This window comes from Chitinophaga japonensis (assembly GCF_007830125.1).
Classification (GTDB): domain Bacteria; phylum Bacteroidota; class Bacteroidia; order Chitinophagales; family Chitinophagaceae; genus Chitinophaga; species Chitinophaga japonensis.
The window spans coordinates 1,058,195-1,115,865 of record NZ_VLLG01000003.1; the positions used below are offsets into that span (position 1 = coordinate 1,058,195).

A 57,671-nucleotide genomic window follows, 5' to 3' on the forward strand; every position below is an offset into this window, starting at 1 on the left:
GGCAGTACCCGCACTGGGGTACGTCTTCCTGTATCCACGCCTGCTGCAGGGGATGGCTGCCATCGGGCGACAGCCCTTCAATGGTAAGTATCTTTTTGCCGGCTGCCGCTGCGCAGGTAACGGTGCAGGAGCGCACCGCCTTCCCGTCCAGGTGGATGGTGCAGGCCCCGCACTGGGCAATGCCGCATCCATAGCGGGTACCTGTAAGCCCGGCATAATCCCGCAGCAGCCATAATACCGGCATGTCCGCATCCACTTCAAACTGCCGCATGGCGCCGTTAATATTAAAATTGAATGTAGGCATAACGTGCATGTTTGCGTTGCAACCAAATTACAGACCTTGTGCGTAACGGGAAGGCCTATTTAGCCGAATGCGGTCATTATTCGTCCAGCGGAAGGCCACCGCCATCAATGCCATTCGTAGCGCAATCCGGTCGTTTGTCGAAACAGGGTTTAGCCGCATGGCATAATATGTTTAATTTAGTTCCGGATGAACCGCTTTCCGCGCAATATGGGCTTCAACTTCGTGTTCTGGGCATTCTATTTTTTATATGAATGGCTGGGCAATGCCGCTGTAGGCAGCGAGTACCGGCGCTATGCCATCAATGCGGCCGTGATTGTGCCCATTACCTTCGGCGCCACCTGGTTTACCGTGAATGTGCTGATAGCCCGCTATTTCCTGAAAGGGAAGCGGAAAATATTCTGGCTGCTGTTTGCGTTCAGCGCCATTGTTTTTACACTGGCGCGCAGGGCTTTCAACTATTACTACACGTACCCGTTGTACTACCCGGAAGGGCAGGAAACCATGTCCTACTGGTTTCCGCCCAAGCTGCTGATAGAGGCGGTGAATACCTACCTGATTGTGGCGCTGTACGCCATGTTCTACTTTTTAAGAGCCTGGTACGAGCAGCAGCGCACCACGCAGCAACTGCAGCGCGACAAGGCGGAGGCGCAACTGGAGCTGCTGAAAAGCCAGGTGCAGCCGCATTTCATCTTCAATACGCTGAATAACATTTACTCCTATGCGCAGCAGCACAGCGGGCAAACGCCGGAACTCATCTACCGCCTGTCCGCCCTGTTGAGCTACATGCTGTACGACAGCCGGCAAACCACCATACCGCTCAGCAAGGAGCTGGAATATATCAACAATTACATTGCGCTGGAAAAAGTGCGCTACGGCAAAAGGCTGGACGTGTCGCTGAACGTTTTTGATCCCGTGGATCATTTCAGCATAGCGCCCCTGCTGCTGCTGCCCCTGGTGGAGAACAGCTTCAAGCACGGGGCTTCCAACAATATCCGGGACAGTTGGATCCGGGTAGATATTGCGCTGAACGGCGACTGGCTTTCCGTGAAAATAGAGAACAGTTGCGACGGCAGGGAACATAACGGGAACGGCAGCAAGAACGGCATAGGGCTGGAGAATGTAAAAAAACGCCTGGAGATACTGTACCCCGGCAGGTATGAATTCAAATGCATTAAAGAGCATGATTCTTTCCTGACCATCCTGAAGCTTAAAAAAAGCATACATGAAGATACGTTGCATGATCGTGGATGATGAACCTCCTGCACAGGAGCTGCTGCGTTCTTATGTGTCAAAGATCGACCACTTCGAGATCGCGGCTATCTGTAATAATGCACTGGAAGCATTTGCCCTGTTGCAAAAGAACATGGTGGATGTGGTGTTCCTGGACATTGCCATGCCCCAGATGTCGGGCCTGGAGCTGATACGTTCCCTGCCGCAACGCCCGCCGGTTATTTTTACCACCGCTTTCCGCGAGTACGGGGCAGACGGCTTTGAGCTGGATGCGCTGGATTACCTGGTAAAACCGATCACCTTTGACCGGTTCCTCAAGGCCATCGCCAAGTTCAACCAGTATAAGCTGTACCTCAGCCATCATGAAGCCGGGCACCTGTCCAACGCTTTTGAGCAGGCGTATATGTACTTCAAGGTGAACAAGGAGCTGGCCAAAGTATACCTCAAAGAGATCATTTATATAGAAAGCATTAAAGATTACATCCGCATCATCACGGATACACGTTCGCTGGTTACCTACCAGCGTATCAGCTACATGGAGGAGAAGCTGCCGGACAGCAAGTTCCTCCGCGTCCACAAATCCTATATCGTGGCGCTGGACCGCGTATGCGGCTTCAGCAACGACCTTGTGACCATCGGTGAGCATACCATTCCCGTAGGCAGAAGCTATAAGCAGAAGTTCATGGAGTACCTGCGGGGCAGGCAGTGACCTTTCATCCCGTCCATTCACCAGTTAAGCATTTTTTAATGTCCGCGGCTTTTATTTGTTTACCCACCGTATTAAATTCACGGACCTTAACGTGTTATACTATTTGTCATGGATACAAGACGGGAGTTCCTGAAGAAATCAATGCTGCTATCCGGCGCTGCCGGCCTGTCTGCTGTAATGCCTGCTTCCATTCAGCGGGCGCTTGCCATTGATCCTGCGCCTGGCAGCACTTTCCTGGATGCGGAGCATGTGGTGATACTGATGCAGGAGAACCGGTCATTTGACCACTGCTTTGGTACCCTGCGGGGCGTGCGCGGTTTTAATGACCCGCGGGCGGTGACCCTGCCGGATCAAAAACCGGTATGGCAGCAAACGGACGAAAAAGGCCATACCTACGGGCCTTTCCGGCTGGATATTAAAGATACCCGCGTTACCTGGATGGGCGACCTGCCGCATTCCCGCGCCAGCCAGGTAGATGCGCATAATGAAGGCAAGTATGACCAGTGGCTGCCTTCCAAGAAATCCCGTCACCAGGAGTATGCGCACATGCCTCTTACAATGGGCTATTACACGCGGGAAGACCTGCCGTTCAACTACGCGATGGCGGACGCTTTTACCATTTGCGACCAGCATTTCTGCTCCGCCATGACCAGCACTACGCCTAACCGCTCTTTTTTCTGGACGGGCAAGATCACCCATGAGGAAGACGGAAGGCCCAAAGCGCATATCCGCAATACCGATTACAGCTTTGCAAAGCTGGGCTGGGGCACTTTCCCGGAGCTGCTGGCGCAGCAGGGCATTTCCTGGAAATTTTACCAGAACGAGATCAGTTGCGGCGGCGGCTTTAAAGGGCAGGAGCGGTCCTGGTTGTCCAACTTCGGTTGCAACCTGCTGGAATTCTTTGCCGCCTACCATGTGAAGTTCGCGCCTAAATACATACAGAGCATGCAGCGGCAGGTGGAAACCCTGCCCGGCGAGATCGCGGAGCTGCAGGAGGCCAGCCCTTCTTCCGCAGAAGCGGCCCGCAAGGCGAAGATCGCCATGGAGAAAAAACAGGCGGCATTGGATCAGGCGAAGGCGGAACTGGAAAAATGGAGCCGGGAGAATTTTGACAGGCTCTCCGAGCAGGAGAAGCACCTGTATTACAGCGCCTTCGTGGTCAACTCCGGTGATCCGGGTTACCGCTCCCTGTCAAAGCTCAGCTATGACGATAATGGTACGCAACGGGAACTGACCGTACCTGCCGGCGACCTGCTGTACCAGTTCAGGAAAGATGTGAACGAAGGCAAGCTGCCCGCCGTTTCCTGGCTGGCAGGGCCGCAGAACTTCTCTGACCACCCCAGCGCACCCTGGTACGGCGCCTGGTATGTATCCGAGATACTGGACATTCTTACCCATAATCCTGCAATATGGAAGAAAACCATTTTCATTGTTACCTACGATGAGAACGATGGTTATTATGATCATGTGGTGCCCTTCTCTATCCCGGACGCCAAACGGCCGGAAACGGGCAAATGTTCTGAGGGGATCGACACTGAAATAGAGTACGTGCGGCTGGAGAATGAGCTGCACCAGGGTATTCCCCGGCAGGCAGCGCGGGAAGCGCCCATTGGACTGGGCTTCCGTGTGCCGATGATCATTGCCTCACCCTGGAGCCGCGGCGGTAAAGTTTGTTCGCAGGTGTTTGACCATACTTCCACGCAGCAGTTCCTGGAAACCTTCTTTGCCCAAAAGCTGGGCAAGCAGATCCGGCAGGAAAATATCAGCCGCTGGAGAAGGACCATTTGCGGCGACCTGACCACTGCTTTCAGCCCTTACAACGGCGATAAAATGGAACCCTTGCCCTTCCTGGACCGCGACCGCTTTGTAGAAGATATTTACAACGCCAAATTCAAGCCTGTACCGGGCGGATACCAGGACAGCCTGGCCAAGCCCGCGCAACAGGAGGCAGGCGTGCGCCTTTCCTGCGCGCTGCCTTATGAGCTGTATGCCGACGGCGCCTGGGATGCCGGTAAGCGGCAGTTTGAAATCAAAATGAGCGCCGGCAATACACACTTTGGCGATAAGGCTGCCGGCGCGCCTTTCCGGGTATATGCGCCGGGTGCATACAAAGATGAAAAGGGTAGGGAAGAGCGCTGCCGCAACTGGGTATTTGCCGTTGCCGCCGGCGACAGTCTTCGTTACCAGTGGCCGGCCGATGCGTTTGAGAACGGGCGGTATCACCTGCGCCTGCACGGGCCTAACGGCTTTTACCGGGAGTTTGCCGGGGATGAAAAAGACCCGGCCGTGGAGATCAGGTTCGACTATGAGCGTGATCCTAAAAAGAAAACGCCCACCGGCAACGTGGTGCTCAGCATCCGGAATACCAGCCCGCAGGCGCTGCGGGCCGTGATCAAAGATCATGCGTATAAAAAGAACGACATAATCCGTAATATTGAAGCGGGAGGCGTCGCTACCCTGGCGCTCACCCTGGAGGACAGCCACAACTGGTACGATTTCAGCGTACAGGTGGAGGGCTTCCGCACGTTTGAAAAACGCTTTGCCGGCAGGGTGGAAACAGGCCGGGAAAGCATCAGCGACCCTTACATGGGAAGGGCGTAACTAAAAAGCGCAATACATGGCTACAGATCCGATCTTCAAAGGCCAGGTGGCCATTGTTACCGGCGCCGGGCAGGGGATAGGTTATGAAATGGTGCGGCAACTGGTGCAGCAGGGCGCATCCGTGATACTGAACGATGTAGATGCGCAACTGGCGCAGCAGGCCGCCGCCGCTATTGACCCTGCGGGCGCTGCCTGTGTGCCGGCAGGCGGCGACGCCGCTGATCTCCCTTTTATCCGGCAGATGGTGAAAACCGCCGCGGAGCGCTTCGGCCGGCTGGATATCGTGATCGGCAACGCGGGCATTACCCTGTTCGGTGATTTTCTGACATACCCCGAGGCGGATTTTTACCGGGTGCTGCAGGTAAACCTGGGCAGCAATTTTTTCCTGGCGCAGGAGGCCGCCCGGTATATGCAACAGCAGGGGCAGGGCGGTTCCATTCTCTTTACCTCTTCCGTTACCGGCCACCAGGCGCATAAGCAGCTCGCCGTGTACGGCATGACCAAAGCCGCGCTGGAAATGCTGGCCAAAAGCCTGGTAGTGGAGCTTTCGCCTTTCGGCATCAATGTAAATGCCGTAGCGCCCGGCGCCACGCTGACGGAAAGGACGGAAACGGACCCGGACTATGCAAAAACCTGGTCGCGGCTAACGCCGATGGGCCGCCCCGCCACTGCGGCGGATATTGCGCATGCGGCCCTGTTCCTGGTATCGCCGCAGGCCCGGCACATTACCGGGCAAAGCCTGGTGGTGGATGGCGGCTGGACCTCCGTGAGCCCTTCGCCTTATGATGTGTGAGCTTTTGACAGCATAGTACCTGCCGCTACAGGGAATGGGCCATTATCTCTTTTTTCAACAGGTCGGTAACGATGCGCAACTGCCGGTTGTTGCCCTGCACATGGCTCATCCACAGCGCGCCTTCTATCATGGCAAAGGCCTTCAGGGCAAAGAGGCCGGCATCCAGCTCCTTTGCAAATTCCCCCGCTGCAATTCCCGCGCTGATCATGCTGGCAATGCGCTGCTGCGAGTAAGCGATGGCCTTGCTTACTTTCTGTTTGATCAGGGGGTTGGTATCGTCCGCTTCCGTACCGAAGTTCAGCAGCGGGCAGCCGGAAAAGCCCGGTATTTTCAGGGAGCCCTTGTAATAGTCCAGCAGGGCAAAGAGCTTGTCCCCGTAGCTGTGCTTCGTTGCCAGCTTGGCCTCTATAGCAGCCGATACTTTGCGCAGCAGGTAGTCCAGCGCTTCCGCGCAGATCTCTTCCTTACTTTCAAAATTGCCGTATACGCCTCCTTTGGCCAGTTGGGTGGCTTCCATGATGTCACTGATGGAAGTACCGGCCATGCCTTTGCGGTTAATGATGGGCGCCGCTTTCTCAATAATGTACCGGCGCGTACGTTCTGCCTTGGTCATACCCTGTAAAAATAAACCATACGGTTTGATAAAAAAAGATCACAAGCGCTGCGGAGAGCACTTGTGATCTTGCTACTTACAATGGTATGAAGTGGTGAATAAATTACCTGACCTTGACGATCTTCACGGTTTTCCGCTCGGAGCCCTGCAGCATTTCCACGAAATAGTTGCCGGGAGACAGGGATTGGCCCACCTGCAGGGTGCTGCCCGGCGCTACTTTCTGGTGGTATTCCACGATGCGGCCGTAAATGTCCAGTATGTTGATCATGATCGGTTTGTCGTTGCTGCCGGCAGGCACCAGCTCAAAATAGTCGCTGCTGGGATTGGGAGATACTTTCACATGCAGGCCGGCATTGGCGGGAGCCGCGGCAGGCGCCTTTTCAGGTGTGGCTGCCGGCACCGCCCGGGCTATCATGCGGCTGTTGCCCTTGCAGTTCAGCGTTACATCCCGCAGCACGGGCGTTACCTTGGTATCCGTGGTTTTAAGCGCGGCTTTATACTGTACGTAACGGCCGCTGCTGTTTACTCCTTCTCCCGGGTTAAGGGGTTTGAATGCAGTCCAGGTGCCGTCATTCGGGTTGGGAGAATTACCGGTGCTTACGGACAGGGATACGGAAGTGCCGGCAGGCGTATCTGCATGCCAGCTTACCAGGCCCCAGTCCGTCACATCGCCTGCGTCAAATACCCGCGATGTAAATACACCGTTGGGCGTATAGGGCGTAACGTGCAGCCAGTCTACGGACAGGCCGCCGTCCGTGCTCACGTAGTCGCTTACCTGGATAAACATTTTAGCCGTGATCTTTATGTTGATGGTGGCGGCGGGTTTTTCGCTGCCATCCACGAAAAATTCAAAGTTGCCGGCATTCCACTTAATGCGGTAATGATGCAGCGCGCCCAGCAGGTTGGCCCCCAGGCTGATCTCGGAATTGTTGGAGGCCCTTGCATAGATGTTGCCGTTGGCCTGTCCGCCCTGCCCGATGGTGACCCAGGTGCCGTCCGCATAAGGCTGGTCAATGGAGAAGCCGATGTTCTGGTAGGTGCCTGCGCCAAAGGCGGCCATGAACTCAATGGAAGAGCCGGGCTCAAAGCTGTGGTTGGAGAAAATATGCGTACCGTTCACGGTGATCACGCCTTCATTGTTCACCGTAGTGCCGTCAGCGTTATAACGGGCCCCGGACCATCCTTCCGGGATGGCTTTCAGCACGCTGATAAATTCTTCATTGATCTGCGGCTGCAGGGTAACGGTCCCGTTCGGGTTGATCAGCGCTCCTATATCCGTAGCGCCCTGGCTGAAATTGCCTATGGAGCTGTCTACGGCGCAGGGGCCCTGCTGTACGGTAAAGGTTAAGGGCGGCGCAGTAACGGGAGGCCTTGTTACCGTATTGCCGGCCTTGTCTTTGGAAGCAATGCGGAAATAATAGGTAACGCCGGGCACCAGGCCATTCAGGCGCAGGCGGTGGTCCAGCGCCGGGGTGGGATCATCCACATGCAGGTTGAGCTGGTCGGCATTGGCATCATAATGTACCGTTGCATCTGCATTTTCATCCGTGCTCCAGCTAACAACGGCAGTACCGTCGGCTCCCGGTTCGGCGTGTATGCTGCTTACGTTGGGCGCTGTTTCGTCCTTGCCTGTGGCAGCAGTAACGCTGCCGGCCGGGGTAGCGGGGACCGTTGCGTCCGGTAGGAATACTACGTCTACCCAATAATTGCTCGTCCCGAAGCTCTTGTCCGGGAAGGCGGGCTTGTCCGCATATTTATACAGGCCGTTGGGACCATCCTCGCCATCCGCCAGCGCGCGGAGATAGCCGCTTACCACCGCCTTGCTGAAGAAGGGGTTGGTAGTGGCATAGTCGCCGGCCTTGCTGAAATAAGAAGCTACATAAGTAGTATGGGCCTGGATGGCTACCGGCGTATCCAGCGCCACCTGCTGCCAGCCGGCAGTTGTATCTGCGCTCAGGGTAGCCGTGGCCAGCGAGGTGCCGGCCGCATCCCATAAATGCACGGTATAATCGCCGGCCGTGCGGGCGCCTTTGTAAAAGCGGACGCCGGTAATACGTCCTTTTTGTGATGATCTGAATTTTACCCCCAGTTCAATCGCCATGCCGCTGTTCATCAGCGGGGTTGCAGGCGTATCGGTTAGCTGAAAAATGGTCGTGTCTGTAAGCCGGCCCCCCGGAAAACCTGTTTTGTCAGCAATGGTAGCGGATAAAGATAGAATAGCGATAGGTGCAAGGAATAAAGATAGGCGTAACATGTTGATAAAAAACGCTTTAGAATAAAGATATCGGTTTACAGGAACCGAAAAATACAAATAATTTCTTATTTATTAAAATTATAATGTGATTAAATTGAAAACGGCCTACAGGGCGGCGAAGTTCCAGGACCGGGACAGGCGCTCTGCCAGGGCGGGCTGGATCACCTGTACAATGGTGAATTGTTCCTTTAAAAATTCTTTGGGCGTGAAGCCGGTCAGTTGTTTAAATTCCCGGATAAAGTGGGACTGATCATAATAGCCACAATGGTGGGCTACGCTGGTAAGCGAGGGGTATTTGCAGGAGTAGATGGCCAGTACGGCATTGTTGAAGCGGTTTATTTTCAACAGCTCTGCCGGCGTAAGGCCCAGCACGCTGCTGAACCGGCGTTCCAGGGTTTTATAGTTGGTGTTAAAGCGTGCAGCCAGCGCCCCTATGTTTTGCGGGCAGTGATCCTGCATTTCCTGCAGGCAGTTGTCCACGAACCGGTAATCGCGCGCCTCCGGCTGCAACTGCCGCAGCAGGAAGGCTTCGGTGATCCGCACCCGTTCCTGGTTGTCGGCCGCTTCGTACAGTTGCTCTTCCAGCTCGTTATAAGTATTGCCAAACAGCTCGTGGACGGTATAAAAACTGTTGGCAAACAAATGCGCCGGCACCCTGAAAAAAGGGAATGCGCCGCCCAGCTTGAAACGGATGCAGAAGAAATGCTGCCTGCCGGTTTGGGAAATGACCAGCGACTGTTTCCGGATGCCGATGATGTGGGAGCCTTTTACGGCCAGCCGTTCCCCGTTCCGCAACTGCACATAGGGGTCGCCGAAATTGAACATCAGCTCAATGGTGCCATCGGGAATGAGGTGCTCCTTTTCCCGGAAAGGCGGCTTTTCGGAAAAAGCGGACCAGTAGCATTCCACGTACTTAGCCAGGTGTTTATTGGGCGGGTATTCCCGGTATTCCATAACGCCATCGCTTTAGCGCAAAGTTGCGTTAATTTTTTTGCATTAAATTTATTGCCACGTTCCATTCAATTGATCATGATCACTTTCCTGCAAAAGACCGTATACCTGTTACTGTTAGCCGGCAGCCTGCTTCCCTTGCAGGCGCAGAACAGGATCGTAGTGTTCCAGTCTGATTTTGGCCTGAAGGACGGCGCTGTTTCCGCCATGAAAGGAGTGGCCAGCGGCGTTTCCCCGGACCTGAAGCTGTATGACATTACGCACGAAATACCGCCGTATAATACCTGGGAAGCCGCTTACCGCCTGGCGCAGACGGTGCCTTACTGGCCCGCCGGCACCGTGTTCGTATCCGTGGTAGACCCGGGCGTGGGCACGGACCGGAAATCGGTGGTGCTGCAAACCAAAGCCGGGCATTTTATTGTAACGCCGGATAACGGCACGCTTACGCTGATTGCCCGGGCGGAGGGGATAGCCGCCGTGCGGGAGATCGATGAAGCGGTGAACCGCCGCCGGGATTCCCGGCAGTCCTACACTTTCCACGGGCGGGATGTATACGCCTATACCGGCGCGCGACTGGCCGCCGGCGCCATTACGTTTGAGCAGGTAGGCCCGGCGCTGCCGGATACCGTGCTCCGTATTCCCTACCAGCCGGCCACGCTTGACAAGGGCGTTCTCAAAGGCACCATTGACATCCTGGATGTGCAGTACGGCAACCTGTGGACCAACATACCGGACAGCCTGTTCCGGCAACTGCAGGCACCGGCCGGCAGCCAGTTACAGGTAACACTGTATCATAAAGGCAGGCAGGTGTACCGGGGCCGCATGCCTTACGCGCACACCTTTGGCGATGTGCCTACCGGGCAGCCGCTGGCTTACCTGAACAGCCTGATGCACCTTTCCTTTGCGTTGAACCAGGGCAGCTTTGCGGAAAAGCATCACATAGAAAGCGGCAGCGACTGGAGCGTGGAAGTAAGGCGGGCGCTTTAGCCGGAAAGCATAAAGGGACAACGGACTTTTTATATTTTTGTGCCATGGAGCAAGATACCCTTACCCAACCTGCGGCTGCCGCCGGCAATGGTGCCCTGTACAGCATCCCGATCGGCTACCGGCGGATGGAGAACCTGCATATTGTTTTCTGGCTGCTGAAGGATATTAGCTGGTGCCTGATATGGAAGCCCCTGGGCATCGCCATGATCTTTCCTACGCTGATCATCTCTATCATCATCGCCTGGCGCACCCGGCAGTTCATGTCGGAGCTTTGCCATAACCTGGCCATTACGGTATGGATAGCGGCCAACTCTTACTGGATGATCAGCGAGTTCCTGCATTTTGACGCGGATATCGTTACCGGGGATATTACCTACAAGCATATCGCAGTGATCCCCTTTACCCTGGGGGTGCTGATACTGGCCTATTACTACCTGGTGTACAAACCCCGCCACCGCAACGAGGTGGAGACGATGTAACCACTGTTTACCAGGCCGGATCAGTTAATAATTAATTTTTTATTTTAGACCGTATGGTCTAATTTTAGGGATATGCAGCAACAGGTATTGCCATTTTCCCTGCGGATGTCCGCTTTTGCACTGTCCAGGCTGGGCAGGCCCTTCCCGGGGCTTACGGCCCGCGTGATCTACTCCATGTACAGCACCCCGCCTAAAAGAAAGCTGCGCAGCACGCAACTGGCGGTAAGAGACACCGCCCTGGTGGAGAAGGCCAGCGTTAGCCGTTATCCTTTTGATGAACGGCCGCTCCGGCTCATGCTCTACCGCTGGGGTAGCTCCGGTAAAAAAGTGTTGCTGCTGCATGGCTGGGGTGGCAGTCCTTTTGATTTCAAACAGATGATCCATGCACTGGTAGCCGCCGGGTATGAAGTGATCACTTTTGATGCGCCGGCGCATGGGGCTTCACAGGGGAAGCAAACCAACCTGGTGCAGTGGATGCATGTGCTGGAACAGTTGCTGGAGCGTAGCGGGGAAGTACATGGCGTGATCGGCCATTCGATGGGCGGGCTGAATGCCGCGCTCACACTGGTGCATAAACCGGTGCAGGTGCCGCGGCTGGTAATGGTGAGCGCCGCTGTAAGCGCACCGGTGGTCTTTAATGAGACTTTTCAAATGTTTCGTATACCCCCGCAGGTGATGCCGAGGCTGCGGCAGTTGATCTCCGAAAGGTTGCAGAGCGACCTGCTGCAACTGGACCTTTTCCGGCATATTGACAGGATAAAGGCCGGCCGTATCTTAGTAGCCTATGATGAAAACGATCACCTGGTAAAGCAGGAGCAGATCGATACTTTCCTGCAGCAATATCCTTCCATCCAGTCCCTGAAAATAAAAGGAGAGGGGCACTTCCGCATTATGCGCAATGAAGCGGTGATCAGCAGGGTGCTGGCTTTCCTGGAACAGTAAAATGCCGCCCGCCATGGCTGCAGGCAGCATTTACCATCTCACTATTTAATTATTTTAATTATTTACCGAACTGGTAGATGACCTTGAACTGGTAAGGCGTGGTATAGTTGCCTTCCAGCTTCATCTGGTTGTTTTCCAGGCTCAGGATGCTCAGGGTATCCGCCTGGAAAATAAATTCATCATCCACCGCTGTCACCACTTTCGTGTTGCCGTCTATCAGCTTGTAAAAAACCGTATCCGGCTGGGCATTCTTCATCTGGAAGATCTTGCCTTCGTTCGGCTCAAATATCCAGTAGTTAACGTCCACCGCATAGTGTACCGTATCCTTGGTGCCGTTGTCCGTATAGGTCCTGTATTGGGCCACCATGTTCCACTTGCCGCTGATAGCCACATCGGTAGGCGGTTGATCATCGTCTTTACTGCAGGCTGCAAATAAGGCTATGCCAGCCAGGAAGGTAAGTGCGCGGGTAATTTTCATAGGTATGGTATTAGTGAATACGCCCGCAAGATAATAAATATTATCAAATTGAATAATATTAAAAAGTGACAACCAGGAAATTCCTGCGGCTTATTTTGTATTTTGTTCTCATTAACTAATTCACCACGTATATGACTACATCAAAAAATCGCCGGGAGTTCCTTAGACAATTAAGTGTTTACACCATGGGCATGGGCATACTGCCTGGCGTACTGGCCGCGTGTGGCGGCGCGGGCGGCTCAAAGGAAACCGGTGCGGACACCGCTGCTGCGGCGGGGCTAGCGGCGGGCGGCGCTCCTTTTTTCAAGATATCACTGGCGGAATGGTCTTTACACCGCGCATTGTTTGCCGGTGAAATGACCAACCTGGATTTTCCCGCAAAAGCCAAAAATGAATTCGGCATCGATGCTGTGGAGTATGTGAACCAGTTCTTCAAGGATAAAGCAAAGGACAAGACCTACCTGGCAGAGCTGAAACAGCGCTGCGACGACAACGGCGTGCACAGTGTGCTGATCATGTGCGACGGGGAAGGCGAAATGGGCGACCAGGATGCGAAAAAGCGTATGCAGGCCGTGGAAAACCACTATAAATGGGTGGAGGCGGCCGCATTCCTGGGATGCCATGCCATCCGCGTAAACGCTGCGGGCGAAGGCAAGCCGGAAGACGTAGCGAAGGCGGTGGTGGAATCTCTCAGCAAACTGTCTGAATTTGCGCAGCCGCATAATATCAGCGTGATCGTGGAAAACCACGGCGGCGTTTCCTCCAACGGGGAATGGCTGGCCAATGTCATGAAAACCGTGAACCTGGCTAACTGCGGCACCCTGCCGGACTTTGGCAACTTCTGCCTGAACCGCACCAAGCCGGAAAGCAATACCCCCGAAGGCTGGGCCAAAACCCGGTGCCTGGAAGAATACGACCGCTACAAAGGCGTGCAGGAGCTGATGCCTTTTGCAAAGGGCGTGAGCGCCAAGACCTACGATTTTGACGCCAACGGCAATTGCGTGGAAACGGATTACAACCGCATGATGCAGATCGTAAAGGATGCCGGCTATACCGGCCATATCGGCATTGAGTATGAAGGCCAGCAGTTACCTGAAGAAGAAGGTATCCGGAAAACGAAGGAATTGCTGCTGAAGTTTAGTTGATCTTTATCCTTACATCATTCCCTTCCATCTTATAATTGCAATCCGCTGCCTTGCAGAGTGCGTCCAGCACCTGCGGCAGCGTATTGTTGGAGAAGGAGGCGGTAAGGGCCGGTACGTCCGCTACATTGCCCTCAACCGTAATGGTAACCGCGTACCAGTCCTCCAACTGCCGCACCACGGTCATCAGCGGCGTGTCGCGGAATTGCAGGTCGCCGCGCAGCCAGGCTTCCAGCTCTTCCGGGTTGTAGGTTTCCTTTTCCATCAGGTCTATTTCTTTATTGGCCAGCACCATCTGCCCGCGCTCCAGTATTTCCGGCTGGTTGTCGGTGGCGGAATGATAGCTTTTGGCCACCTTCACCTTACCGGTAAGCAGGTAGGCGGTAGCGCCGGGTTGCGCGGCAAATGACCTTACCTTAAAAGCAGTGCCGAGCGCCGTCACGGTCAGGATATCCGTTTTTACCACGAAGGGGCGTCCCTCAGCGGGCGATACCGCAAAAAAAGCTTCTCCGTCCAGCACCAGCTCCCGTCCCTGCTGCGGGTAATTGTCCGGCACCAGCAGCCGGGAGCCGGCATTCAGGATCACGGTAGTGCTGTCTGCCAGTTGCAGTTTTTTACGCCCGCCCGGCTGGCCTTCGTAGGTAGTGTAGGTGTACTGGCTGTTGGTCAGGTGGCTGATATCGCTTTTGCTTTGGCCGCAATGAAAATGGATACCGGTGGCCAGCAGCAACGCTGTTGTCTTGTAGATGGTAGATTTCCCCCGCATGTGATAGCCCTGTTTTTACAGAAAGGGTTAAAAATAACAGATTTTTGTTAAAATAATGGCCGCCCCTTAACTTTGCGGCCCATGGAAAAGCAGCTACCGTTGTCATTTGACAATACCGCCATTGCCTTTGAGCACAGAACGGATAAAGCCCTGAAGAAAGCGGATTTCCTGTTCAGCAGTATCGGCAAGCCATGGCTGGTAAAGCTGGGCGCTGCACTTACACCACTGGCCTTTAAACTGGGCCTGCCCGTTAAAGGGCTGATCAAAAACACCATTTTCGAGCTGTTCTGCGGCGGGGAGAACCTGGAGGAGGCGGCGCGGACCGCCCGGCGGCTAGGCAAGTTCCATGTAGGCGTAGCGCTGGATTACGGCGTAGAGGCCATGGAAGGAGAGGAGAACTATGACCGGGCTGTTCCGGAATTTATCCGCGCTATTGAATACGCCGCTGCCAATCCCAATATTCCCTTTATTGCAATAAAAGTAACCGGCTTTGCCCGCTTTGAGCTGCTGGAAAGGATACACGCCGGCGAGGCGCTTACGCCTGCCGAACAGGAGGAGTTTGCCCGGGTGCGGCAGCGCATCCGCACCATTGCGGAAACAGCGGCCCGGCATCACATCGGGTTACTGATAGATGCCGAAGAATCCTGGATACAGCAGCCGGTAGATGACCTGGCCGATGAAATGATGCAGCTCTTTAACCGGCAGCAGGTGATCGTGTACAATACCTTCCAGTTGTACCGCCATGACCGGCTGGATTTCCTGCAGGCCTCCTTTGAAAAGGCGCGGCAGCGGGACTACCTGCTGGGCGCCAAGCTGGTGCGTGGCGCTTATATGGAAAAGGAGCGCCGGCGCGCCGAAGAGCTCGAATATGCATCGCCCATACAGCCGGACAAGGCGGCTGCAGACCGGGATTATGATGCAGCAGTGCGCTACTGCATGGAGCGGCTGGATCACCTGGCGGTATTCATCGGCACGCACAATGAACAGAGCTGCATGCTGGCCGCGCAACTGCTGCATGAAAAAGGACTGCCCCACAACCATTCCCACGTAAGCTTTTCCCAGCTCCTGGGCATGAGCGATAACATTACTTTTAACCTGGCGCATGCCGGCTATAACGTTTCCAAATACCTGCCTTACGGCCCGGTAAAGGACGTGATGCCTTACCTCATCCGCCGTGCGCAGGAGAATACTTCCATTGCCGGGCAAATGGGCCGGGAGCTCAGCCTGATCAGGAAAGAGCTGAAGCGCAGGGCGCTTTAGACGTTTTCATTCTGCGGTATCGGAAATCTATCCCACACATCATCCTCCGCCCTGTCTACCGGCAGGGTGTTCAGCATATTATAACGGCGCAGGTCCACCCAGCGGTGCCCTTCATAGAACAGCGAGTAGCGCCGCTGCCGCAGCATTTCATTGATCAGTGCCGCCGGGCTGATGCCGCCTGCATACACGGACAGGTTGTGCCCCGTGCGTATCCTGTTCAGGGCCACCACGGCATCGGGGATAGCGCCTGTTTGTATTTTGGCTTCCGCGTAGATCAGTATCAGCTCTTCATTACGGATAATGGGAATGGCGGCCGTGTTGCTGGTGTATACCCACACATCGCGGTTGCTGGACAGGCCGCTCTGGCTGGCGCTGCTGCTGCGCAGGGTAGCCTTGCCGATCCGGTCGTCGCCGGGCGTAATGTCTGCCGCGTAGGAGGGATGCGCCACCCGCACTTCCCCGCTTTGATTCTGTGCAATGAAGCAGGGATTCAGCAGGTCGCCGCTGCCGGTAGAGAAGCGGTGGTAGATACCGGTGCTGAAATTGCCGTTCAGGTCAAAGAAAGACTCGTTCAGCGCCGTTAGCGCCTGTGCCCATTGCTGGCGGTACACGGCCACCCGGGCGGCCAGCGCGCGGTTGAATTTAAGCAGGCCCGCCGCGTCTTTGAAGCCGGCAAAACCATCGGAGAGGGAAAAGATGACCTCTGCGCCGCCCAGGTCTGCTTTGCCTTCATCCAGTATTCGTGCAATAGAGTCCAGGGCCGCCGCTTTGTCCTCAAACGGGCCGGGGTTTTGAAAATCGGCCACATTTACCCGGATGCCGTTCATATCGGTCATGTTCAGGTTCAGCAGCAGTTGATAGGCCTTTATCGTTTTGGCAAAGCCCAGGAATCCTTTGCGCTGCGCATCCGTAATAAAGCTGGAATTGGTGGCTGCTTCCAGCAGGATGTTGGTTTGCCGCACCACGCGGTACCGGGCCGCCCAGGGATTGGTGATGTAAAAAGTATTGTTATCCAGCGTGGAAGCGCCGCCGCCCAGCAGCTCGCTGGTGAAGCGCGGCTCTGCGCTGGAAAAGCGGTAGATCTCCCGTCCTATGATGCTGATGGCGTCATAGTAGGTGTTCAGCGTAAAGCGCATACCCGATTCAGCGCCGGTCACCAGGTTGTTCAGCTCCTCTTTGGTAGGGTTGCGGGTAATAGCGTCTACCTGCGGGGTATTGAGGTTCGGTATCTCGCCTTTCTGGCAGGCGGCCGCTCCCAGCAGCCCCGCCAGTGCAAGGATATGTATGATACGTGTTTTCATCTGTCAGTATTTTTAATGAGGTAAGCCATATCAGAAATCGATGCCTACGTGCAGGGACATACGCCTGGATGCCGGGAAGGGCGTTACTTCCACCCCGGTGGATATCCCGTTGCTGCCCCGGCTGATGGCGGTGTTAATGGTGTTGCTGCCAAAGTTGGACACTTCCGGGTCATAGCTGATATAATCCGTGAAGGTGAACCAGTTGTTGGCGGAAACGCCTACCCTTACTGCCCGCAGGAAGCGCGTTTGCAGCGGGATGTTGTAATACAGGCCGATCTCGCGTATCCTTACATAGGAAGCATCCTGCACAAAGATGGCGGCGCTGCCGGCATTGGCGCGTTCCGGTCCATCCTTTACGCCGTTACCATTCTTGTCATCATCCCAGTCCGGGCTGGTACCGCCCAGGTCTGTCAGCAGTTGGGTGAGGTTGATGTTATCCCCGCCTTTTTTCCAGTGCACCAGGAAACGCAGGCTCAGGTTACTCCACAACTGCAGCTCGTTGAAAAAGCTCATCTGGAAGTCCGGCTCCGAATTGCCCAGCGTCACAAACAGGTTCTTGCTGGCATCATTGGGATCAGGTATGCTGCCTTTTATCTGCGTGGCCGGTTGCCCCTGCTCTATGTAAAAAGTGCCCAGGGAATTGCCGAAGGCGCCCAGCGAAAAGGCCGGGATGGTGAGGCGTGTTACGCGGGAGCGGTTCCGCCACCAGTTGATATTGGAGCTCCAGCGCACGTGCTTTGTATTGACCGGCAGCAGGCTCAGGCCCAGCTCTATGCCCTGGTTGCGCAGGTCGCCGGCGTTTACCCACTCCGCGTTAAAGCCGGTGGAGCCGGGCGGAAGCCTGCGCAGCAGCAGGTCGAATATCTTTTTATTGTAGTAAGTGGCCTCCAGGTTCACGCGCCCGTCCAGGATGCTGATATCCAGGCCGGTTTCCAGTTCCGTCTGTTTCTCCGGTTTGATGCCCGTATTGCCTAGCTGGTTGTCTACAAAAGAGCCGGGCAGCCCGCCGGTATTGGAGATGATCAGCGCGGTGAACTTGCTGCCGTAGGGCGGCACGTTGCCGGACTGGCCGTAGGCTGCGCGCAGCTTGAAGCTGTTGATGGAAGAGAAGGACCAGAAATCCATTTTAGCCAGGTTCCAGGAAAGGGAGGCCTTGGGATACACGTAGTATTTTTTATAGTCGCCGTTGTTGGTAGAACGGTCAAACCGGATGCCGGCGGTAGCGGTCACCGCGTCCAGGATGGTCACTTCCTCCTGCGCAAAGATGCCGTTGTCGCGGTATTTCTGGCGGAACTGGCGGGGATTGGCCGCGCCGGCCTGGTCCACGTTGGTCTGGGTGCCTATCAATTGGGTAGCGGACACCAGTATGTTATCGAAATTGCCGGTTTCCAGGGTAGCGCCTACCGTGGTCACAAAGGTGAGGGAGGAGTTGGGGGTAAAGGTGTTTACCAGGTAGCCGTACAGGTTGGTGTTGATGTTATTGGTGTTACCCTGTATGGAAGCGCCGCCTACGGTGTTTTCCATGAACTGCAGGGAGCGTGGGAACACGGCGCTGGTCTTCAGGTTGTAGAAGTCCACGCCGCCATTGGCCACCAGGCGGGTATTGGTCTTGTCGTTCTCGTGCAGGCGGGCGTCCAGCCGCACGCCGGTGATGAAGCGGTTGGTAGTCTCATTGTTGACCATCTTGTCCCTTGTTTCCAGCGGGTTGGAGGCGGCAAAGCGGTTGCGGGGATAGTTGCCCAGGTTATCCTTGTGCAGCTCCGTAAAGCCGGGGGTAGAGGACAGCGCCACGCCGTAGGTTACGCCGTTGTTGTCGTTGTTGGTCAGCCCGCGGTCGGCGCTGGAGTTGATGTAATTGGTGGTAACGCCTACGCTTATACGGTCATTGATGCGGTGATCCACATTCAGGCGCAGGGAGCTGTTGAGATAACCGGTGCCTTTTATGATACCGTCCTCGCTGCGGCGGTTGGCGGCAAAGTAAAAGGTGGTTTTCTCGGAGCCGCCGCTTACGCTGAGATTGGTGCTGAGCAGCAGGCCGGTGTTGCCGTATATTTCCTTTTCATAATCGTAGATACGGCCGGCCGACTGCGCATCCAGGAATTCCTGGCGGTTGGCATTGCGGGCGGCCTGCACATCCGGGTCCGGGGAGTCGGCCGGGCCGGCCAGGTCCGCCGCGGTTTCCGCGGTGAATACGCGCTGCCCCAGCAGCTTGCGCACTTTTACGAAGCCGGTCTCCTGGTTGATGCTGATGTTGGTCCTGCCGGACCGGCCGCGTTTGGTGGTGATCAGTACCACGCCGGCGGCCGCTTTGGAGCCATACAGGGCTGCTGCGGAAGCGCCCTTCAGTATTTCGATGCTCTCGATGTCGGCCGGGTTCAGGTCTGCAATACGGCTGGAGGGATTGTCCTGGTTGTTGGGATTCCCGGCGGTGGCGGCGGCTGTTACATCGTTCAGCCCTGCGGGTACGCTGGCATTGTTCATAAAAACGCCGTCCACTACGTAGAGGGGCTGCGAGTTACTGAACACGGAGGTGATGCCCCTTATCTTTACAGAAATGCCGCCGCCGGGCGCGCCGGAGTTGGCGGATACCAGCGCTCCCGGTATCTTGCCGCTGAGCGCTGCGTCAAAGGTCTGGGCAGGGGCGGTGCCGGCCAACTCCCTGGCGGAGAGGGTGGCAACGGCATTGGCCAGGTTGCTGCGCTTTACGGAGGTGGCCAGCCCGGTGACCACCACTTCATCCAGCCGGGCGAAGTCCTCCTCCAGCGCAACGTTCACCACGTTGCCGCTGAGGTCTGCCGTCCGGGTCTTATAGCCGGTAAAGGAAAAGGTAAGCTGCCGGGCGCCTTCAGGGGGCGTGAGCGCGTACCGGCCGTCGGCATCCGTAATGGTGCCCCTGTTGGTATTAGGCACCCGGACGGTAACGCCGGGAATGGGCCTGCCGGATACGGCTTCCGTTACCCGGCCCTGTACATTTTGCTGCGCATGCAGCAAATATGCGCTGCACATGCATAGCAGCGCCATGAGCGTAGATTTAGATAGAAGCATACATTTGAGGTTTTTGTGATTGAAAGATGTTTAGTGCATGAGGTTGTGGTATTAGAAGGTTTATGATATTGATATGGGTATTGTTGCTAAAGCGTTAACTTATCTTGCGGGCTGGCTCCAGTGCTGCTTAAGCGACTATTTTGGTTGCGATGCAGATTACGAAATTTCCGCGTGATAACCGCGTTTTTTGTTTGGATAAATCCGCGTATATTTTTCAAGTACATTTTTCGTTACTTTGCCCCCATGGAACAGTATCTTCATTTATTACAACATATACTGGATCACGGGACAGTGAAAACAGACCGCACGGGCACCGGCACGATCAGTTGCTTCGGCAACCAGTTGCGGTTCAACCTGCAGGAGGGCTTCCCGTTGGTCACCACTAAAAAACTGCATCTTAAATCCATTATTTACGAGCTGCTGTGGTTCCTGCAGGGAGACACCAATACCGGTTACCTGAAGGAGCACGGCGTAAGCATATGGGATGAGTGGGCCGATGAAAAAGGCGACCTGGGGCCGATATACGGCAAGCAGTGGCGTAGCTGGGAAACCCGCGATGGCAAAACGATCGACCAGATCAGCGATGCCGTGCAGCAGATCAGGAACAACCCGGACTCCCGCCGCATTATCGTGAATGCCTGGAATGTAGGCGAGCTGCCGCAGATGGCCCTGAGCCCCTGCCACTGCCTGTTCCAGTTCTACGTGGCCAATGGCCGGCTAAGCTGCCAGCTCTACCAGCGCAGCGCAGACGTGTTCCTGGGCGTGCCTTTCAACATTGCCTCCTATGCGCTGCTCACCATGATGATGGCCCAGGTATGCGACCTGCAGCCGGGCGAGTTCATACACACCTTCGGCGATGTGCACCTGTACAGCAACCATGTGGAACAGGCCAGGCTGCAACTGGGCAGGCAACCCTACCCGGCGCCGGTCATGCAAATAAACCCTGCCGTAAAGGACATCTTTGCTTTCCGGTATGAAGATTTTGAACTGCTGAACTACCAGCACCATCCGCATATTAAAGCGCCGGTAGCGGTGTAATAACCTTTAACGCTTCATGATCGTTTCCATTATCGTTGCTGCATCGGAGAACAATGTGATAGGCCGGGACAACCAATTGCCCTGGCATTTACCGGCAGACTTAAAGTATTTCAAACAAACCACGCTGGGCAAGCCCATTATTATGGGCCGGAAAACCTTTGAATCGCTGGGCAAGCCCCTGCCCGGGCGGCCCAACATCGTAGTTACCCGTCAGCCCGGCTATGCCAGGGACGGCATTATTGTAACGCCCTCCCTCCGCGCGGCCATTACGGCCGCCGGCACTTTTGGCACGGAGGAGATATTTGTTACCGGCGGCGCGGAGATCTTCAAACAGGCCATACCCTTACTGGTGCAACGCATTTACCTGACCCGGATACATGCGGTGGTGGAGGGGGATACCTTCTTCCCGGTATTTGACAAAGTGCAGTGGGAGCTGGTGAGCAGCGAGGAGCACCCGGCAGATGAGAAACACGAATACGCCTTTACGTTCGAGGTATATGAGCGTAAGAAGTAGGAAGCAAGAAGTAAGAGGTAGGAAGTTACCTGAAGATCACCGTACCGATGCCCTGCGTTAACTCCATCTCCAATTGTTTGAGGTGCCGGTGTACTTCAATACATTTCATCTGCAGCTCAAAAGTGTCTGCTTTTTCCATTTCCTGCTGGTTTTCCAGTATCAGCTTTTTGATCTTGCGCAGGATCAGGTAGTTGGTAGTGCTGATGGTATCGCGCAGGTAGGCGTTGTCGCCGTATACGGTGTCTATTTCAAAACGTTCCTTCCAGTTGGTGCTAAGGTCGGCCTCTTTGTCCTCCAGTATCAGCGCGGTTTGTTTGGATATTTCCGGGTCTGCATGGTAGAGGAACCATTTCCGGTCCGGCAGGCTGCCTTCATCGTATCGGGATTTATATTCCCGCAATATTTTCCTGACCACTTCGCTGTCTGCCAGTGACTCAAAGTCGTAGGGCAGGTGAAACACGTAGTCGGCTACGGTGCTGTTGTCCTCTTCGCTGAACACCATGTCCCCGAAGCGGAGCAGGATCTTCACCAGCTCTTTTTCCTGTTTTTCATCCGTCTGGAAGATCACTTCCACGTTGCCTTCTGCGGCTTCCATGGCGGCAATGGCTTCCTCGCTCAGCGGTTCAGCGTCGGGGGGCGGGGCGTTTTTGGCCAGTTGCTGCTCGCGCTTGTGCAGGCGTTCCCGGATAAACTTGTTCACCAGCATTACCAGGCCCTGCTCGTCTATTTTCAGGAGCTGGCTGCACTGGCGGATGTAGTCCTGCTGGCGGGTAAAGTCCTCTACCTTGTCTATCTTGGAGATGGTTTCGGCAATTTCGTTCACCAACTGGCTTTTGCGGGTGCTGTCGTTGCCCATTTCCTGCATGGAGATCTGCAGCTTGAACAGCACAAAGTCCTGGCGGTTGTCGGCGATGAACTGCCGGAAGGCATTGGCTCCTATCTTCTGCACGTAGCTGTCCGGGTCTTCCTTGTCCGGCAGCAGCACCAGCTTTACGTTCAGGCCCTCTTCCACGGCCATGTCCAGCCCGCGCAGCGCTGCTTTTACGCCCGCGCTGTCGCCATCATAGAGAATGGTGAGGTTGTTGGTGTATCGCTTTATCAGTCGCAACTGGTCGGTGGTGAGCGAGGTGCCGCTGGAGGCCACCACGTTCTCCACCCCGGCCTGGTGCAGGGATATCACGTCTGTATAGCCCTCCACCAGCAGGCATTCATTGAGCTTGTCAATGGCATGGCGGGCAAAGTAGGTGCCGTACAGCACCTTGCTTTTAACGTATATCTCGTTCTCCGGGGAGTTGATGTACTTGGGCGCCCGGTCGTTCTTCACCAGTATGCGCGCGCCAAAGCCCAGCACCTTGCCGGACTGGTTGTGAATGGGAAAGATCACCCGGCCGCGGTAATTGTCCGCCGGCTGTTCGTTGCGGATGGTCACCAGGCCGGTCTTCTGCAGGTATTCCAGGTTATAGCCTTTTTCCAGCGCGGTGCGGGCAAAGGCGTCCCGCTCATTGCTGCAGTACCCCAACTGGAATTTCTGAACGGTTTCCCGGGTAAAGCCTCTTTCCTCGAAGTAGCTGAGGCCTACGTTCTGGCCTTCTTCCGTTTCCAGCAGGGTATGGCTAAAGTATTCGCGGGCAAAGCCGTTAATAATATAAAGGCTGTCCGCCAGCAGTTGCTGCTGCTTAGCTTCGGCGCTTACTTCGGTTTCCTCTATCTCTACATTGTATTTCTGGGCCAGCCAGCGCAGGGCTTCCACGTAGGAGTATTTCTCATGCTCCATCAGGAAGCGGATAGCATCACCGCCGGCGCCGCAGCCAAAGCATTTGTAGATCTCCTTGCTGGGTGTTACCGTGAAAGAGGGGGTTTTCTCATTATGGAAAGGGCAGAGGCCCAGGTAGTTAGCACCCCTTTTCTTGAGCTTTACAAATGAGCCCACGATCTCCACGATGTCAATACGGCTTACTATCTGTTGTATGGTCTGCTGTGTAATCACGGGACAAGAATCGGCAAACTGCAAACATAGGTAATTTACTGATTTTGGCGGGACATATCTCTGCGTGCGGGGTTTACGCGATTTATATTTTGATTTAAATTAATTTTAATAATTTTACATATTAATTTTTATATATTTACATAAGTTTTCACGCTATACCCTTGAAATAAGTAACCGGACCGGGGGAAAGCTGGCTCCCGGGGAGTGGTTCTACCTGACCTATAAAAAAATAAAATATTAACGGATGAAAAGATTTTTTATACTGTTTGCATGCATGTGCCTGGCTTTTTCTGCTATCAAAGCCCAAAGTTTTGATTTCAGGGTAGTGGCTACCGATACGGTAGGTTGTGCACCCAAGAAGATTACGTTTGACGTGAAATCATCCGAAGAGTTGTCCGTGATAGACTGGTTCTGGGAGTTTGGCGATGGCGGCACGGCCTCCGGTCCCCAGCCTACCCATACCTTTAACCACCCGGGCCATTATACGGTGCGGCTAACGATGGTACTGCCCTCCGGCAGCACTTCCATGAAAGTGTTCAGCTACCAGGAAATAGACATCCTGCCTATCCTGGACCTGGGCATACAGCACCCATTATGCAGCAATTACTGCCCGGTGATATCCAATACCGCCATGGCAGAAGGGCACCATGACCCGGGATGGTACCTGTGGAACACGGGCGATACCACCAGCACCATACAGGCCTGTAAACCCGGCCAGTACTCCGTAATCTATAACGTATGCGGCCAAACGCTGATGGACACTACCACGGTGATAGGCCGGGTGAGCGAAACCCAGGCCAAGATATCCTATACCTGGCTGTGCAGCCGGCAGGTGGACCTGAACGTGATGCCGGCTTATGAGAATGTGCCTTACCGGCTCTGGCTGAACTGGGGCGACAACACTTCCCAGACCATTACCGGTAAAGACCGGCAGATGATGAAATTTGACCATGAATATGCCGAATCCGGCGACTATACCATAGAAGTGCATATGGAATACCAGAATAGCTGCGCGGATATTGTGACCAGGAAGATAACGGTGCGGCAGTAGTGCCGGCATTGTGAAAAGTGAAAGGTGAATAGTGAATCTTTATTTCACTATTCACCTTTCACTTTTCCCCCATTTCCCCTTCGCCTTTTTTCACCTATATTTGAATGATCAAGCCAAACAATCTTATTATGACGAAAGAAGTATTCATCGTATCTACCGTGCGCACCCCTATTGGCTCATTCAACGGAGCCCTGGCCCCCCTCCAGGCCACACAACTGGGCGCCATGGTCATAAAAGCAGCACTGGAAAGGGCCGGTATAGCCGCCGGCGAGGTCAATGAAGTATACATGGGCAACGTGATCAGCGCCAACATAGGACAAGCGCCTGCCAACCAGGCCAGCATCTATGCCGGCATACCGGTGACCGTGCCCTGCACTACCGTGAATAAAGTATGCGCCTCCGGCATGAAAGCCATTATGCTGGGCGCGCAAAGCATAATGCTGGGCGATAACGACATAGTAGTGGCCGGCGGCATGGAAAGCATGAGCAACATTCCCTACTACCTGGATAAAGCGCGCAACGGCTACCGCCTGGGCCACGGCGCAGTAATAGACGGCATCCTGCGCGACGGCCTCTGGGACCCTTATAAGGATTTTCACATGGGCAATGCCGCGGAGATCTGCGCGGCCGAATACAGGATCAGCCGGGAAGACCAGGACGCCTACGCCGTAAGCAGCTACAAACGTGCGGCAGAAGCATATGAAAAGGGCTATTATAAAAAGGAGATACTGCCCGTGGAAGTGCCCGGTAAACAGGTGGTGATGGTAACGGAAGATGAAGATTACAAGAAAGTGAATTTTGATAAGATCCCCTCGCTGAAACCCTCCTTCCAGAAAGAAGGTACGGTTACGGCCGCCAACGCGTCCAACATCAACGACGGTGCGGCCGCAGTGGTGCTGGTAAGCGGGGAAAAGCTCAAAGAGCTGGGCCTGCAGCCCCTGGCCAGGATCGTGAGCTTTGCAGACGCATCCCAGGCGCCGGAATGGTTTACCACCACTCCTGTAAAAGCAATTAACCGCGCCCTGGCCAAAGCGCAGCTCAAAATATCCGATATGGATTACGCGGAGATCAATGAAGCCTTTTCCTGCGTGGCCATTGCCAATCAAAAGGACCTGGGCCTGTCGCCGGAGCGGCTGAACGTATGGGGCGGGGCGGTATCACTGGGCCATCCCATTGGTTGCAGCGGCGCCCGCATTACGGTAACGCTCACGTCTATACTGCACCAGCATAACGGCCGCTACGGCGTAGCCGGCATCTGCAACGGCGGCGGCGGCGCCAGCGCGGTTATCCTGGAGAATGTATAAATAGTGAAATTCCAAAACCCAAATCCCAAAATTGAACACAAGTCCCTTGAACTATCGGCAAACTGCTTTGCACCGAAACCCGGCCATTTGTTTGGAATTGGAATTTGGAATTTGGCTTTGGGGTTTTGGAATTTATTCTATTCCCCCAGGCAAATAGTGGTATCCAGCCGCATTTTGCGCCCGTTAAATCCCTGCAGGGACACCCGTACACTGTCCCGGCTCATGATGTTCATCTGCAGGCTTTGCGGCCAGTAAGGCTGGTGGATCACACCCGGCGTTATCTTCTCAAAGAGCCAGTATTTATCCGTTACCAGGCTGTAGGTGGGGTAGCGCGACAGGATGCCCTGCTCCCGGGTTTGCAGCGCATAATCGTTATCGATCGGGTAGCGGGTGAGGTTGCCATCGTAGAGCAAGGCCACGCAGGCCATGATGGTAAGTATGCGCAGGGGCGGCAGCAGCAGGCCAAACAGCAGCACAAAGGGAAACCCGAAAAAGCAGAGCAGGTACAGCCATTTGCCGGTGATGTTCCGCGGCGTAAGCCCGTACAGGATCACCCCGGTGCCGGCGTACAGCGAGAAGAACACCCTTTCCGTGTAAGCGCCTTTAAAGCCGTAGCCGTTTACCAGCAGCAGCAGGCATACCGCGGAAAAGAACAGCAATACCAGGTGCAGGTACCACAGCAGCCGGAGCACATCCACCGGCGCCTTTATCTTTTTGATCTTGCAGGAAACTGCTGCCAGGAAGCTGAGGGACAGGATCGTGATGGTGATCATAGGAACAGGTATTGAAGATTTCACGGAATAGCGCTACCAATATATTAATAATTTTTTATATTCTAATAATATTTAAATCCATAAGCCTTTCCCAAATCCTTTGCTTTTTCGTCAACAAACAATAATTTTGCCCCTGCTCTAAGGAATAGGGCATTAAATCTTTACAAATCATTATACCAATAGCATGCGTCAGATAGCTTTCAGACAAGCCTTAAGAGAAGCCCTGCAGGAGGAAATGCGCCGTGATGAGCGGGTGTTCCTGATGGGAGAGGAAGTAGCCGAATACAACGGAGCCTACAAAGTGAGCCAGGGAATGCTGGACGAGTTCGGGGACAAAAGGGTGATAGATACCCCCATTTCAGAACTGGGCTTTGCGGCCATCGGTGTAGGCGCTGCCCAGAACGGCCTCCGTCCCGTAGTGGAGTTCATGACCTGGAACTTTGCCGTGCTGGCGCTGGACCAGATCCTGAACACGGCTTCCAAGATGCTGGCCATGAGCGGCGGGCAGGTAGGCTGTCCCATTGTGTTCCGCGGGCCTAACGGCTCTGCCGGCCAGTTGGGCGCTCAGCACTCTACCGCGTTTGAAAGCTATTATGCCAACATCCCGGGCTTGAAGGTAGTGTCCGTTTCCAACCCGTATGACGCCAAAGGCCTGCTGAAAGCCGCTATCCGCGACGATGACCCGGTAGTGTTCATGGAAAGCGAAGTCATGTACGGCGATATGGGTGAAGTGCCGGAAGAGGAATACATCATTCCCATCGGCAAAGCGGACATCAAACGCGCCGGCAAGGACGTAACGATCGTTTCTTTCAATAAAATGATGAAGGTGGCCCTGGGCGCTGCGGAAGAGCTGGCCAAGGAAGGCATTGAGGCCGAGGTGATAGACCTGCGCACCATCCGCCCGCTGGACTGGGTGACCATCCTGGAGTCCGTTAAGAAAACCAACCGCCTGGTGATCGTGGAAGAACAGTGGCCCTTTGCCAGCGTTTCCTCCGAGATCGCTTACCGCATCCAGAAAGAAGGCTTTGACTTCCTGGACGCTCCTGTACGCCGTATCACGGCTGCAGATGCGCCCATGCACTACGCGCCCAACCTGGTGAAGCTGTACATGCCCGATGTAGAGCGTACCGTGAAACTGGTGAAGGAAGTAATGTATATGAAAAAATAAAAAGTAAAAAAGAAAAAAAATTAAAAGAATAACGGCGCTGTCTTCAATAAAAAGGCAGCGCTTTTTTATTCCAAGCGCTGCCCCATTATTTTTACTTTTTCTTTTTTACTTTTCTACCCGAACAGGTCACTCGACAGGTACCGGTCTCCACGGTCACAGATAATACAAACGATCACACCCTCCTCCAGCTCTGCCGACAGCCTTACGGCTGCGGATACGGCGCCGCCGCTGCTCATGCCGCAGAATACCGCCTCTTCCCTGGCCAGCCGCCGGGTCATTTGCCGGGCATCTTCTTCCGCAATATCCATTGTACGGTCCACCCGCTCCCGGTCAAATATTTTGGGGAGGTAGGCTTCCGGCCATTTGCGGATGCCCGGGATCCTGGAGCCTTCGGTGGGTTGGCAGCCAATGATCTGCACCTGCGGGTTCTGCTCCTTCAGGTAGCGGGATACGCCCATGATGGTGCCGGTAGTGCCCATAGCGCTTACAAAATGCGTGATGCCGCCCTGGGTATCGCGCCATATTTCCGGGCCGGTAGTGCGGTAGTGCATACCGTAATTGTCCGGGTTGGCAAACTGGTTCAGCATATGGTAGCCGCCTTTGGCCACCTGTGCGTGCGCGTAATCAATCGCGCCTTCCATGGAGCCTTCCTTAGCGGTGAGCACTACTTTGGCGCCAAAAGCTTCCATGGTGAGCACGCGCTCCCGCGTGGCGTCTTCCGGCATTACCAGCTCTATGGCCACGCCAAACAGGTTGGCGATCATGGCCAGGGCGATGCCGGTATTGCCGCTGGTAGCCTCTATCAGCTTCATGCCGGGCTTTAGCTCCCCGCGGTCCAGCGCACCCTTGATCATGCCGTAGGCGGCGCGGTCTTTTACGCTGCCGCCCGGGTTATTGCCTTCCAGCTTGCCGAATATCTTTACTTGCGGGTTGGCGGTCAGTTTCTTCAGCTCTACCAGCGGGGTATTGCCAACCAGGTCCAGGATCGAATACATCTTAAATTGATCGGTTTAATTTAAACTACTTCTACAACGTTCATGCTGCCATCCGCCTTGTAGTAGATGCGGGAAAAGGGCGCTACGCTCTTGATCAGCCATACATTGCCGCCGATTACGCTGTGGTGCCCGATGGTAGTGTCGCCGCCCAGGATGGTGGCGCCGGCATAGATCACCACGTGCTCTTCGATGGTAGGATGGCGTTTGCTCCGGGCCATACTTTTATCTATGCTGAGCGCGCCCAGGGTTACGCCCTGGTACAGCTTTACATGTGGTCCTATTACACAGGTTTCTCCTATCACGATGCCGGTACCGTGGTCAATGCAGAAATAAGGCGCAATTACGGCGGCAGGGTGAATGTCGATACCGGTGCGGGCATGGGCCAGCTCCGTGATCATGCGGGGCAGCAGTGGCACACGGAGCTGCTGCAGGGCATGCGCTATCCGGTAAAAGGCGATGGCGTAAAAGCCCGGGTAAGCCCGGATCACTTCATACAGGCAGGTAGCGGCCGGGTCGCCCTGGTAGATGGCCGTAGCATCCCTGGTGAGGTCATCGTAAATGCCCGGTACCTGCGCCATAAAACGGCCGGCCAGGGCAGCCGCGGTATCCGGCAACTGTGGCTGCATAGGGAGTAACAATTGCTGCAGTGCAGCTTCCAGTACGCCCGCATAGGGGGCCAGCTCCGCTTCCGTCATCACTTGTCCCGTATGTTCAGGAAATAACCAGCTCACCAGGTTGCCGGCAAAATCGCTGACCGCTGTGGTGGGCGGGAACGCATTAGCCGCCGCCTGTTGGTGTCTCCGCTTCAGTTCCTCCAATAATTTATCCATATAACGGCTTAAAATTACAGGTATTAATGGTTAATCGGTACATTGAAAGTACGCATAAAACCTGTAAAATTAGTAGACTTTATGGATGTGCGGATGTAGATCGTATATCCGCACATTTGCACATCATTTCGTTATCTTTGCTCCCTGTATTTAAAAAAAACACCAGACATGGCCAACATCCTCATTATTGACGATGAAAAAAGCATCCGTAAAACCCTGACGGAGATCCTGACCTACGAAGGGTACAAGATCGATGAAGCGGCAGATGGGGCGGAAGGTTTCAAAATGTTCCAGGCAAAGCAGTATGACGCGGTGCTGTGCGACATCAAGATGCCGAAGATGGACGGGCTGGAGTTCCTGGAAAAGGCTAAGGAAACCAATCCTGACATACCGATTGTAATGGTGTCCGGGCATGGTAATATTGATACGGCGGTAGATGCGGTGAAAAAGGGCGCCTATGACTATATTTCCAAGCCCCCGGACCTGAACCGCCTGCTCATCACCCTGCGCAATGCCATGGATAAGACCAAGCTGGTGGCGGAAACCAAGACCCTGCGCCGCAAGGTGAACAAAACGCAGGAAATGATAGGCAGTTCCTCACCCATCCTCAAAATAAAAGAAACCATCGAAAAAGTGGCGCCCACCGATGCCCGCGTGCTGGTAACCGGCGAGAACGGGGTAGGCAAGGAACTGGTGGCCCGCTGGATACATGAGCGCAGCAGCCGCGCCGGCGGAGCGCTGGTAGAGGTGAACTGCGCCGCCATTCCCGGTGAACTGATTGAGAGTGAGCTGTTCGGGCACGAGAAAGGCTCTTTTACCTCCGCAGTAAAGCAGCGTATCGGCAAGTTCGAGCAGGCCAATGGCGGCACCCTTTTCCTGGATGAAATAGGCGATATGAGCCTGAGCGCCCAGGCCAAAGTGCTGCGCGCCCTGCAGGAAGGCAAGATCACCCGTGTTGGCGGCGACAAGGAAATAAACGTGGACGTGCGCGTAATAGCCGCTACCAATAAAGACCTGCTGAAGGAGGTGGAAGAGAAGAACTTCCGCCTGGACCTGTACCACCGCCTGAGCGTGATCCTGATCCATGTGCCTTCACTGAACGAGCGCCGCGAGGATGTGCCCCTGCTGGTAGAGCATTTCCTGGTGAACATCTGCCAGGAGTACGGCATCGCCAAAAAAAGCATAGACCCTGCCGCCATGAAGGCGCTGCAGCAATATAACTGGTCCGGCAACATCCGCGAGCTGCGCAACGTGGTGGAAAGGCTGGTGATCCTGTCCGGCAAAACCATTTCCGCGGATGACGTGGAGGATTACGTGCTGCCCGGCCGGGAGCGGAAGAAAGCGAGCATATGACCAGGCATTTATACCTCATCAGCGGCATGGGTGCGGACGAGCGTATGTTCCAACACCTGCGCTTCCCGGGGGAGTACCAGGTACATGTGCTGCACTGGCTACCTCCCCGGCCGGATGAGCCCTTTACGGACTATGCCGCCAGGATGGCCGCCGGTATGGCCACAAACGGCCCCGTGACCCTGCTGGGGCTCTCGTTCGGCGGCATGATCAGCCTGGAAATAGCCCGCCAGCGCCCCATCGAAAAGAATATCATTATCAGCAGCATCAAGCATACCGGCGAACGCCCTCCGTATTTCAACTGGGCCAGGAAACTGGGCCTGTACCACCTGCCGGACCAGTTGCTGTTCCGCCGGCGGCACGCCATTGTAAAACACTTCATGAATGTGGAAACCCCGGAAGAGGACGCCCTGCTGCGCGATTACCTGCAGAAGAAGGATTTTACCTACCTCCGCTGGGCCGTAAACACGGTGCTGCACTGGGAGAATGAGTTCATTCCCCCGTCCCTGGTGCATATACACGGCGGCGCCGACCTTACCTTTCCCCTGAAATTTGTGAAGCCCACCTATACCATTCCGGACGGCGGGCATTTTATGGTGATGAACCGCGCAGCGCAGATCAACGGTATACTGGCCCGGGAACTGGAGGACCTATAAAAAATGCTTAAAATTGAAGGCGGGAACCGCCTGACTGCCCGTATAATATTATATTTGTTCTTTTAAAGATATCTTATATATAAATACAACTGAATGAACCTGGCATTTTGGAAACGTAATAAAGAAGGCCAATCCCGGAAGAAAAAATCAGCAGTACGCGAGTGGCTGGACGCAGCCATTTTTGCGGTGATTGCCGCCACGTTGATCCGTACCTTTATTTTTGAGGCGTATACCATCCCTACTCCATCTATGGAAAAGACCTTGCTGGTGAACGATTTCCTGTTCGTGAGCAAGATCAGCTACGGAGCGCGTATTCCCAATACGCCACTGGCAGTACCTTTTACCCATCATACCCTGCCCTTTACAAAATATTCCAAAGCTTATTCCGAAGCCGTGCACTGGCCGTACAAGCGCCTGCCCGGCTTTACCGATATCAAGCGCAATGATGTAGTGGTGTTCAATTTCCCGGAAGGGGATACGGTGGCCCTGGAGCAGCAGGACCAGAGCTACTACGGGCTGGTGCGCAGCCTGGGCCGCGATGCGGTGTGGGAAGCCTATCACGTTACCTCCCGGCCGGTAGACAAGCGCGAAAATTACATCAAGCGTTGCGTGGCGGAGGCTGGCGACACGCTGAGCATAAAGGATGGCATCGTGTTTGTGAACGGCCGCCAGGCGCCCATTCCGCCGGAAAGCGAACGGCGCTACCTGGTGGAAACCACCGGGGACCAGTTGAACCCGGAGCGCCTGGAAGAGCTGGGCGTTACGGCCATCCCGGATGCGGCCCTCTCCACCGGCCTCTTCGTGTATAACCTGACACCCGGAAATGTGGCCGCCCTGAAGAATTTTTCCGTGATAAAAAACATCAGGCCCTACTTCAGCACAGGGCTGCCGGTGTTCCCGTATGACACGGCGCATTATCACTGGACAGAAGAGAATTTTGGCCCCCTGTACATTCCTAAAAAGGGCGCTACTGTGAAGATCGACAGCAGCAATATTGCCATCTACGACCGCATTATCCGCGTATATGAGGGCAACAAGCTGGAATCAAAGAATGGCCGGTTTTATATTAACGGGCAGCCCGCCGACTCCTACACTTTCAAAATGAACTATTACTGGATGATGGGGGACAACCGCAATAATTCCCTGGACTCCCGTTACTGGGGTTTTGTGCCGGAAGACCATGTGGTAGGCAAGGCCTGGCTGATCTGGATGAGCTACGGCGGTGGCAGCATCCGGTGGAGCCGCCTGTTTCAAACGATCAAATGATGAAGAAGCTGCGGCATTCCTTTGAGTACCTTTCTTATGATGACATCAGCGAACTGGATGCCGATGATGCGGCATTGCTGCAGGCGGCCAGGAAGGTAACGGAGCGGGCCTATGCTCCTTACTCCAATTTCCGGGTAGGAGCAGTGATGCGCCTGGCCAACGGGCAGTTGGTGAGCGGCACCAACCAGGAGAACGCTTCTTTCCCCGCCGGCATCTGTGCGGAAAGGACCGCTCTCTCTGCTGCATCCTCCCTTTTCCCGGGAGAGCCGGTACAGGCCATTGCCATCAGTTACCAGCACCCGGAAGGCAACAGCCATCAACCCATTTCTCCCTGCGGCATCTGCCGGCAATCGCTGGCGGAATACGAGCTGCGGCAGCAACAGCCCATCCGCCTGATCCTGGGCGGGCAAAGCGGCAAAGTGCTGGTGATACCCGCCGCTACGCAGCTATTACCTTTCTCGTTCTCCGCAAAGGACATGGAGTAGATATATATTGAAATTGAGTTATATTTGTGCCGTATGATCCGTATCCTATGCCTGCTTTTCCTGGCAGCGGTGTTGATAATGCCGGCTGCTGTAGCCCATCCCCGTGACAAAGCCCGTTTACTGTATAAGGAAGGCCTGGCGCTGAAGCGCTCCGGAAAGCTGACGGCCGCCCTGAAATACTTCCATGCCGCCATCCGGCAGGACGACGGTTTTGCGCCCGCTTACCTGGAACTGGGCCAGGTTTACGCCTTGCTGGAGAACTACCGTCAAAGCATATACTATTACCGCAAGCTGATCAACGAGGATAACCTGCTGAGCGCCGGCCCGGAAGACCTGCAGGTGATCTACCACCTGGGCCATGTTTATTATTATGAAGGCAACTACAAAGCCGCTGCCGCCCTCTGGTCCCGCTTGCTGGACCTGCAGCCACAGAACGGCTTTGCCATGTTCATGCTTGGTAAGTCGTATATTGCCGCCGGCGAGCAGGCAAAGGGGGAGAAGCTGTGCGATGAAAGTCTGAGGTTGGAGGTAGGAAGTAAGAAATAGGATGCCAGAAGTATGATGTAGCAGCTTGCCCCGTCTTACTTCCTATCTCATACTTCTTACTTCCTACCTCCTGCCTCACATTCTTTCCGGAACACTGATACCCAGCAACTGCATGCATTGCGCAATAGTATGCGCCGTTAACGTAATGATCTGCAGACGCAGGTTCTTCTTTTCTTCCGACTCCGCATTTACAATAGAGTAGGTATACACCCCGCCGGCCTTCTCCGCGTAGAAGGAGTTGAACTGCTGCGCCAGGTGAAAGGCATAGTTGGCAATGGTAGCCGGGCTCATTTCCCTTTGTGCGTCTTCCAGCACTTCGCCGAACTGCTCGTTCAGCACGATCAGCGCTTTTTCCATTGGCAGTAAACTGTCATTATGCCGGTAAGTGTCCAAATGACGGGTGTCTGTCACGCCGGTTTCCCGCATAATGGATTTGATACGGGCATGGGCATACTGGATAAAGGGACCGGTGAAGCCATGAAAATCGATGGACTCTTCCGGGTTGAATATCATTCTCTTTTTAGGGTCTACCCGCAGCAGGAAGAACTTCATGGCGCCCAGTCCTATCATTTCATAGAGGCCCTGCAGCTCGCTTTCGCTGAAGTCCTTTAGTTTGCCGGAGGCTTTGGTGTGCTCGGCGGCGGTGTTCACCATTTCGTCTACAATATCATCGGCATCCACCACGGTACCTTCCCGGCTTTTCATGCGGCCATGGGGCAGTTCCACCATGCCGTAGGAAAGGTGGTAAACGCCGTCGGCAGCCGGTTCTCCCAGTTTTTCCAGGATCAGCTTCAGCACCTTGAAATGATAGTTCTGTTCATCGGCCACCACGTAAATGCTTTGCTCCATGTGGTAGTCGTCATATTTCAGGCGGGCGGTGCCCAGGTCCTGTGTCATGTATACGGAGGTGCCGTCGCCACGCAGCAGCAGTTTCTGGTCCAGCCCGTCGGCCGTCAGGTCTATCCATACGGAATTATCTTCCTTGCGGAACAATACGCCTTTGCGCAGGCCGTCGGCTACCAGGTCCTTGCCCAGCAGGTAGGTCTCGCTTTCATAGTAGATCTTGTCAAAGTCAATGCCCAGGCGTTTGTAGGTAGCTTCAAAACCGTCATACACCCAGCCGTTCATGGTGGCCCACAGCGACCGCACTTCCGGGTTGCCGGCTTCCCATTGCTGCAGCATGATCTTGGCCTGCTGCATGATCTCTGTTTTATTGCGCGCCAGCTCTTTGATCTCGTCATTGATCTTGCCGGATTTTTCCTTGTCCTGCTGTATCTCGGGCTTGTCCAGCAGGGCGGCCAGCTTTTCCACCTTTTCCCTTTCCGCACCATCAAAGTCCCGGAAGTCGCTTTCCAGTACCCGGGCAATGATCGGCTCTGCCTGTTCTTTCAGCAGTGTCTCAAACTTCACGTAGTAGTCGCCTACCAGGTGGTCGCCTTTGATGCCGGTGGATTCCGGGGTATCGCCATGGGCAAACAACTGCCAGGCCAGCATGGACTTGCAGATGTGGATGCCCCGGTCGTTCACCAGGTTGGTCTTGATCACCTCGTAGCCGTTGGCCTTCAGTATTTCCGCGATGGAATAACCAAGAAAGTTATTGCGCAGGTGCCCCAGGTGCAGGGGCTTGTTGGTATTGGGGGAGGAATACTCCACCATTACCTTTTTGCCGTTGGCCGGTTTGCGGCCTGCATGGGGATCGCTGAAATGTTGCTGCAGGTACTGTATCCAGTAGGCATTGTTAATGCCCAGGTTCAGGAAGCCTTTTACCACGTTGAAGCCGGCTATCAGCTCCGGGAAATGGCTCACCAGGTAGTCGCCCAGGTTTTTGCCGGTTTCCTCCGGCTTTTGCCGGCTGAATTTGGTAAAGGAAAATACCACAATCGTATACTCCCCTTCAAACTCGGGCTTGGTAACGTTAATGGCAATATCGGAAATGGGGATGTCCTGGTTATAAAGCGATTTGATAGCTGCTGCTGCTGCAGACCGGATAGATTGTACGACACTCATGTAGAAAACGGTTAATGCAAAGTAGCAGCAAAGGTAGAAAAAATAAGCTACGTAGCTATTAGCCGTGTAGCACCTGGCTACGTGGCTAATAGCTAATAGCGGATGGCCAACAGTTTATTTGATCGTGTAGGACACCCCTACCTGGGCCACGGAATTCTTATAATCGCCGCTGCCGTCGTACAGGTCTGTCAGGCCAAAATTATACCGGCCATATATGCCGAAGCCCATGGGCAGCTTAAAGCCCAGGCCAAAGCCCATGCCCAGGTCGGCGGTGTTATAACCGTCCTTTATGTCTACCGTTACGCTGCCGCCCTTGTCTTTGGCGCTTACCAGGAACCCTACCTGCGGACCGGCTTCCAGGTAAAACTGCGGGATCAGGTAGTACTGGAACATTACAGGAATGTTGATGTAGTTGAGGGCCACCTTGCGCTCACCTGCCAGGGCTACATCATATTTTTCGCCCTGGCCGGAGAAAAGCAGCTCCGGTTGTATGGCCCAATCCCTGAAACGGAAGTTTACGAACCCGCCAACATGTCCGGAAGCGCGGCTGCCAGACCCATCAAAATCTGACAATTGGGCAATATTTAAACCGCCTTTCACTCCAAAATGAATGCTTTGCGCCTGTGCTGCAAAAGTGGCACATCCGGCAATAAGAATGGTTAAGATTAATTTTTTCATAATATGAAGATAGGTCAGCCGCTGAAAGGCAAATAGTATGCCGGTTAGTACAGCGTAAACTCTACCCTCCTGTTCTTCTGCCGGCCGGCGGCGGTCTTGTTGGTGGCGATGGGCTGTGTTTCGCCATAGCCGGTCGCCTCAATCCTGGAGGGATTGGCGCCCCGGCCTACCAGGTATTGTTTTACGGATTCCGCCCGCTCTTTGGACAGGCGCATATTGCTGGCGGCAGCGCCTACATTATCCGTATGGCCGGCCAGCTTCAGGCTGAAATTCTTGGTTTTCAGCAGTTCCGCCACGCGGTCCAGCGGTCCGTAGGAGCTGGGCTTGATGCTGGCTTTGCCGGTTTCGAACTCCAGGTTCTCAATGGCATCGCGTACCAGCCGGCGGTCTTCATCTGTTACCTGCTGCACCACCACTTTAGGCGTCGTGTCTTTGGGCAGGTCGCAGCCGGCGCCGTCCACTTTTACGCCCTGGGCGGTGCCGGGGCATTTGTCAAAGAAGTCGGATACCCCGTCGCCATCATTATCCTTTAATAATTTATCCATATCGGCGCTCAGGCGGGCATTGGCGCTGCGGGAGCTTTCCAGTTCCTGCTGCAGGGCCGCTTTCTGGGCCACCAGGTCGTCGTACATTACTTTGGCCGGGTTGTTCCAGGCCAGTTGCGGCTTGTGGCTGGGCCCCAGGCTGAACTCCAGGCCGGCGTAGCCGTAGGAATATTTGTCCTGGCTGTTGCCATAGTAGTAGCCATCCAGGTTATCCCCGTCCAGGAAGTGCATGGTGTAGCCCAGGTCCAGGTTCACCAACTCTGACAGCTTGAATTTCAGGCCAGCCCCAACGGGAATGATCAGCTCTTTGATGGTGCCGTCTGCCTTGTAATCGATCTTGGTATTGCTGCCCGCCGTTTCCAGCATGGGGTTGTACCCGGCCAGGCCCGCGCCGGCGGAAACGTAGATCTGCACAAAATTCTGTTTATACAGCCAGTTGATGGTCGCCACGTTCACAACCGCGCTGAGGCTGGCAGACCATTTCAGCTTGGTCTCAAATGACTCGTAGGCGCGGTTGGGCATGGCGCCGTTTCCTAATTCTTTGGAATTATCTCCACGCAGCTTGCCGCCGATGTAGTCCGCACGGATGCCCAGCGCATGCAGTAACTGCCATTTTACATAAGCCCCGTAGCCGGCCGAGGCTTTCCATTTAGTGAAATCATTGCCTCCGCCCGTGGGCGCTACGGGCCCCAGCAAGCCCCCGTTAACGCCGATGGACCAGGTCTTGAAATCCCTGCTCCCCTTAAAAAGGCCAGGCTGGGCGGCCCCTGTGGAGGTTTGCGCAGTGGTAGCCAGGGGTACGGTGAGGGTCAACATACAGGTGACCCATAGTGAAAAGGTCCTTTTCATAGAATTTAAAGGTTAGGTTATAAATGATTATCTACTAAACAAATAAGACCATCCCTGGTTCAGGGACTGACATATTTGCATGGTCTTTTTGCTTGGCATAATCATTGACAAACCAAAGGCGTACACACATAGAATCTACAACTAAAGGAGAATCTTTAATATCATGGGAAAAATAATAGGAATTGACTTAGGGACTACCAATTCATGCGTTGCTGTTATGGAAGGCAACGAACCGGTAGTGATTGCCAACGACGAAGGCCGCAGAACGACCCCGTCTGTAGTGGCATTCTTAAAGAACGGAGAAAGAAAGGTTGGCGATCCGGCCAAAAGGCAGGCTATTACCAACCCCGTAAACACCATCATGTCAGTGAAGCGCTTTATGGGCCGTCACCATGATGAATTAGGCAATGAAATTCCGCACTGGAGCTACAAAGTGGCGAAAGGCGAAAATAATACCACCCGTATCGATATAGACGGCAGGTTATATACGCCGCAGGAAATTTCCGCCATGATCCTGCAGAAAATGAAGAAGACGGCGGAAGATTACCTGGGCCAGGAAGTAAGCGAAGCGGTGATCACCGTACCGGCTTACTTTAATGACGCGCAACGCCAGGCCACCAAGGAAGCCGGTGAGATTGCCGGGCTGAACGTGCGCCGCATCATCAACGAGCCTACTGCCGCAGCGCTGGCATATGGCCTGGACAAAAAACATCATGACAGCAAGATAGCCGTGTTTGACCTGGGTGGCGGTACCTTCGATATCTCCATCCTGGAGCTGGGCGAAGGCGTTTTTGAAGTAAAATCCACCAACGGTGATACCCACCTGGGCGGTGACGATTTCGATAAGGTGATCATGGACTGGCTGGCTGAAGAGTTCAGGAAAGACGAAGCCGTAGACCTGCATAAGGACCCGATGGCATGGCAGCGCCTGAAAGAGGCCGCCGAAAAAGCCAAGATCGAGCTGTCCTCTTCTGCGGAAACAGAGATCAACCTGCCTTACATCACGGCAGTGGACGGTGTGCCCAAGCACTTGGTGAAAAAGCTGACCCGCGCCAAATTCGAGCAACTGAGCGACGCGCTGGTGGAAAGAACGCTGGAACCCTGCCGCAAAGCCCTGGCAGATGCCGGCTTAAGCACTGCTGAGATAGACGAAGTGATACTGGTAGGTGGTTCTACCCGTATCCCCAAAATACAGGAAGTAGTAGAGAAATTCTTCGGCAAAAAGCCCAACAAGGGCGTGAACCCGGATGAGGTAGTAGCCATCGGCGCTGCCATCCAGGGCGGTGTGCTGACCGGTGAAGTAAAAGACGTGCTGTTGCTGGACGTAACGCCGCTGTCACTGGGTATCGAAACCATGGGCGGCGTGTTCACCAAGCTGATCGAATCCAATACCACCATCCCCACCAAGAAATCTGAAACATTCTCTACCGCTGCGGATAACCAGCCCAGCGTGGAAATACACGTACTGCAGGGAGAAAGGCCGATGGCCAGCCAGAACCGTACCCTCGGACGCTTTATATTAGGCGATATACCGCCCGCACCGCGCGGCGTGCCGCAGATCGAAGTGATCTTCGATATTGACGCCAACGGTATACTGCACGTAACGGCTAAAGACAAGGGCACCGGTAAGAGCCAGAACATCCGCATCGAAGCCGGTAGCGGCCTGAGCAAGGAAGAAATAGAAAAGATGAAAGCGGAAGCCAAGGCCAATGAAGCTGCCGATAAGGAACAACGCGAAAAGGTGGAGAAGATCAACCAGGCAGACAGCCTCGTATTCCAGACCGAAAAGCAACTGAAGGAATACGGCGATAAACTGCCTGCGGATAAAAAGACGACCATCGAAACGGCGCTGAACAAGCTGAAGGAAGCGCAGAAGAGCCAGGACGTAGCCCAGATAGATGCTGCCGTAACAGAGCTGAACACCGCCTGGACCGCCGCATCTGAAGAAATGTACAAAGCCACCCAGGGTGCGCAGGCCGATGCCAATGCCAATGGCGAACCGCAGGGCCAGCAGCAGGGTAGCTCCGGCGCTGCAGGCGAAGGCGGTGTAACCGATGCGGAGTTTGAAGAAGTGAAGTAAGCAAGTAACGAAAGCAAAAATAAAAAGTAAAAACGGCGCGAATGATCATTCGCGCCGTTTGCTTTTTAGTGTGTGCGTGCGGGTTAAACGGCACTGTAGACGCATTGTAGATGCTTTTATGCCGGCTTGTAGTTCCTCTGTAATGGCCCGGAGCTTCCAAAGGCGCCAGGCTCATCTTAATTTTATCCCTATGAGCAACAATACCCTACCTGCATTCTCCATCCCGGAAAACGGCCAGCCCATTTGGCGCATTGATGGCTTTGACTTTGAATGGCTGCCCGCCACACACTGGTCCATAAGTGAAGGGGACGGCCGGCTGTATGTTGGCCTGCAGGGCCGCATTACGGGATATGATGATAAGAAGCACGGCCATATTGTGAATGACTACCAGCACGGGGAAGTGTACCTGAACTTCGCCCTGGGCGGCGTGTATAGGAACGGCGTACCCACCGGCGTCTTTCACCTGGAAGCGGATAAGGAGCCTACTTATGCCTGCACGCTCTGGAAAGGCGGCTTTCACTACAGCCTGGAATCTTACGGCACACTCACCCTGCAGGATGGCTGGGTAGGTTTTGAAGGGTACCTGCAGGGTATCGTGAATAACCAGCCGTACCGGGTGCAGGTAGCCCGAAGCCTGCCGGTAGCGGCGCTGAACTGGCAGCATTACCGCTTTACCTCGCTGGAGGAAGCTTTCCAGGCGCCGGCCGGCCAGGTGCAGCACCTGCGCTTGACCGATCCAGGTATCGAAACCTTCCCGGAGCAGTTGTACGCCTGCACAGCCCTGAAAACACTGCATATCCATTTCACCGGTAAAAATAGTCACTCGCTGGCGGCTATACCTGCCCGTATCAACTCATTTACGGAGCTTAAAGAGCTTTCACTCACAGGCATATCCCGGGTGACCGCTATTCCGCCGGAGATCGCGCAGCTAACATCACTGGAAAACCTGGTGATCAACGGAAGCCAGGCTACCGCTATTCCGCCGGAGCTATTACAATTGCCCCGCCTGAAATATTGTTACCTGGTGGGCAACCAACTGGAAAGCCTGCCGGCTGCATTCTCCCCGGCCCTGGCAACCCTGGCGCTGCAACAGAACCGGCTTAGCACCCTGCCGGAAACGATCGGCAACTTGCCGGCGCTTACCCACCTGGATATCCGCAGGAATCCGCTGCAACAGTTGCCGGCAAATATCAGGCACATCAAAAAGCTGAACCTGGAGCTGGAAAAAAAGCAGCAACTGCTGGATTATGCTTATAAAGGCGCGGATGGCAGGGGCGCCATTACCTGGGACGATCGGCTGTTCCTGGCGGGAAAAGACCCGGAGCTGCTGTCACTGCTGGATCAGGCAATTACCGGAGCGGGATTTTCCGCCTACCGGCAGGGGTTGCTGCACCTGGCGCTGAAAGCCGTAGCCCTGGGCACTACGGAGCCGGATACTTATGCTACAAAAGGGAATACCCGTTTCGGCGGGTTGCCCGATCTGCCGCCGGGAATGGGCTATCCCGCTTTTACCACTTATCATGGAGATACGAAGGGCATGCAGTTCATTGCCCAGTTGAATCTTGCGTCACTGGCGGCTTACCAGGAGTACCTGCCCCGCACCGGCATCCTGTACTTTTTTATAGAGGATCAGGAATCATTCAACTGCCGGGTGTTTTACTACGATGGAGACCCGGCGCAGTTGCAGTTCGCCGGGGACCTGCCCATTGACGAGGAATTCATTTATGACGACAATGGCATTTACGCCCCTTACCTGGCCCGTGCGGCAAAGTTTCCCAGCCTGCCTTCCTTCTATCACGATCAGCATTTTTATACCGGCGATGCACAGCACCTGGCGGCATTCGAAGAGGAGGTGGACTATGAGGAGAAGGAGCAATTCCTGCAGCGCCTGAAGCCGGGGGGATATACGCATGGCATTAATGATTACGTATTCACCCAGCATGAGTCCCCGCAGATACAGGCCGCGGACAAACTCGGCGGAAAGCCGGAAGAGTGGATGGTGCTGTTGAGCGTGGATTCCGACGCGAAAACGGGTTTCCAATTCTGGGACGCCGGCACCATTTTCTTCGTTATCCACAAGAGCGACCTGGCCCGGAAAGATTTTTCGCAGGTGTATTACGGGCTGGAAAGCAGTTGAGGATATTTATGGACCGCTACGCAGCCGGGTTTGCACAGGAACAAAGGGGGGAATATTGCGGATGATGTGAATTTCTAAGTATTTTGTAGCATGCAATTGACACTATACCCTTTCGAGCTTAAATTCCGTCATACCTTTACCATATCCCGCAAGTCGAAGGACGTGCAGCCTTTACTGGTAGTGGAACTGCAGCAGGACGGCTACAGCGGCCTGGGCGAAACTGCCGATAATGCCTACTATAACATGACCGTGCCGCGGCTGATGGAAGTCATCAATGCGCAGCGCAGCGTAATAGAAGCTTACCGGCTGGATACGCCGGAGGCTTTCTGGGAAGCGTTGTACCCGCTTTTTACAGATAATATGTTCGCCCTGTGCGCGCTGGACCTGGCCGCGCATGACCTGTACGCGAAGCAGCAGGGAAAGAAGCTGTACGAGGTATGGGGCCTGGACATTTCCCATAACCCGCTCACGGACTATACCATCGGGATAGACACGATTCCCAACATGGTGCGCAAACTGCAGGAATTTCCCTGGCCTATTTATAAAATAAAGCTGGGCACCCCGGATGATATTGCCATTATCCGTGAGCTGCGCAGTCATACCGATGCCACCTTCCGGGTAGATGCTAACTGCGCCTGGGGAGTAGAAGAAACGCTCCGCAATGCGGCTGCCTTCCGGGGGCTGGGCGTGGAATTCATTGAGCAGCCGATGCCCGCGGCAGACTGGGAAGGGATGAAAAGGGTGTACGAACAGGCTGCTTTGCCCATTATTGCCGATGAAAGCTGTATTGTAGAAGCGGATGTAGCCCGTTGTCATGGGCACTTTCATGGTATTAATATCAAGCTCACCAAGTGCGGCGGCATTACCCCTGCCCGCCGGATGATTGCGCAGGCCAAAAGCCTGGGCATGAAGGTAATGACCGGCAGCATGAATGAAAGCACCGTGGGCACTTCGGCCGTAGCCCACCTGCTGCCTTACCTGGATTACGTGGATATGGACGGCCCCCTGTTGCTGGCGGAAGACACGGCAGACGGTGTTAAGATAAAAGACGGACGTATTATTTATGCGGACCGGCCGGGGACGGGCGCCATGCTAATTAATAATTAATAATGAATAATTAATAATTCTTCCATCAGGAAGACCTCATTTTGCAGCCGCCCTTTTACCGTAACATTTTTTCCCAGCAGGGATTGCAAAGGGTTTTCCTGCGTGGCAGGTACATCGGCCGGCCGGATCAGGTATTCTTCTTTCTCCGTAACGAGACAGACACCCGCGTAGCTTCTTTTGGTATTGGCATAGAAGGTGCGCAGCTCCAGCCTGCCTGTCAGTTGCAAGGGCTGTTCTATATGCCCGGTAGGTTGCCGTGATTGCATAAGCGGTAAAATCTAATGTCCTGTTCCAATATACATTATTTTGTACTTGCATAGCCGCCGCGGATTCCCTATTTTTAAAGGAAGTCCACCATTTTAATTATCCACGAATGAAAAAACTATTTGGCGCTTTCTTGCTCTTCACAACTTGCTTTTTTGGTTATATGCTAACTGCCCATGCCCAGGTCATAGCCCGTATAGTGGTAGCTGCCGGCTCTTATAAAAGAGAGAACACACCGGTATCGCTGGAGTTGAATGGTATAACGGCCCTGCCGGATACGGCGATGGCCCTGGTGGAAATAAAGAACGGGCAGCGGCGTAGTGTTCCTTTCCAGGTAGAGGAGGGGTATACCCGCAGCCTGTGGTGGATACTGTCCGGCACAAGCGCACCCGGTACGCAGCGGGTGTTTGAGCTGATTGAGAGCAGCCCCGTGCGGCCTGCGCCGGTGGTGATGCAGGCTACGGACCGGGACGGTACCTTGCTGCTGCAGGAAGGCAACCAGTCCATACTTCAATACAACTATGCGACAGTGTATCCGCCGGCAGGGGTGGACAGCGTTTTTCAGCGCAGCGGCTTTATACATCCCCTGTGGGCGCCTAACGGAGCGGTGCTCACGCATATACATCCCCGGGACCACTGGCACCATGTAGGTATCTGGAATCCCTGGACGCATACTGAATTTGAAGGGAAGGAAGTGGATTTCTGGAACCTGGTAAAAAAGCAGGGTACGGTACGCTTTGCCGGTTTCCAGGCCCAAACGCAGGGCCCGGTGTGGAGCGGCTTTAAAGCACTGCAGGAGCATGTAGTGATGAAAGGACAGGGAAAGGAGCAGGTAGCGCTGAATGAAGTGTGGGATGTGCGTGCATACCCGGCCCAGGCCGGCGGCGCCCGCCGTATCTGGGACTTTACCTCTGTTTTCGGCTGTGCAGGCCCAAGCCCGCTATTGCTGGAGCAATACCGCTATGGTGGCGGCTTCGGGTTCCGGGGCACGCCGGAGTGGACCACGGCCACCAGCCAGATACTCACCTCTGAAGGCCGGACCCGCAAGGATGCAGACAGCACCCGTGCGCGCTGGATAAAAGTGACCGGGGAGACCGGCAAGGGCCGGGCAGGCATGCTGGTGCTGTGCTATCCCTCCAACTTTGATGCACCGGAGCCGGTAAGGGTATGGACGGAGAATATGGAAAGGGGGGAGGTGTTCATCAACTTCAGCCCTACAAAAATGAGATCCTGGCTGCTCACTTACGGGAAGCAATATACGCTGAAGTATCGCATCATGATATATAATGATGATATTACCGCTGCGGAGGCAGATGCCATATGGAACGACCTGGCGCATCCGCCGGTAGTGAAAGTGGAGAACGTCCGTTAGCGGATGTGCTTATTTTCTAAGAGTCCTGTAATACTTCACGGCATAGTAGGCGCCCATCAGGCCCATTAATATGAAAACCGTAATGAGCCCCCACTTGCCTGCCAGGCGGTACAGGGGCCTTTCCAGCCGGCTGAGGCGGATGCCGGAGGCGGCTTCTGAAAATTGCAGGTAGCGGTAAACAGCGAAGCCGAAGCCTACGATGGCCAGGGCTACGGCCCACAGCACCTGGCTCCAGGAGGAGGCGCCGGGCCTGTTTTCAGGAGTATGCTGGTTGTTCATAAGCTATGCTTCTTCCATGGTTTGGGGAGGCATCATTAATGGCGCGCGGGTTTTACGGATCAGGTCCACTTCCTCTTTCCAGTTATCGCCAAACAGCCTGCCCATTTTTTCATCTATCCGTTGAATGGTGTCCTGTATCTTTTTGGAATGCACGTAGTCATAGTAATCCCGTAACAGGTAAATATAAACGGAGGTGCTGATCTCTTCGTCCTGCATATCCTGTCCGGCCAGGTAGGCTTCTTCCAGCACCATGTAGTAGCGGCCGGTGTTTTTCCGCCGGCATAGTTCCGCCGCCTGGTACCACCCGTTCATGGCCTGCTGGTTAAAATGATGCTCCTGCGCCAGTTTGGCCTGTTTGATGAACCATTCGATAGCATCGTCAAAGCGTTTGCGCAGTTGTGCGTAAGCGCCCTGGTAGCCGTAGAACTGTATCAGCAGCGGCGGGCAGGCGGCATCGCCCTGCTGTTGCCCCTGTTTGGCAATGCGCATACCGCGGTCCAGCAGTTGCGGCAACTGCGGATCCTTCTTGAAGTAGAAGAGCATGCCCGCATACATGATATGCGTGGTGGCAAACAATCCTTTGTTGCCGCTTCTTTGTGTATAGTCCAGGGCTTTCTGTCCCCATTCATGCAGGCGTTTTACGTCTTTGTCCTGCAGGGCCTTGCCCATTTCAAACAGGCATTTGCGCATGGCTATTTCCGGGTCGTTGGGATTGCCGCTTTTGGCCAGCTTCTGGATGGCGTCGTAAAGTGCCAGCGGCACATGCATGGCATGCAGTTGCCCGGGGAACTGGCGCTCATGTATAGCCAGTTGTTCATTGCCTGCGTGATCGAACACCAGCAGCTTTACACCGTCCGGTATGCCTTTTTTCAGCAGGGTGGTCAGCCAGCGTTTCATGCCGCGCAGGTCGCTTACCAGCCGGGGCAGCAGCGCCAGCACCAGTTGTTTATTTTCCTGCGGGAGGGACTGTCGAAAACTGTCCAGCATGCGCAGCAGCACATCATCCAGCGGCTGCCCGTTTTGGGCGGCCAGGGCCTGCCGGTATGCCTGTGGGTCCCAGGTAAGAGCGGCGTTTTTGTTTTGCAGCTCCTGCATCAGCGCGGCGCTGTTGTCATAAGCTTCCAGCCAGTCCTTCATGATGGCTGCGCTGAAAGTATCCTCATCTTCAAAAGAGGTGAGGTGGGTAACGAATACCTCTTCCAGTTGCCCGTGCGCGGAGGATTCCAGCTTACAGAAACCTTCATACACGCGGGCCTCTTCCGGTTTGATGACCATGCGCACCATGCGGAGCTGGGATTGCGGCGCCACCTCTTTAAGCCAGGCCTGTTGTATTTTGTTTAGCTCCAGCGCTATAGGATTATGTTCGTTCATGTCAGCAATTAATATTCACCATTCCTCCATTAATATCCGTTGCAGTATCGCCGATCACTTTCACGCTGGTACTGCTGATGTCCATTTTGGTAGCGCCCTGGGCCTGGCAATGTTCTGCGAACAGCTTCATATTGGCTGTGCAGAGCAGCTCATGCAGGGTATCTGCAGAGGATTTGATCTTGTCGGCATTGGACTCTATTTTATTGGCGATATTATCTACCGTTATCTGTGCGGCGCCTTCCCCGATGACTACCTTCTCGGAGCCTTTGATGTGCACTTCCTTGGAAAGGAACTCTATTTTATTAGGTGCATCCACCACGATCTTGTCTTCCGTTTTTACGGTTACCAGCGTTTGAGATTGAACGGTGATGTTGCCGGAGCCATCCATTACCATGGTGCTGCCATTTTTGTCGGTAACGGTGATGCTGCCGGAAGCGTCGTCGAGGGAGATGGTGTTGCCGCTGCGGGTTTTGATGGCTTTGACATCATTACCGGCATTGCCGAAGCTGCTTTTAGCCTTGCCGTTGTAGGTAGTTCCTATTACGAAGGGCAGTTCAGGATTGCCTCCTTCAAAATCCACGATCACTTCTTCTCCTACTTCCGGGATCATGAAGAATCCCTTATCACCACCTCCGGCTGCCGATATTACCCGTATCCAGGGCGTTTGGCCGGACGGCTGCCAGCGAAATTTTGCTCTTATTCTGCCCAATCCTTCGGGATCATTGTTCGATACTACTGTAGCAGACTGCGCTTCGCAGAAAGGATGATTGTCGAGTCGGACAAGCGGGGCAGCTACTTCTTCCGGGATGGCAGTAAAATCATTCTCGTAGTTGCCGTTGCCGGTACAGTAATGCGTTACGGAGGTTACAACATATTTTCCCCGGTTCTGATCCTGTAAAAAAGCTTCTTTTATCTCAACCGTGCTCCCTATTTGCAGCCCTGTGTTGTCGCTGTATCCCCTTAACTGTACCATGCCGGCTACTTTATTTTTCTTGGACAGTTTAGCAATGGATTCAATTTCTTTTTCAGATTGCCGGCCAAGCGCTTCATTAATTTTATAGGTGGCCTGCTTGGCAAATAAAGATTCACTGACTTTGCTGACATGTTGCGTATAAGCATTGCCATTAATACTATGAGCGATGGTACTGTTCTCCACCAGATCGTCTTTATAGTAATCTAATCCTACATAACGGCTATTGCTTGGAAGTGTGTTGAGCTCCAGGGAATAGGATGAAAGGTCTACACCATAGGTGAGCAGTAAGGAGGAGGAACCGGATGATTGTCCAAAAATAAGCTGGGCGCCATCATAGTAAAACCATTCTCCAAACCGGTTGGCCAGGCGCTGTAAGAAGCGATAGGTATTTTCCTTGTACTGCACAATATAAGGTAACCTGCCATTGTGAGCAGGTTGTACACTCGTTTTCAATCCTGCTCTTCCATATTGCCCAAGCAGGTTGTTGGCAATATCCGCTAATGATTTTTCCTCGTAAGCTTCTATGTGTGGTTCATCATCCAGCAGGATGGTAGGGCTATATCCGCGGATGAAACATTCAGCCTGCGCAATGCCGCCACGTTTGCCGGTAGCGATATTTGTAACAATACCTTTGAATAATAATGGGGATGAGGATTTCATGGAAAAATCCTGTTCAACGGAAATATAGATGGGCTGACCAATCAATGTTTGGGTTTTGGCAACGGCGTCACTGTCCGTACCAAACAAACCAGCCGGATCTACCACCAGCTCAAAGTAGTGGTGTCCATTTACAGTTTGCGTAAGTTGCAGCCGGTGAAAATCTTTGATCGCTATCTCCTCTTTTCCGCTAATAGTTATCTGGGTTCTGGTTTGAAGTGCCATAGTGGGAAATTTATAGAGCTAAAGAATATTAGTTTGATGAATTATTTGTTAATAAATACCGCCTCTCCAGGCTATTCCACATAATTTGTAGCTTCCATTTTTCTTCGCAAAAATGAATGTCTGATTTGTTTCTTTGTCGCTATCATCTGACCATTGAGCATAGCATAAGTATATTTGTGAATCCATATCCAGATTTTGCAATATCGGCTCACTTCCACTTATCTGCTGTGTTAAATCTTCTTTGCTAATAGTCACTAAACTATCTGCGTTTGTCCTAAGGATTTGCTCTCGTGGCGCCCTTGCTAGTATATCCGGTAATGCAGATAAAAATTGTGCAGTATCAGTGTCTTGAGATGCTGTTGAACCATCGGACTCTATGAACGGAGTAACTCCAGGTAACGGAAAATGGGTTAATTTAATAAGTGCATTGCTGTTGTTTTCCCGAATTGCTTGTTGAAAGTCCGCCCAGAAGGGTTGTATAGTCTGGTAATATTTGGTGTTTAAACTGTCTTCGTTATTCCTGTTATTAGTGATACTGTCATCAGATACCAGCTCACCTTTTCCTGCTGAACCATTTGTATTGTGACAAGCACTAATAAAGAATGGCATAATAAATAGTAGCATCCAGTATCTGAAAAATGTCATATCTGTTTTGTGTTTTGTTATCGTAACATTTTAATCAAGCCCAATTCTTCCATTCGTTTAAGAATTACTGCACAGCCTGGTTGTTTGGAAACAAGATTAGCATCAAATTTGCCGTCTGATCTGTACTTTCCTTTATTATAGTGATTAGAATAACTCCATAAGTAGGGAGTCAACATTTTATTATGATAGGCATAATAGCCAATGCCATTGTATTTTTCTAGCCATCTTAGCATTCTAGGCAAGTTCCAGTATGTTTCCCTGTCAATTCTTAAAAATTTAAGTGCATCTATTGCACTTTCTTCAAATTCAAATGGCGGTTTATGTCCTACCTGAGGTCGTCCTTTAGGCACCATCTTGGTAAAACCTAATAAAGGGTCTCCGTTATGTAAGTGTCTGTTAAAGCTACCACCTGTCTCAGTAAAATGTATACATGCAATAAAGTACCATGGAATCTGCGCTCCTTTTGAGCCTGCTGTTAATACAGGTGCAGCAGTCATATAGTCCCTTAGAGCAGGATGCAGGGAAGTATCATTGGGGGACTCAAAAAAATAACAATAGCCGGACCTCTCATACATGTAATAATCTGCATATCGTATTCCATACTTTACAGCGAGCGAAATATATTCGTATCGTTTTTGATTTCCTGTCATCTTATTGATAACACTATTAATCTCGCCTAATTTTTCTGGCTTGATCTTACAGCTATCAAATAGTTGAATATATTCAATATCAGTTGGTGTAGTGGAAACTGCCGGCATACTAGATAGATTTCAAATTTGTCCTTTCTCCTTTTAGTCTGCATCCACATCATTATACTGGCCAGGAATTTTCAAATGCACTGCTATTAAGTTTTACTTCTTTTGCCGAAATTGTGATCCTTACCTGCATGGGTATTTCGCCATTAGACTGAAAATGTTCTTCATAGTTTATGCAGTAGGCATCAGAGAATTTCAGTTCTTTCAGTTTGGATAGTGCATCTCTTCGATAAAAAATTATACTACCGCTTTTAGTCTTTGTGTTAGATACCATCCAGTCAAATAATTCGGTACTACCATCTGATTCTAATGTAACATTTATTTGACCTCCTGTAGGACGGGAAGCGGGTTTGCCATTATAGTCCGTCCCCTGCGTAAAAGAAAAATGGCAATCCAGTACATTTATTTCTTCTCCGTCTAATTGCATCACTGCTTTAAAAGACATATGGTTAATGATTTAGGATAATGATTAAATAAAGCGTTATTAATAAACTGTGTTACAAATGCTACCACCTGTAGTTGGAATTTATTTTACGTGTAAGGCTTTTCTCATGGTTCATTAATATTTGGGTTAAAACACATTCAGGTTCGGATACGAAAATAACTATTCTTGGAGATATTTATCTATCAACTGTTAGATATTCTGATTATCATTCTTTGAAATTATAGTATAATAATATTCTTTATTTTGATAATATAAATAGCGGCACCGGAATAGGTGCATTTTCTAATTTTTCTCCAGTTTACGAATAGCTTTTAGCTTTCCGTTTTCAAACTGTAATATATAATTCCAGTATCGTTGAACCAATATTTGTTTGTTTTTCACCGCCGATAGTGCTTCATCCTTTGCCGGACCAAACATTAACCGGCACATTTCGGGAGACATGCCAATTTGCGGCGTGCGTGTTAGCATCGCCAGCCAATGTTTTTGTCCCAGTTTATGTTCATATTCACTTGCCTCCGCTTCAGTATAGTAGATGCGCGGGGATCTGCTATTGACATTTTCATCTGTTAGCCAGCTATGGTTAACCATGATTTCAGTTCCATGGTCACTTTTTAATATCAATGCTATCAGATGCTCGTTATTGTAGGTAAGTTCCTCCGTATAAGGAGCTACAACAACATCTGTGCAGGTCCATCTTTCCCCTGTTAAAACAGAGATCGGCTGTTTAGTAATGCGGTCGGTAAAATTCTTTTTGTAGGAATCTACCAGTACTATTACTTTGTTTAACCAGTCTTTTTTGATCTTTTCATAGAGGCCTACAATGATAAAAGGGTAAGTAGGAGAGAAAGAGTGTGTTTTAATACCATTTGTAGTAATATGATAGTAAATAGCATTACCACCGGTCTTATCCTTTAGCTTAAAATAATAAGGATGGGAATTACTGTGAGTACGATTATCGTCGTATATTTCTTTCCGCTCTACTATGTCGTGTATCCGGAAATACTTTCCTGCTATAGCATCATACCGGCTTAGGCGGGGATCAGCTCCGGGCTGATACACACTCTTTTCCAGGTAGGATTGATAAATATGCTCGTAATCGGCTTTCTCTATACGAGGCGGAAAATACAGCGCTTGACCTTTTAACAACCCAATATGATCAACGTCAATATACCTACTGCTGCTGTCATACCTTTGAGGCGTAGTGGGAGGGCCATCGTAAGTTTTTATTTGAGCAATAGATAAATGGGCAAAAGCAAATAGGGTGCTAAACAAAACGTACATTCTTTTCATAAGATCAACATATGATATGGTTACCGGGAAGCGAATGTAACGAATCTCCCCTTTACCCAAATTTAATAAAAAACCACGCCTGCATTATAATCATAACATTAATGAATAAATGAATTATTATAACTTATTAAGTATTCAATCATGCCATTGACTGATAATTATTTGCGGCATTCTTAAGCTTAATAAAAAATCCGCCATCCAACCAAACCATTATTTCATGCAACGCATCGCGCCTCCACCAAAGCCCATTTCACTGTGTGAAAAATATGTTATATACATTTTAAGCGTATCTTTATTGCCTTAATACAAGCATCATAATAAAAGTATGACCCATCCACCGGCTCCTGGCCGTGGACCACGCAAGGAAGATTTTGATCGTTAATCATTAGCTGGAAAAACCGTGTATCATCCACATGACCCTGGCAACATATTCTACATATACGCCTGAAGTGCAGGCCGCCATCCGTATCGCCCAGGCAATTGCCAAAGAATATCACCATGCGCGCTATACACCCGCGCACCTGCTCAAAGCCTGCCTGCATAAAGACACCGGGCTGGCATCCGCATTACAGGCCCTGGACCTGGATATCTATTACCTGGAAGAATGGGCCGATGTGCGGCTGGACAGCCTTCCCAAAGCACCCCGGCTGCCCGACGAACCGGCCCCGGATGATCAGGCTGCTACCGTATTGCAGGAGGCCGACGCCATCCGGCAGGAGCAGAACCTCGAAACAACGGATGCCTGGTGCCTGCTCATCGCATTAAGCACACCCGGTGTAGGCTTCTCGTATGAACAGCTTAAAACATTTCCCTTCACACGGGAGCAGTTATTAACGCGGTTTACTAAAAATAGTAATGGCGCAAAGCAACCGGTGGCTACTAACGGGCACTACAATACGGCCGGCAATACCGCCTTGAAATATGTATTTCGCCTGACAGATCCGCAACGCCTGGAAGAAAAGCACGCCATGATAGGGCGCGATGCAGAGGTGCGCATGATGACGGAGATACTGACCCGCAAGGGCCGGTCCAGTATATTAATAATAGGAGAGGGCGGCGTTGGCAAAACTTCTTTAACGGATGGGCTCGCCCAGGCCATCGTGCATAAACAGGTGCCCCTCTTGCTACAGCAAACAGATATATATGCGCTGGACTATGGCGCTTTTATTGCCGGCGCAGCCTACAAGAACGAACTGGAGGACCGCCTGCTGCAGATCATACAGCAATTGAAACAAAGCGGCCGTCATATATTATTCATTGATAACCTGCACACCCTGCTGGACAAACAACCAGGTTCCGGCAGCGGTGGCATTGCCAATATCCTGAAGGCCGCGCTTGGTAAAGGCGAGATCATCGTGATCGGCAGTTGCACGCCTGAAGGCTTCCGCAAGCTGGTAGAGCCGGACAGCCTGCTGCGTCACTGCTTTGAAACCATCACACTGCCGGAGCCGGATGAAGCACTGGCGGCGCGGATGATACAGGCGGTGATCCCGGCCTACGAAAGTTATTATCATTTAAAGACATCTCCTGCAGTCATACTGGAAGCCATCCGCCTGTCCCGCCGTTATCTCAAAGAGCGTTGCCTGCCGGACAGCGCCATCAACCTGCTGGACCGCACTATGGCAGCTATACGCACCTTACAGGATACCGGCGCGCAGGTGCTGGAACAACTGCAGCAGCAGTTGGCGGCTATTGATGTGCATGAGGAGAATGCCCGCCAGGAATTGCTATGGCTATATCAGCAGCTCATGCAGCGCCTGAGCGCCCTGCTCACCAGCCGGCTGCATACTGCAAAAGATATTTTCAGGATAGAGGACCGGCAGGAGCTGCACAGTACCCTGCAGGATATGTTGCAGCAACTGCAATCCCTCGCAGCCACCCACCAGGATGAAGTGACAGCGCTGGACCTGGCCACCATTATTGCAGAGATCACCGGTATACCGCTGGGTAAGATACAGTCGCAGGAGCGTGAGCGCCTGGTCAATATGGATAACCACCTGCGCAAGCGGGTAGTAGGGCAGGACCATGCGCTGAAGACCGTGGCGGAGGCCATCCTGGAATCCCGCTCCGGGCTCAGCAGGCCGGGGCAGCCCATCGGCTCCTTTTTCTTCCTGGGCCCTACCGGCACCGGCAAAACGGAGCTGGCAAAATCCCTGGCTGATTTCCTGTTCCAGGACGAGCGCTGCATGATCCGCTTTGACATGTCAGAGTTCAAAGAAGAACATTCCGCCGCCTTGTTATATGGCGCTCCGCCCGGCTATGTGGGCTATGAAGAAGGCGGACTGTTGGTAAACAAGATAAGGCAGCAGCCCTACGCGGTAGTGCTGTTCGATGAAATTGAAAAAGCGCACCCATCCGTATTTGATATTTTTCTGCAGATCATGGATGAAGGCAAGCTGCATGACCGCCTGGGCAAAACCGGCGATTTTTCCAACGCGCTCATCCTGTTCACCTCCAACATCGGCAGCGATATGATCGCGCAGTCCTTCCGGGACGGCGCTATCCCGCCTTCGCAGCAGTTGATGGAAGTGATGGCCCGCCATTTCCGGCCCGAGTTCCTGGGCCGTCTCACGGAGATCGTGCCGTTTGGGCCTATACAGCAGGAGAACGTGGTAAAGATATTTGACATTCACCTGCAGCATTTACTGCAAATGCTGGAGCAGCAGGAGATCGCTTTCCAGGTGTCGGATGCCGCGCGGCGGCAACTGGCCACATTGGGTTACTCGCCACAATACGGCGCCCGCCCGCTGAAGGAGGTGATCCGCAGCCGCCTGCGCAAACCACTGTCACGTATGATCATAGAAGGCACCCTGCGTAAACAGATGCAGGTGATGCTGGACATCGACGAACAGGGAGAATTGAAATGGGAGGTGAGCGAGTGAAAAGTGAATAGTCAATAGTGAATGGGAGAAGGGGACAAGGGGACAAGGGAAAAAGGAAAAGGGGATGTTCCTTCTTTCGCAGCTTTCTCCCTTCTCCTTTTTCCCTTTCACCATTCACTTTAAAATAAATTGTTTAACTTGAATAAGGTAACCATAGCAAATATTAAAACCGTTTCTTATGAATGACAATTATGGAATTGGTGGAAACGAAGTGAAGCTCGACGCCAATGAAGCCATTGTTGAAATATCTCATAACCGTACCCTGTTTGCTGAAAAGTTAACCCAGCAAACACCTGTTAAGCCCGAGATCGTACAAGGGCTTACTTCGGTGGAAGATGTTTTTGAAAATTACAAACCTGCAGTACCCGTTACCTTTCACGATGCAGATGGCCGGCCCGTGCCGGAGAACCTGCAGTTCCACAACCTGGGCGATTTCGGGGTAAAAGGCATTACTGCACAAAGCGCTTTCCTGAATGACCTGGCCACGGAAAAAGAACAGTTCCTCAAGATCATGAAGCACCTGAAGACAAACAAGATACTGAAGACCGCACTGGCAGACCCCGCCGCAAGGCAGGCCCTGCTGAATGCGGTGAGAGGAATGTTAAAGGACCTGGACACCAAATAGAATAAATTAATAATTAACAATGAATAATTAATAATAAACGGCACTGGTGTTACAATGAAACATTAGCCTTACGATTATTAATTGTTAATTATTCATTATTAATTGACCTTTTTTCACGCAACAATTATTTCATTCTTATGGCAGAGTTACAAAAAAACCAGCAGGAGGAACTGCAAACTGCCGGTCAGCCTGCACCCCAACAGCAGGAAGTTTCCCTTGAGCAAAGCATTGGCGCGCTGGCCAAGTTCGGGGGATTTGACCTGCTGGAAGCGTCAATTGAAGGCGCGCAGAACCTCAATCCCGACCGTAAAGCAAGACGTAATATATTCCTCACGGAAGCCAATAAAAAATCCGAACGCGACAAGCTGCGTAAATCCCTCCAGATATGGGAGAAGGTACTGTCTGCCAGTACAGAGTTGCCGGACATGGTAAATTACTGTACCGAACACGCAGAACAGGCCGATAAAGTGCTGTCCACTAACCTGGCGGAAGCTGTAGAAGCCACCAGGGAACTGGAACAGTCTTACCGCAACGTGGCCCTGTTCTTCAAGAACACGGAATCTGATAAAATAAAGAACGTGGCGTTCATCAACGTAGAGCTGGACCAGTTGAAAGACCTGGACAATACCCGCTTTATTGATGCCATACACCAGGAGCTGGTGCAGCATTACGACCGCCTGGATCTGCGCGGCAATTACAGCCTGCTGATCATTCCCGGTTACCTGGGCTCCAACAAGGTGCTGGAAAAATGGGCCAAGATAGCGCACGAAAATAAGGTGATGCTGGTGACCGATTTCTCCCACCTGGATGCGCCGGACGACGTCATGGAAATGTTTGAGCAGGCCAACCTCACCGGTGGGGAGATCCATCGCTCCAACGTGATCATGGCCTGTAACTGGCTGGTGGGCCGCGGCAAGTTCGATGAAGTAGGAGAGGAGGATCATTTGTACGTGCCGCCCTCCGGCGCCCTGGCCGGCAAGATCTACAAGACCCTGATGTCGCAGGTGACCGCTGGTAAAAAATTTGGCGGCATGAACGAAGTGGACGGCGTGAAGTTTGAGCTGAAGAAAAGCGAGATCGCCAGCCTGGAGAAAATGGGCCTGGTGCCAATGGTAAAGGAATACGGCAAGGTAATGGCCTTCAGCGCCAAAACCCTGTTCAACGGCGATAACATCGGGCTGCAAACTTATTCCGTAGTGCGTGTGTTCGACTACGTGACCAAGGTGCTGATGGATTTCCTGAACCGCCGCGCATTCGAGAACTTCAACGCCAACACCCGCCGCGACCTGATGAAGCAGATCATCCGCTTCCTGGACAGTATAACGGGACCGGATAAACTGATAGAAGATTTCAACGTCCGCCGTTTTGAGCAGGACCCCATCCAGAAGGACCGTATCCACCTGGACATTCACCTCAAACCTTATTTCCCTGCCAAAAATTTCCTGATCAAAATGGAAGGGCATAAAGGCGAAGATGTGAATGAATGGGAAACTGAATATGAACAAGATAAACAGTGAGCATGTGCGGATGTACAGATCCGCACATCATTCCGTACCTGTGTTAATAATTTTCAAAAGAATGATAGCTACGACAGGGCATGTGACAGTAGGCGCGTGTTTGGGCATTATGCTGGCCTTCAGCAGCCGGCCGGCTATGGCGCAGGCACGCTCATCCATAGATACCATACTAACCACCAGGGGCGCGGCTACCCTTATCAGTTGCGCCGCCCCGGTAAGTACCTTCCAGATAGGCGATGGAAAAAATGCAGACTATGATTACCGCATTGTAGATGGTAACCTCGTGTTTATCCGGCCTACCTCCACCATGCCCCGAACCACCAACCTGATCGTCAGGGAGGGCAGTAACATCCACTACCTGATCCTGGCCTACCGCGACAAGGTGGACCTGACCCGGCTCAAGTATACGCTTTCCGGCGCTGCAGGAGCCGAAGAAGGTGCGGAAGCCACCGCAGAAGCGGCAGTGGTAAAAGGCAGTGACGGCGGACAGATCGCGGTGATATCGAATGAAGAGGCGGTTGCCGAATTTGAGGAAGTAGATACCGTTACCGTGGGGCGCATCGCGGCCGACTTTGCCGCGCAGCAGAAAGGCGGCCACCAGTATGAGACAAAGATCAACGGCGTGTCGCTCAGTTTTTCCAATGCCATGCTGCTGAATGAGCAGGCTTATTTCTGCTACCGCGTGCGCAACCGGTCAAAGCAGCCCTACAACCTGCTTAAAGTGACCATGATGTATAAGGACAGCAAGGAAAAGGACCGCCTGTACACCATGCCGGTGCTGTATAAAAAGGCGCCGTCCGCCATTCCTGCAAAGGACGATCAGCAACTGGTATTTGTAGTGCCCAGCCGCACGTTTAAACGCAACGATGAGGTGATAGTAGTACTGCGGCACGATACCGGCAAGCAACAGCAACTGGTGCTGTATACCCCGGTAAATGCGTTGCCCAAATATATGATCAGCCAGTAAGCCAGTATGGTAAAATACTTCCTGATATGGTGTTGTTGCCTGTGCATGTGCACCGCCAGGGCCCAGGAGTTGGTGGACTTCTGCGGGGAGGCCGTACCATTGGAGCGGGATTTTGTTTCCTACCGCCTGATGAATGTGATCAAATGGCACCTGCGCCACGAGAATTTCCTGCCCCTGCTCAAA

Annotated in this window: 51 protein-coding genes (2 of these 51 running past the window's edge); 28 read left to right on the forward strand and 23 right to left on the reverse strand. The window is 53.1% G+C overall.

The annotated features are described in order from the left end of the window. Window positions 1-304, reverse strand: the 5' portion of a protein-coding gene (locus LX66_RS13320) for a (2Fe-2S)-binding protein (protein WP_145714218.1). 173 nt of this gene lie to the left of the window's left edge; 304 of the gene's 477 nt are visible here — the first part of the coding sequence; its start codon is at window positions 302-304; its stop codon lies off the left edge, out of view. A 186-nt stretch (window positions 305-490) separates the two neighbouring features. Here LX66_RS13320 and LX66_RS13325 point away from each other — a divergent pair, with 186 nt between their 5' ends. From LX66_RS13325 to LX66_RS13340, 4 genes are all read left to right on the forward strand, one after another. Then, window positions 491-1,555, forward strand: a complete 1,065-nt coding sequence (locus LX66_RS13325) for a sensor histidine kinase (RefSeq protein WP_145714220.1) — start codon at window positions 491-493, stop codon at window positions 1,553-1,555. Further along, a complete protein-coding gene (locus LX66_RS13330; RefSeq protein ID WP_145714222.1) occupies window positions 1,527-2,243 on the forward strand; it encodes a LytR/AlgR family response regulator transcription factor in 717 nt (238 codons plus the stop codon). Before LX66_RS13325 ends, LX66_RS13330 begins: the two co-directional genes overlap by 29 nt. A gap of 108 nt (window positions 2,244-2,351) precedes the next feature. After that, on the forward strand, window positions 2,352-4,844 hold the full coding sequence (locus tag LX66_RS13335) for a phosphocholine-specific phospholipase C (protein ID WP_145714225.1): 2,493 nt from the start codon (window positions 2,352-2,354) through the stop codon (window positions 4,842-4,844). A gap of 16 nt (window positions 4,845-4,860) precedes the next feature. Further along, the gene (locus tag LX66_RS13340; protein ID WP_145714227.1) at window positions 4,861-5,637 is read left to right on the forward strand and encodes an SDR family NAD(P)-dependent oxidoreductase; all 777 of its coding nucleotides are present in this window, start codon (window positions 4,861-4,863) and stop codon (window positions 5,635-5,637) included. Window positions 5,638-5,662: 25 nt separating this feature from the next. Here LX66_RS13340 and LX66_RS13345 read toward each other — a convergent pair whose 3' ends face one another. The 3 genes from LX66_RS13345 to LX66_RS13355 form a co-directional block, all read right to left on the reverse strand. After that, window positions 5,663-6,250: a TetR/AcrR family transcriptional regulator gene (locus LX66_RS13345; protein WP_145714229.1), complete on the reverse strand. Its 588-nt coding sequence runs from the start codon at window positions 6,248-6,250 to the stop codon at window positions 5,663-5,665. Between the two features lie 103 nt (window positions 6,251-6,353). Next, a complete protein-coding gene (locus tag LX66_RS13350; RefSeq protein ID WP_145714231.1) occupies window positions 6,354-8,504 on the reverse strand; it encodes a DUF4082 domain-containing protein in 2,151 nt (716 codons plus the stop codon). 105 nt (window positions 8,505-8,609) lie between these two features. Then, entirely contained in the window at window positions 8,610-9,458 is an 849-nt protein-coding gene (locus tag LX66_RS13355; RefSeq protein WP_145714233.1) for a helix-turn-helix domain-containing protein, read from the reverse strand. 75 nt (window positions 9,459-9,533) lie between these two features. Between LX66_RS13355 and LX66_RS13360 the strand changes: the two genes are divergently transcribed. The 3 genes from LX66_RS13360 to LX66_RS13370 all read left to right on the forward strand — a co-directional run bounded on the left by LX66_RS13360 (window position 9,534) and on the right by LX66_RS13370 (window position 11,863). Next, window positions 9,534-10,442: an SAM hydrolase/SAM-dependent halogenase family protein gene (locus LX66_RS13360; RefSeq protein ID WP_145714235.1), complete on the forward strand. Its 909-nt coding sequence runs from the start codon at window positions 9,534-9,536 to the stop codon at window positions 10,440-10,442. A 44-nt stretch (window positions 10,443-10,486) separates the two neighbouring features. Next, window positions 10,487-10,921, forward strand: a complete 435-nt coding sequence (locus tag LX66_RS13365) for a hypothetical protein (protein ID WP_244620391.1) — start codon at window positions 10,487-10,489, stop codon at window positions 10,919-10,921. A 72-nt stretch (window positions 10,922-10,993) separates the two neighbouring features. Further along, complete coding sequence (locus LX66_RS13370; protein WP_145714237.1) at window positions 10,994-11,863, forward strand: alpha/beta fold hydrolase; 870 nt, start codon at window positions 10,994-10,996, stop codon at window positions 11,861-11,863. 58 nt (window positions 11,864-11,921) lie between these two features. Here LX66_RS13370 and LX66_RS13375 read toward each other — a convergent pair whose 3' ends face one another. Then, window positions 11,922-12,341 carry a hypothetical protein gene (locus LX66_RS13375; RefSeq protein WP_145714240.1) on the reverse strand — a complete coding sequence of 140 codons (420 nt, stop codon included), beginning with the start codon at window positions 12,339-12,341 and terminating at the stop codon, window positions 11,922-11,924. A 131-nt stretch (window positions 12,342-12,472) separates the two neighbouring features. On the opposite strand from LX66_RS13375, the gene LX66_RS13380 reads away from it, so the two are divergent. Further along, the gene (locus LX66_RS13380) at window positions 12,473-13,486 is read left to right on the forward strand and encodes a sugar phosphate isomerase/epimerase family protein (RefSeq protein WP_145714242.1); all 1,014 of its coding nucleotides are present in this window, start codon (window positions 12,473-12,475) and stop codon (window positions 13,484-13,486) included. Here LX66_RS13380 and LX66_RS13385 read toward each other — a convergent pair. Continuing rightward, window positions 13,479-14,249, reverse strand: a complete 771-nt coding sequence (locus LX66_RS13385; RefSeq protein WP_145714244.1) for a FecR family protein — start codon at window positions 14,247-14,249, stop codon at window positions 13,479-13,481. The genes LX66_RS13380 and LX66_RS13385 overlap by 8 nt on opposite strands. Window positions 14,250-14,330: 81 nt before the next feature. Between LX66_RS13385 and LX66_RS13390 the strand changes: the two genes are divergently transcribed. After that, complete coding sequence (locus tag LX66_RS13390) at window positions 14,331-15,509, forward strand: proline dehydrogenase family protein (RefSeq protein ID WP_145714246.1); 1,179 nt, start codon at window positions 14,331-14,333, stop codon at window positions 15,507-15,509. Here LX66_RS13390 and LX66_RS13395 read toward each other — a convergent pair. Together LX66_RS13395 and LX66_RS13400 are read right to left on the reverse strand one after the other, a co-directional pair. After that, entirely contained in the window at window positions 15,506-16,810 is a 1,305-nt protein-coding gene (locus LX66_RS13395) for a RagB/SusD family nutrient uptake outer membrane protein (RefSeq protein WP_145714248.1), read from the reverse strand. The two genes, LX66_RS13390 and LX66_RS13395, sit on opposite strands and share 4 nt — an antisense overlap. Window positions 16,811-16,840: 30 nt before the next feature. After that, complete coding sequence (locus LX66_RS13400) at window positions 16,841-19,855, reverse strand: SusC/RagA family TonB-linked outer membrane protein (protein WP_145714251.1); 3,015 nt, start codon at window positions 19,853-19,855, stop codon at window positions 16,841-16,843. 243 nt (window positions 19,856-20,098) lie between these two features. Here LX66_RS13400 and LX66_RS13405 point away from each other — a divergent pair, with 243 nt between their 5' ends. Further along, on the forward strand, window positions 20,099-20,893 hold the full coding sequence (locus LX66_RS13405; protein WP_145714254.1) for a thymidylate synthase: 795 nt from the start codon (window positions 20,099-20,101) through the stop codon (window positions 20,891-20,893). 16 nt (window positions 20,894-20,909) lie between these two features. Further along, entirely contained in the window at window positions 20,910-21,407 is a 498-nt protein-coding gene (gene folA / locus LX66_RS13410; RefSeq protein WP_145714256.1) for a type 3 dihydrofolate reductase, read from the forward strand. A 25-nt stretch (window positions 21,408-21,432) separates the two neighbouring features. Here folA and dnaG read toward each other — a convergent pair whose 3' ends face one another. Continuing rightward, window positions 21,433-23,418 carry a DNA primase gene (gene dnaG, locus LX66_RS13415; RefSeq protein ID WP_244620392.1) on the reverse strand — a complete coding sequence of 662 codons (1,986 nt, stop codon included), beginning with the start codon at window positions 23,416-23,418 and terminating at the stop codon, window positions 21,433-21,435. A gap of 220 nt (window positions 23,419-23,638) precedes the next feature. On the opposite strand from dnaG, the gene LX66_RS13420 reads away from it, so the two are divergent. Both LX66_RS13420 and LX66_RS13425 read left to right on the forward strand, forming a co-directional pair. Beyond that, window positions 23,639-24,445, forward strand: a complete 807-nt coding sequence (locus tag LX66_RS13420) for a PKD domain-containing protein (RefSeq protein WP_145714258.1) — start codon at window positions 23,639-23,641, stop codon at window positions 24,443-24,445. Window positions 24,446-24,573: 128 nt separating this feature from the next. Further along, complete coding sequence (locus LX66_RS13425) at window positions 24,574-25,749, forward strand: acetyl-CoA C-acyltransferase (RefSeq protein ID WP_145714260.1); 1,176 nt, start codon at window positions 24,574-24,576, stop codon at window positions 25,747-25,749. Between the two features lie 137 nt (window positions 25,750-25,886). Here LX66_RS13425 and LX66_RS13430 read toward each other — a convergent pair whose 3' ends face one another. Then, window positions 25,887-26,522: a hypothetical protein gene (locus tag LX66_RS13430; protein WP_145714262.1), complete on the reverse strand. Its 636-nt coding sequence runs from the start codon at window positions 26,520-26,522 to the stop codon at window positions 25,887-25,889. A 184-nt stretch (window positions 26,523-26,706) separates the two neighbouring features. On the opposite strand from LX66_RS13430, the gene LX66_RS13435 reads away from it, so the two are divergent. Further along, complete coding sequence (locus LX66_RS13435; RefSeq protein ID WP_145714265.1) at window positions 26,707-27,690, forward strand: pyruvate dehydrogenase complex E1 component subunit beta; 984 nt, start codon at window positions 26,707-26,709, stop codon at window positions 27,688-27,690. Window positions 27,691-27,803: 113 nt separating this feature from the next. On the opposite strand, the gene cysM is transcribed toward LX66_RS13435, so the two are convergent. Together cysM and LX66_RS13445 are read right to left on the reverse strand one after the other, a co-directional pair. Continuing rightward, window positions 27,804-28,685 carry a cysteine synthase CysM gene (gene cysM, locus LX66_RS13440; RefSeq protein ID WP_145714266.1) on the reverse strand — a complete coding sequence of 294 codons (882 nt, stop codon included), beginning with the start codon at window positions 28,683-28,685 and terminating at the stop codon, window positions 27,804-27,806. A gap of 20 nt (window positions 28,686-28,705) precedes the next feature. Further along, window positions 28,706-29,515 (reverse strand): serine O-acetyltransferase, encoded by an 810-nt coding sequence (locus tag LX66_RS13445; protein ID WP_145714269.1) that lies wholly within the window; start codon window positions 29,513-29,515, stop codon window positions 28,706-28,708. A gap of 168 nt (window positions 29,516-29,683) precedes the next feature. Between LX66_RS13445 and LX66_RS13450 the strand changes: the two genes are divergently transcribed. The 5 genes from LX66_RS13450 (at window position 29,684) to LX66_RS13470 (ending at window position 33,818) form a co-directional block, all read left to right on the forward strand. After that, on the forward strand, window positions 29,684-30,868 hold the full coding sequence (locus LX66_RS13450; RefSeq protein WP_145714271.1) for a sigma-54-dependent transcriptional regulator: 1,185 nt from the start codon (window positions 29,684-29,686) through the stop codon (window positions 30,866-30,868). Next, window positions 30,865-31,521 (forward strand): alpha/beta fold hydrolase, encoded by a 657-nt coding sequence (locus LX66_RS13455; protein WP_145714274.1) that lies wholly within the window; start codon window positions 30,865-30,867, stop codon window positions 31,519-31,521. The genes LX66_RS13450 and LX66_RS13455 overlap by 4 nt, the downstream gene beginning before the upstream one ends. Window positions 31,522-31,614: 93 nt before the next feature. After that, window positions 31,615-32,787, forward strand: coding sequence for a signal peptidase I (gene lepB / locus LX66_RS13460; RefSeq protein ID WP_145714276.1), 1,173 nt, complete (start codon window positions 31,615-31,617; stop codon window positions 32,785-32,787). Then, window positions 32,784-33,272 carry a cytidine deaminase gene (cdd, locus tag LX66_RS13465; protein WP_244620393.1) on the forward strand — a complete coding sequence of 163 codons (489 nt, stop codon included), beginning with the start codon at window positions 32,784-32,786 and terminating at the stop codon, window positions 33,270-33,272. Before lepB ends, cdd begins: the two co-directional genes overlap by 4 nt. 33 nt (window positions 33,273-33,305) lie before the next feature. Then, window positions 33,306-33,818: a tetratricopeptide repeat protein gene (locus LX66_RS13470; RefSeq protein WP_145714279.1), complete on the forward strand. Its 513-nt coding sequence runs from the start codon at window positions 33,306-33,308 to the stop codon at window positions 33,816-33,818. A gap of 75 nt (window positions 33,819-33,893) precedes the next feature. Here the strand turns inward: LX66_RS13470 and argS are convergent, their stop codons facing one another. The 3 genes from argS to LX66_RS13485 all read right to left on the reverse strand — a co-directional run bounded on the left by argS (window position 33,894) and on the right by LX66_RS13485 (window position 37,897). Further along, window positions 33,894-35,825: an arginine--tRNA ligase gene (gene argS / locus LX66_RS13475; protein ID WP_145714281.1), complete on the reverse strand. Its 1,932-nt coding sequence runs from the start codon at window positions 35,823-35,825 to the stop codon at window positions 33,894-33,896. A gap of 114 nt (window positions 35,826-35,939) precedes the next feature. Further along, window positions 35,940-36,503, reverse strand: a complete 564-nt coding sequence (locus tag LX66_RS13480) for a porin family protein (RefSeq protein WP_145714283.1) — start codon at window positions 36,501-36,503, stop codon at window positions 35,940-35,942. A 44-nt stretch (window positions 36,504-36,547) separates the two neighbouring features. Beyond that, window positions 36,548-37,897, reverse strand: a complete 1,350-nt coding sequence (locus tag LX66_RS13485; protein WP_145714285.1) for an OmpA family protein — start codon at window positions 37,895-37,897, stop codon at window positions 36,548-36,550. Window positions 37,898-38,060: 163 nt separating this feature from the next. Here LX66_RS13485 and dnaK point away from each other — a divergent pair, with 163 nt between their 5' ends. The 3 genes from dnaK to LX66_RS13500 all read left to right on the forward strand — a co-directional run bounded on the left by dnaK (window position 38,061) and on the right by LX66_RS13500 (window position 43,221). Further along, window positions 38,061-39,977, forward strand: coding sequence for a molecular chaperone DnaK (gene dnaK, locus LX66_RS13490; protein WP_145714288.1), 1,917 nt, complete (start codon window positions 38,061-38,063; stop codon window positions 39,975-39,977). A 190-nt stretch (window positions 39,978-40,167) separates the two neighbouring features. Beyond that, a complete protein-coding gene (locus LX66_RS13495; protein ID WP_158642628.1) occupies window positions 40,168-42,114 on the forward strand; it encodes a DUF1963 domain-containing protein in 1,947 nt (648 codons plus the stop codon). Between the two features lie 90 nt (window positions 42,115-42,204). After that, on the forward strand, window positions 42,205-43,221 hold the full coding sequence (locus LX66_RS13500) for a dipeptide epimerase (protein ID WP_145714293.1): 1,017 nt from the start codon (window positions 42,205-42,207) through the stop codon (window positions 43,219-43,221). On the opposite strand, the gene LX66_RS13505 is transcribed toward LX66_RS13500, so the two are convergent. Further along, window positions 43,218-43,487 carry a hypothetical protein gene (locus tag LX66_RS13505; RefSeq protein WP_145714296.1) on the reverse strand — a complete coding sequence of 90 codons (270 nt, stop codon included), beginning with the start codon at window positions 43,485-43,487 and terminating at the stop codon, window positions 43,218-43,220. The two genes, LX66_RS13500 and LX66_RS13505, sit on opposite strands and share 4 nt — an antisense overlap. Window positions 43,488-43,648: 161 nt before the next feature. Here LX66_RS13505 and LX66_RS13510 point away from each other — a divergent pair, with 161 nt between their 5' ends. Next, complete coding sequence (locus tag LX66_RS13510) at window positions 43,649-44,857, forward strand: DUF6807 domain-containing protein (RefSeq protein WP_158642629.1); 1,209 nt, start codon at window positions 43,649-43,651, stop codon at window positions 44,855-44,857. Window positions 44,858-44,866: 9 nt separating this feature from the next. Here LX66_RS13510 and LX66_RS13515 read toward each other — a convergent pair whose 3' ends face one another. From LX66_RS13515 to LX66_RS13545, 7 genes are all read right to left on the reverse strand, one after another. Next, entirely contained in the window at window positions 44,867-45,136 is a 270-nt protein-coding gene (locus LX66_RS13515) for a hypothetical protein (RefSeq protein WP_145714303.1), read from the reverse strand. A gap of 3 nt (window positions 45,137-45,139) precedes the next feature. Beyond that, window positions 45,140-46,507 carry a hypothetical protein gene (locus LX66_RS13520; RefSeq protein ID WP_145714306.1) on the reverse strand — a complete coding sequence of 456 codons (1,368 nt, stop codon included), beginning with the start codon at window positions 46,505-46,507 and terminating at the stop codon, window positions 45,140-45,142. A 1-nt stretch (window position 46,508) separates the two neighbouring features. Beyond that, window positions 46,509-48,362: a type VI secretion system Vgr family protein gene (locus tag LX66_RS13525; protein ID WP_145714309.1), complete on the reverse strand. Its 1,854-nt coding sequence runs from the start codon at window positions 48,360-48,362 to the stop codon at window positions 46,509-46,511. 48 nt (window positions 48,363-48,410) lie between these two features. Beyond that, the gene (locus LX66_RS13530; protein WP_145714311.1) at window positions 48,411-49,007 is read right to left on the reverse strand and encodes a hypothetical protein; all 597 of its coding nucleotides are present in this window, start codon (window positions 49,005-49,007) and stop codon (window positions 48,411-48,413) included. A 17-nt stretch (window positions 49,008-49,024) separates the two neighbouring features. Beyond that, the gene (locus LX66_RS13535) at window positions 49,025-49,765 is read right to left on the reverse strand and encodes a hypothetical protein (RefSeq protein ID WP_145714312.1); all 741 of its coding nucleotides are present in this window, start codon (window positions 49,763-49,765) and stop codon (window positions 49,025-49,027) included. A gap of 52 nt (window positions 49,766-49,817) precedes the next feature. Further along, window positions 49,818-50,207 (reverse strand): type VI secretion system tube protein TssD, encoded by a 390-nt coding sequence (gene tssD, locus LX66_RS13540; RefSeq protein WP_145714314.1) that lies wholly within the window; start codon window positions 50,205-50,207, stop codon window positions 49,818-49,820. A gap of 282 nt (window positions 50,208-50,489) precedes the next feature. Continuing rightward, window positions 50,490-51,497 (reverse strand): hypothetical protein, encoded by a 1,008-nt coding sequence (locus tag LX66_RS13545; protein WP_145714318.1) that lies wholly within the window; start codon window positions 51,495-51,497, stop codon window positions 50,490-50,492. Window positions 51,498-51,910: 413 nt separating this feature from the next. Between LX66_RS13545 and LX66_RS13550 the strand changes: the two genes are divergently transcribed. The 5 genes from LX66_RS13550 to LX66_RS13570 form a co-directional block, all read left to right on the forward strand. Beyond that, on the forward strand, window positions 51,911-54,379 hold the full coding sequence (locus tag LX66_RS13550) for an AAA family ATPase (protein WP_145714325.1): 2,469 nt from the start codon (window positions 51,911-51,913) through the stop codon (window positions 54,377-54,379). A 178-nt stretch (window positions 54,380-54,557) separates the two neighbouring features. Beyond that, window positions 54,558-55,004, forward strand: a complete 447-nt coding sequence (locus LX66_RS13555) for a hypothetical protein (protein WP_145714328.1) — start codon at window positions 54,558-54,560, stop codon at window positions 55,002-55,004. 137 nt (window positions 55,005-55,141) lie between these two features. Beyond that, window positions 55,142-56,521, forward strand: a complete 1,380-nt coding sequence (locus tag LX66_RS13560; RefSeq protein WP_145714330.1) for a DUF5458 family protein — start codon at window positions 55,142-55,144, stop codon at window positions 56,519-56,521. A 61-nt stretch (window positions 56,522-56,582) separates the two neighbouring features. Next, window positions 56,583-57,488: a hypothetical protein gene (locus LX66_RS13565; RefSeq protein WP_158642630.1), complete on the forward strand. Its 906-nt coding sequence runs from the start codon at window positions 56,583-56,585 to the stop codon at window positions 57,486-57,488. A 6-nt stretch (window positions 57,489-57,494) separates the two neighbouring features. Further along, window positions 57,495-57,671 carry the start of a transglycosylase SLT domain-containing protein gene (locus LX66_RS13570; RefSeq protein ID WP_145714336.1) on the forward strand. It continues 849 nt past the right edge of the window, so only the first 177 of its 1,026 coding nucleotides appear in the window; the start codon lies at window positions 57,495-57,497; the stop codon falls past the right edge of the window.

Coding starts and splice junctions, on each gene's coding strand:
- argS (WP_145714281.1), bottom strand. CDS start 35,825: ATGAGTGTCGTACAATCTATCCGGTCTGCAGCAGCAGCAGCTATCAAA.
- LX66_RS13535 (WP_145714312.1), bottom strand. CDS start 49,765: ATGCCGGCAGTTTCCACTACACCAACTGATATTGAATATATTCAACTA.
- LX66_RS13405 (WP_145714254.1), top strand. CDS start 20,099: ATGGAACAGTATCTTCATTTATTACAACATATACTGGATCACGGGACA.
- LX66_RS13565 (WP_158642630.1), top strand. CDS start 56,583: ATGATAGCTACGACAGGGCATGTGACAGTAGGCGCGTGTTTGGGCATT.
- LX66_RS13515 (WP_145714303.1), bottom strand. CDS start 45,136: ATGAACAACCAGCATACTCCTGAAAACAGGCCCGGCGCCTCCTCCTGG.
- LX66_RS13340 (WP_145714227.1), top strand. CDS start 4,861: ATGGCTACAGATCCGATCTTCAAAGGCCAGGTGGCCATTGTTACCGGC.
- LX66_RS13550 (WP_145714325.1), top strand. CDS start 51,911: ATGACCCTGGCAACATATTCTACATATACGCCTGAAGTGCAGGCCGCC.
- LX66_RS13430 (WP_145714262.1), bottom strand. CDS start 26,522: ATGATCACCATCACGATCCTGTCCCTCAGCTTCCTGGCAGCAGTTTCC.
- LX66_RS13500 (WP_145714293.1), top strand. CDS start 42,205: ATGCAATTGACACTATACCCTTTCGAGCTTAAATTCCGTCATACCTTT.
- LX66_RS13420 (WP_145714258.1), top strand. CDS start 23,639: ATGAAAAGATTTTTTATACTGTTTGCATGCATGTGCCTGGCTTTTTCT.
- LX66_RS13520 (WP_145714306.1), bottom strand. CDS start 46,507: ATGAACGAACATAATCCTATAGCGCTGGAGCTAAACAAAATACAACAG.
- LX66_RS13380 (WP_145714242.1), top strand. CDS start 12,473: ATGACTACATCAAAAAATCGCCGGGAGTTCCTTAGACAATTAAGTGTT.
- LX66_RS13345 (WP_145714229.1), bottom strand. CDS start 6,250: ATGACCAAGGCAGAACGTACGCGCCGGTACATTATTGAGAAAGCGGCG.
- LX66_RS13485 (WP_145714285.1), bottom strand. CDS start 37,897: ATGAAAAGGACCTTTTCACTATGGGTCACCTGTATGTTGACCCTCACC.
- LX66_RS13375 (WP_145714240.1), bottom strand. CDS start 12,341: ATGAAAATTACCCGCGCACTTACCTTCCTGGCTGGCATAGCCTTATTT.
- LX66_RS13555 (WP_145714328.1), top strand. CDS start 54,558: ATGAATGACAATTATGGAATTGGTGGAAACGAAGTGAAGCTCGACGCC.
- LX66_RS13470 (WP_145714279.1), top strand. CDS start 33,306: ATGATCCGTATCCTATGCCTGCTTTTCCTGGCAGCGGTGTTGATAATG.
- folA (WP_145714256.1), top strand. CDS start 20,910: ATGATCGTTTCCATTATCGTTGCTGCATCGGAGAACAATGTGATAGGC.
- LX66_RS13425 (WP_145714260.1), top strand. CDS start 24,574: ATGACGAAAGAAGTATTCATCGTATCTACCGTGCGCACCCCTATTGGC.
- lepB (WP_145714276.1), top strand. CDS start 31,615: ATGAACCTGGCATTTTGGAAACGTAATAAAGAAGGCCAATCCCGGAAG.
- LX66_RS13435 (WP_145714265.1), top strand. CDS start 26,707: ATGCGTCAGATAGCTTTCAGACAAGCCTTAAGAGAAGCCCTGCAGGAG.
- cysM (WP_145714266.1), bottom strand. CDS start 28,685: ATGTATTCGATCCTGGACCTGGTTGGCAATACCCCGCTGGTAGAGCTG.
- LX66_RS13450 (WP_145714271.1), top strand. CDS start 29,684: ATGGCCAACATCCTCATTATTGACGATGAAAAAAGCATCCGTAAAACC.
- LX66_RS13445 (WP_145714269.1), bottom strand. CDS start 29,515: ATGGATAAATTATTGGAGGAACTGAAGCGGAGACACCAACAGGCGGCG.
- LX66_RS13560 (WP_145714330.1), top strand. CDS start 55,142: ATGGCAGAGTTACAAAAAAACCAGCAGGAGGAACTGCAAACTGCCGGT.
- LX66_RS13545 (WP_145714318.1), bottom strand. CDS start 51,497: ATGAAAAGAATGTACGTTTTGTTTAGCACCCTATTTGCTTTTGCCCAT.
- LX66_RS13360 (WP_145714235.1), top strand. CDS start 9,534: ATGATCACTTTCCTGCAAAAGACCGTATACCTGTTACTGTTAGCCGGC.
- LX66_RS13330 (WP_145714222.1), top strand. CDS start 1,527: ATGAAGATACGTTGCATGATCGTGGATGATGAACCTCCTGCACAGGAG.
- LX66_RS13390 (WP_145714246.1), top strand. CDS start 14,331: ATGGAAAAGCAGCTACCGTTGTCATTTGACAATACCGCCATTGCCTTT.
- tssD (WP_145714314.1), bottom strand. CDS start 50,207: ATGTCTTTTAAAGCAGTGATGCAATTAGACGGAGAAGAAATAAATGTA.
- LX66_RS13370 (WP_145714237.1), top strand. CDS start 10,994: ATGCAGCAACAGGTATTGCCATTTTCCCTGCGGATGTCCGCTTTTGCA.
- LX66_RS13530 (WP_145714311.1), bottom strand. CDS start 49,007: ATGACATTTTTCAGATACTGGATGCTACTATTTATTATGCCATTCTTT.
- LX66_RS13350 (WP_145714231.1), bottom strand. CDS start 8,504: ATGTTACGCCTATCTTTATTCCTTGCACCTATCGCTATTCTATCTTTA.
- LX66_RS13455 (WP_145714274.1), top strand. CDS start 30,865: ATGACCAGGCATTTATACCTCATCAGCGGCATGGGTGCGGACGAGCGT.
- LX66_RS13505 (WP_145714296.1), bottom strand. CDS start 43,487: ATGCAATCACGGCAACCTACCGGGCATATAGAACAGCCCTTGCAACTG.
- LX66_RS13480 (WP_145714283.1), bottom strand. CDS start 36,503: ATGAAAAAATTAATCTTAACCATTCTTATTGCCGGATGTGCCACTTTT.
- dnaK (WP_145714288.1), top strand. CDS start 38,061: ATGGGAAAAATAATAGGAATTGACTTAGGGACTACCAATTCATGCGTT.
- cdd (WP_244620393.1), top strand. CDS start 32,784: ATGATGAAGAAGCTGCGGCATTCCTTTGAGTACCTTTCTTATGATGAC.
- LX66_RS13510 (WP_158642629.1), top strand. CDS start 43,649: ATGCTAACTGCCCATGCCCAGGTCATAGCCCGTATAGTGGTAGCTGCC.
- LX66_RS13395 (WP_145714248.1), bottom strand. CDS start 16,810: ATGAAAACACGTATCATACATATCCTTGCACTGGCGGGGCTGCTGGGA.
- LX66_RS13400 (WP_145714251.1), bottom strand. CDS start 19,855: ATGCTTCTATCTAAATCTACGCTCATGGCGCTGCTATGCATGTGCAGC.
- LX66_RS13355 (WP_145714233.1), bottom strand. CDS start 9,458: ATGGAATACCGGGAATACCCGCCCAATAAACACCTGGCTAAGTACGTG.
- LX66_RS13495 (WP_158642628.1), top strand. CDS start 40,168: ATGAGCAACAATACCCTACCTGCATTCTCCATCCCGGAAAACGGCCAG.
- LX66_RS13525 (WP_145714309.1), bottom strand. CDS start 48,362: ATGGCACTTCAAACCAGAACCCAGATAACTATTAGCGGAAAAGAGGAG.
- LX66_RS13385 (WP_145714244.1), bottom strand. CDS start 14,249: ATGCGGGGGAAATCTACCATCTACAAGACAACAGCGTTGCTGCTGGCC.
- LX66_RS13335 (WP_145714225.1), top strand. CDS start 2,352: ATGGATACAAGACGGGAGTTCCTGAAGAAATCAATGCTGCTATCCGGC.
- LX66_RS13325 (WP_145714220.1), top strand. CDS start 491: ATGAACCGCTTTCCGCGCAATATGGGCTTCAACTTCGTGTTCTGGGCA.
- LX66_RS13365 (WP_244620391.1), top strand. CDS start 10,487: ATGGAGCAAGATACCCTTACCCAACCTGCGGCTGCCGCCGGCAATGGT.